Genomic DNA, 53,719 nt, shown 5'->3' with positions numbered 1-53,719 from the left:
CGCCGCCGTAGGGCCGCAGGTGGGCGGCCTTCTCGGCGAGGACGGCGGGCGGCAGGTTCTTGGGCCAGTGCCGGTTGTAGTACGCGCGGTAGGCGGTGACCGCGAACCCCGGGACCGCCCCGCCCCGCCGGGTGGCCCGGTCGACGTACCGCACCATCCCCGCCCAGGCGAAGGAGGCGGCGGCGGTGTGGTCGGCGTGGTCGGCGTACCCCGGCTGCTCGCTGTCGTGCTGGCGCGCCTTCTCGGTGCTGTGCTGGATGTCGGGGTCGGGGTCGAGGGTCTGGACGAGCGTGGGGGCGTACGCGTCCAGCAGCCCGGCGATCGCCTCGACGAGCCCGTCGTACGTGTACGGGGCGGCGGCCGTCAGGGGCGAGCCCTCGGCGATGACGACGGGCAGCGAGAGCGAGCGGTCCGCCCAGAGGCTGGGCAGCCCCATCCGGCCGCCGCGCAGGGTGTGCATGGCGGTGTTCACGAACACGAGCTCGACGTGGCGCCCGCGGTGGGTGAGCGCGCACACCTCGGCGCGGTGCCCGCCGCCCAGCTCCCGTACGGACCGCTCCCACGGCGTGAAGAGCGGCAGCCCGAGGAGCGAGGCGTAGGCCTGCCGGAGCCCCTGGTGGCGGGCGGAGGAGTAGGCGGCCTTGTCGTGGCCCCGGTCGGCGGGGTCGCTGACGACCCGGTTGTCCCCGTTGGCCTCGCCCCCGGTGAGATACACGCTGACGACCCGGGCGCCGCCGTCGAGCGCGTGCTGGGTGTCGGGGTTCATGAAGTACAGGTCGTCGTCGGGGTGCGCCACGATCTGCATGACCACGGCCCGCCGCCCGCTGGAGACGGGCTGGCCGGGGGCGGGGGTGGGGGCGTCGTGGGGGTGCCGGTGGCTGTCGGGCACGGAACACGCCCCCACGAGCCCCGCGGCCCCGACGACGGCTCCCCCGAGCACGGCCCGCCTACTGCCCCGCCACCCCTCCCACGCGCCCCGCACACGCACTCCCCGTTCCCGTCCATTTCTTCCGGTCTTCGGTCGCCGGATTAGACGGGGGGAAGGGGGGTGGGGTTGCTCGGGCGGAATGCGCATACGGGAGTGGCGTAAACGAACGGGAATTGTTCACCGGAATTCCCCTCGCCCGCAATTCCGCATTCACCGTGCGAGCCGTGTTCTCCGATGAGGTCCCGCTCGCGGGAGCCAGCGTCCCAACGGGACCTGGGGGAAAGGTTGTTGGACGCACCGGCGTTCGCCCGGACGCGTACGCCAGCTCGATCGACTGGGCGCGGGGCGGGGCCGAGGATTTCCGTGGCGTACGTCGCCGGCTCCAGGGGTTCCGCGCGGCGCGGTGTCCCGGCAGGCGGTCGGCGGGTTCTGCGGCGACGATCCGGCGGCGGCGGTGCCGACGCGGAATCCCGGCGCCTGCGCGGGAGGACAACGGGTGCCCCCGCGCGCCGGGCGCGCCGCCCCGTCCGTGCTTACCGCCATGTGACGTGGGGTACGATCCTCGGCTCGATTCGCCAGCGCCCCGCCGTGTGTGGCAGACTGTCGGGGTTGCTCGGTTGAGTGCCGATGCTGCGCGCCTCCCGCCGGGAGGACCGGAAGCGAGTCCCACAGTACTCGTCGCCTTATCTGTCGCCTGCGGCAGCGCTGGGGCGGACGTACGGGAATCTTCCGGGAAGTGTCAGCGGGGCTCCAGCCAGGCGCCCGGTGGGTGTTCTGCCCCCGTTCGCGAGGTCCACGGCCCGCATCCCCTTGGTTGGGAAATCCCGTATGGGATTTCTGCGTAGAGGGAGTGCGACACGCCCGACCGCGTGGGTCGGAGGCGGAGGCCATCAGAACCCCCGGGTTCCAGAGCGTTACGAGACAAAGGACTACTAGGTAGCCATGGCGGGACAGAAGATCCGCATCCGGCTCAAGGCCTACGACCACGAGGTCATCGACTCCTCGGCGAAGAAGATCGTCGAGACGGTGACGCGCACTGGTGCGTCGGTCGCGGGCCCGGTGCCGCTGCCCACTGAGAAGAACGTGTACTGCGTCATCAAGTCGCCGCACAAGTACAAGGACTCTCGCGAGCACTTCGAGATGCGCACGCACAAGCGCCTCATCGACATCCTCGACCCCACGCCGAAGACGGTTGACTCGCTGATGCGCCTCGACCTCCCGGCCGGTGTCGACATCGAGATCAAGCTCTGAAGGGACGGGCCGAGATGAGCAAGAACATCAAGGGCGTCCTGGGCGAGAAGCTCGGCATGACGCAGGTGTGGGACGAGAACAACCGCGTTGTTCCGGTCACCGTCGTCAAGGCCGGACCGTGCGTCGTGACGCAGGTTCGCACCAACGACGTCGACGGCTACGAGTCGGTCCAGATCGCCTTCGGCGAGATCGACCCGCGCAAGGTGAACAAGCCCCTCAAGGGCCACTTCGCCAAGGCCGACGTGACCCCGCGCCGCCACCTGGTGGAGCTCCGCACCCCTGACGCCAGCGAGTACACGCTGGGCCAGGAGATCACTGCCGAGGTGTTCGAGTCCGGCGTCAAGGTCGACGTCACGGGCAAGAGCAAGGGCAAGGGCTTCGCCGGTGTCATGAAGCGTCACAACTTCAAGGGCCTGGGCGCCGGTCACGGTACCCAGCGCAAGCACCGCTCGCCCGGTTCCATCGGTGGCTGCGCCACCCCTGGCCGTGTGTTCAAGGGCCTCCGCATGGCGGGTCGCATGGGCAACGAGCGTGTGACCACCCAGAACCTGACCGTCCACGCCGTTGACGCCGAGAAGGGTCTGCTGCTCATCAAGGGCGCCGTCCCCGGCCCCAACGGTGGCCTCGTCCTGGTCCGCACCGCGGCCAAGGGGGTTTGAGGAACCGATGAGCACCATTGACATCCTTTCGCCGGCGGGCGACAAGGCCGGGACCGTCGAGCTCCCCGCGGAGATCTTCGACGCCAAGACCAGCGTTCCGCTGATCCACCAGGTCGTCGTCGCTCAGCTCGCGGCTGCCCGCCAGGGCACGCACAAGACCAAGACCCGCGGTGAAGTCCGTGGTGGTGGCAAGAAGCCTTACCGCCAGAAGGGCACCGGCCGCGCCCGTCAGGGTTCGACCCGCGCGCCGCAGTTCGCCGGCGGTGGCGTCGTCCACGGCCCGCAGCCGCGTGACTACTCGCAGCGCACCCCGAAGAAGATGAAGGCCGCCGCCCTGCGCGGTGCCCTCTCGGACCGGGCGCGCCACAGCCGTATCCACGTCGTCACCGGCGTGGTCGACGGTGCGGTTTCCACCAAGGCCGCCAAGACGCTGTTCGGCAAGATCTCGGAGCGCAAGAACCTGCTCCTGGTCGTCGACCGCGCCGACGAGGCCGCGTGGCTGTCCGCCCGCAACCTGCCCCAGGTGCACATCCTGGAGCCGGGCCAGCTGAACACGTACGACGTGATCGTCTCCGACGACGTGGTCTTCACCCAGGCCGCCTTCGAGTCCTTCGTGTCTGGCCCCCAGACCGCTGAGACCGAAGGGAGCGACGCCTGATGTCGGCGACCGTTACCAGCAAGACCTTCACGGACCCGCGCGACCTGCTGATCAAGCCGGTCGTCTCCGAGAAGAGCTACGCGCTGCTGGACGAGAACAAGTACACGTTCATCGTCGCGCCCGGCGCCAACAAGACCCAGATCAAGCAGGCCGTCGAGGCGGTCTTCTCGGTCAAGGTCACCGGGGTCAACACGATCAACCGTCAGGGTAAGCGCAAGCGCACCAAGACCGGTTTCGGCAAGCGCGCCGACACGAAGCGCGCCATCGTGACCCTCGCTGAGGGCGACCGTATCGACATCTTCGGCCAGGCCTCCTAACGGAGCGCCCTGGTCCGAATATCGGACGAGGACTGAGAAATGGGTATCCGCAAGTACAAGCCGACGACTCCGGGCCGTCGTGGCTCCAGCGTCGCCGACTTTGTCGAGATCACGCGGTCCACGCCGGAGAAGTCGCTGGTCCGCCCCCTGCACAGCAAGGGCGGCCGTAACAACACCGGTCGTGTGACCGTCCGCCACCAGGGCGGTGGCCACAAGCGCGCCTACCGAGTGATCGACTTCCGTCGTCACGACAAGGACGGCGTTCCGGCGAAGGTCGCTCACATCGAGTACGACCCCAACCGCACCGCGCGCATCGCGCTCCTGCACTACGCGGACGGCGAGAAGCGCTACATCATCGCCCCCCGTGGCCTGAGCCAGGGCGACCGTGTCGAGAACGGCCCGGCCGCCGACATCAAGCCCGGTAACAACCTGGCGCTGCGCAACATCCCGGTCGGTACGACCATCCACGCCATCGAGCTGCGGCCCGGCGGCGGCGCGAAGTTCGCCCGTTCCGCGGGTGCCTCCGTGCAGCTGCTGGCGAAGGAGGGCACGATGGCCCACCTTCGTATGCCGTCCGGCGAGATCCGTCTGGTCGACGTCCGCTGCCGCGCCACGATCGGCGAGGTCGGCAACGCCGAGCAGTCGAACATCAACTGGGGCAAGGCCGGCCGTATGCGCTGGAAGGGCGTTCGCCCGACCGTCCGCGGTGTCGCGATGAACCCGGTTGACCACCCGCACGGTGGTGGTGAGGGCAAGACCTCCGGTGGTCGCCACCCGGTCTCGCCGTGGGGTCAGAAGGAGGGTCGTACTCGCTCGCCGAAGAAGGCATCGAGCAAGTACATCGTCCGCCGCCGCAAGACGAACAAGAAGCGCTAGGAGCGGGTTTAGATGCCGCGCAGTCTCAAGAAGGGGCCCTTCGTCGACGGACACCTCATCAAGAAGGTGGACGTACAGAACGAGGCAGGCACCAAGAACGTCATCAAGACCTGGTCCCGTCGCTCGATGATCATCCCCAGCATGCTGGGCCACACGATCGCGGTGCACAACGGCAAGACCCACGTCCCGGTGTTCGTCACCGAGTCGATGGTCGGCCACAAGCTCGGTGAGTTCTCGCCGACTCGCACCTTCCGCGGCCACGTCAAGGACGACCGGAAGTCGAAGCGCCGCTAACGCGGGGTGGAACGACTATGACTTACACCGAAGGGACAACCATGGAAGCCAGGGCCCAGGCGCGGTACATCCGCGTCACGCCCATGAAGGCCCGCCGAGTGGTGGACCTCATCCGTGGCATGGATGCCACGGAGGCTCAGGCGGTCCTGCGTTTCGCCCCGCAGGCCGCGAGCGTGCCGGTTGGCAAGGTGCTGGACAGCGCCATTGCCAACGCTGCACACAACTACGACCACACCGACGCCTCTTCGCTGGTCATCAGCGAGGCGTACGTGGACGAGGGCCCGACCCTGAAGCGGTTCCGTCCGCGTGCTCAGGGCCGTGCCTACCGGATCCGTAAGCGGACCAGCCACATCACCGTGGTCGTCAGCAGCAAGGAAGGAACCCGGTAATGGGCCAGAAGGTAAACCCGCACGGGTTCCGGCTCGGCATTACCACGGACTTCAAGTCCCGGTGGTACGCCGACAAGCTGTACAAGGACTACGTCAAGGAAGACGTCGCCATCCGTCGGATGATGACGTCCGGCATGGAGCGCGCCGGCATCTCGAAGGTGGAGATCGAGCGCACCCGTGACCGCGTGCGTGTGGACATCCACACCGCTCGTCCGGGCATCGTCATCGGCCGCCGTGGCGCCGAGGCCGACCGCATCCGCGGCGACCTCGAGAAGCTCACGGGCAAGCAGGTCCAGCTGAACATCCTCGAGGTCAAGAACCCCGAGATGGACGCTCAGCTGGTCGCGCAGGCCGTCGCCGAGCAGCTCTCCTCCCGCGTCTCCTTCCGTCGTGCCATGCGCAAGAGCATGCAGGGCACCATGAAGGCCGGCGCCAAGGGCATCAAGATCCAGTGTGGTGGCCGTCTCGGCGGCGCCGAGATGTCCCGCTCGGAGTTCTACCGCGAGGGCCGTGTGCCCCTGCACACGCTCCGCGCGAACGTGGACTACGGCTTCTTCGAGGCCAAGACGACCTTCGGCCGCATCGGCGTGAAGGTCTGGATCTACAAGGGCGATGTCAAGAACATCGCCGAGGTCCGCGCCGAGAACGCAGCGGCCCGTGCGGGTAACCGCCCGGCCCGTGGTGGCGCCAACGACCGTCCGGCCGGTGGCCGCGGTGGTCGTGGCGGCGAGCGTGGCGGTCGCGGCCGCAAGCCGCAGCAGGCTGCGCCGGCTGCCGAGGCCCCCAAGGCCGAGGCTCCCGCCGCCGCCGCTCCGGCTGAGAGCACCGGAACGGAGGCCTGACCGACATGCTGATCCCCCGTAGGGTCAAGCACCGCAAGCAGCACCACCCCAAGCGCCGCGGTATGGCCAAGGGTGGTACGACGGTTGCGTTCGGCGAGTACGGCATTCAGGCCCTCACGCCGGCGTACGTGACCAACCGCCAGATCGAGGCGGCTCGTATCGCGATGACCCGCCACATCAAGCGTGGCGGCAAGGTCTGGATCAACATCTACCCGGACCGCCCGCTCACGAAGAAGCCCGCCGAGACCCGCATGGGTTCCGGTAAGGGTTCCCCCGAGTGGTGGGTCGCGAACGTTCACCCGGGCCGGGTGATGTTCGAGCTGTCCTACCCGAACGAGAAGATTGCTCGTGAGGCGCTCACCCGCGCTGCTCACAAGCTTCCGATGAAGTGCCGGATCGTTCGGCGCGAGGCAGGTGAGTCGTGATGTCGGCCGGTACCAAGGCGTCCGAGCTGCGCGAACTGGGCAACGAGGAGCTTGTTGCCAAGCTCAGCGAGGCCAAGGAAGAGCTGTTCAACCTCCGCTTCCAGGCGGCGACCGGCCAGCTCGAGAACCACGGCCGGCTCAAGTCCGTCCGTAAGGACATCGCCCGGATCTACACCCTGATGCGCGAGCGCGAGCTGGGCATCGAGACGGTGGAGAGCGCCTGATGAGCGAGAAGAATGTGACTGAGACGACTGAAGCGCGCGGTTTCCGCAAGACCCGTGAGGGTCTGGTCGTCAGCGACAAGATGGACAAGACCGTCGTCGTCGCTGTCGAGGACCGCGTGAAGCACGCGCTGTACGGCAAGGTCATCCGCCGTACGAACAAGCTCAAGGCGCACGACGAGCAGAACGCTGCCGGCGTCGGCGACCGCGTCCTCATCATGGAGACGCGTCCGCTGTCGGCGACCAAGCGCTGGCGCATCGTCGAGATCCTCGAGAAGGCCAAGTAATTTCCTGAGCTCTCGCTCAGGAACAGTTCCGCCAGGCTCGGCCGGGGCTTGAGAGATCAGGCCCCGGCCGGGAACCGGCAGACGATCAGGAGATAGACGTGATCCAGCAGGAGTCGCGACTGCGTGTCGCCGACAACACTGGTGCCAAGGAGATCCTTTGCATCCGTGTTCTCGGTGGCTCCGGTCGCCGCTACGCGGGCATCGGTGACGTCATTGTCGCCACCGTCAAGGACGCGATCCCCGGTGGCAACGTGAAGAAGGGCGACGTCGTCAAGGCTGTCGTCGTGCGCACCGTCAAGGAGCGTCGTCGTCAGGACGGCTCGTACATCCGCTTCGACGAGAACGCGGCCGTCATCCTCAAGAACGATGGCGACCCCCGCGGCACCCGCATCTTCGGCCCGGTGGGCCGGGAGCTGCGCGAGAAGAAGTTCATGAAGATCATCTCGCTCGCGCCGGAGGTGCTGTAAGCATGAAGATCAAGAAGGGCGACCTGGTTCAGGTCATCACCGGTAAGGACAAGGGCAAGCAGGGCAAGGTCATCGCGGCCTTCCCCCGCGAGGACCGCGTCCTGGTCGAGGGTGTCAACCGGGTCAAGAAGCACACGAAGGCCGGCCAGACCGCTCGCGGTTCGCAGACCGGCGGCATCGTGACCACCGAGGCCCCGATCCACGTGAGCAACGTTCAGCTCGTCGTGGAGAAGGACGGCAACAAGGTCGTCACGCGTGTCGGTTACCGCTTCGACGACGAGGGCAACAAGGTTCGCGTTGCCAAGCGGACGGGTGAGGACATCTGATGGCTACCACCACCACTCCGCGTCTCAAGACGAAGTACCGCGAGGAGATCGCGGGCAAGCTGCGTGAGGAGTTCTCGTACGAGAACGTCATGCAGATCCCCGGCCTCGTCAAGGTCGTCGTCAACATGGGTGTGGGCGACGCCGCCCGCGACTCCAAGCTGATCGACGGCGCCATCCGCGACCTGACCACGATCACCGGCCAGAAGCCGGCCGTGACGAAGGCCCGGAAGTCCATCGCGCAGTTCAAGCTGCGCGAGGGTCAGCCGATCGGCTGCCACGTCACCCTCCGCGGTGACCGCATGTGGGAGTTCCTGGACCGTACGCTGTCGCTCGCGCTGCCGCGTATCCGTGACTTCCGCGGTCTGTCGCCGAAGCAGTTCGACGGCCGTGGCAACTACACCTTCGGTCTCACGGAGCAGGTCATGTTCCACGAGATCGACCAGGACAAGATCGACCGTACCCGGGGTATGGACATCACCGTGGTCACCACGGCGACCAACGACGACGAGGGCCGTGCCCTCCTTCGTCACCTCGGCTTCCCCTTCAAGGAGGCGTAAGCGAGATGGCGAAGAAGGCTCTCATCGCGAAGGCTGCCCGCAAGCCCAAGTTCGGTGTGCGTGGGTACACCCGCTGCCAGCGCTGCGGTCGCCCCCACTCCGTGTACCGCAAGTTCGGCCTGTGCCGCGTCTGCCTTCGTGAGATGGCTCACCGTGGCGAGCTGCCGGGCGTGACCAAGAGCTCCTGGTAAACCCCGTTTTTCGGGTTTTTCCGGAGTCTCTCGGTAAGTAAAGGGTGGGCGGAGGCCCCTCCCTCCATGGCTTAGGCTAGGAGGGTTGGGCGTCCGCCGCCCAGACGACTTACTACGCCGTAGGTCCCCGCACCGCACCCGTCCCGCCCATGAGTGGGGAGAGGGATGGCGCATACAGGAAACCCCGGCGAGAGAGGCCGAAGGCCAATTCATGACCATGACTGACCCCATCGCAGACATGCTCACTCGTCTGCGTAACGCTAACTCGGCGTACCACGACACCGTCGTGATGCCGCACAGCAAGATCAAGTCGCACATCGCGGAGATCCTCCAGCAGGAGGGCTTCATCACCGGCTGGAAGGTCGAGGACGCCGAGGTCGGCAAGAACCTCGTCCTCGAGCTGAAGTTCGGCCCGAACCGCGAGCGCTCGATCGCCGGCATCAAGCGGATCTCGAAGCCGGGTCTGCGTGTGTACGCGAAGTCCACCAACCTGCCGAAGGTCCTCGGCGGCCTGGGCGTGGCGATCATCTCCACGTCCCACGGTCTCCTGACCGGTCAGCAGGCAGGCAAGAAGGGCGTGGGTGGGGAAGTCCTCGCCTACGTCTGGTAGTCGGGAACGGAGGAAAAGCTAATGTCGCGAATCGGCAAGCTCCCCATCCAGGTTCCCGCTGGTGTGGACGTCACCATCGACGGCCGTACGGTCAACGTGAAGGGCCCCAAGGGCACCCTCACGCACACCGTTGCCGCGCCGATCGAGATTGTTAAGGGCGAGGACGGCGTTCTCAACGTCACCCGTCCCAACGACGAGCGTCAGAACAAGGCCCTGCACGGCCTGTCCCGCACGCTGGTGGCGAACATGATCACCGGCGTGACCCAGGGATACACCAAGGCGCTCGAGATCAGCGGTGTCGGTTACCGCGTCCAGGCGAAGGGCTCCAACCTGGAGTTCGCGCTCGGATACAGCCACCCGATCACCATCGAGGCCCCCGAAGGCATCACCTTCAAGGTCGAGACGCCCACGAAGTTCTCGGTCGAGGGCATCGACAAGCAGAAGGTCGGCGAGGTCGCGGCGAACATCCGCAAGCTGCGGAAGCCCGACCCGTACAAGGCCAAGGGCGTCAAGTACGCCGGCGAGGTCATCCGCCGCAAGGTCGGAAAGGCTGGTAAGTAAGCCATGGCATACGGTGTGAAGATCGCCAAGGGCGACGCTTACAAGCGTGCGGCCAAGGCGCGCCGCCACGTCCGCATCCGCAAGCACGTGTCGGGTACGGCGGAGCGTCCGCGCCTCGTCGTGACGCGTTCCAACCGCGGCATCACCGCTCAGGTCATCGACGACATCAAGGGTCACACCCTGGCGTCGGCGTCGAACCTGGACGCGTCGATCCGCGGCAGCGAGGGCGACAAGTCCGCGCAGGCCAAGTCGGTCGGCGCCCTGGTCGCCGAGCGCGCCAAGGCCGCCGGTGTCGAGGCCGTCGTGTTCGACCGTGGTGGCAACAGGTACGCCGGGCGCATTGCCGCTCTGGCTGACGCCGCCCGCGAAGCCGGGCTGAAGTTCTAAGCCCCGGTTCCGGGACTAACGGACGTAACAGAGAGAGGTAAATCCAATGGCTGGACCCCAGCGCCGCGGAAGCGGTGCCGGTGGCGGCGAGCGGCGGGACCGGAAGGGTCGCGACGGTGGCGCTGCCGCCGAGAAGACCGCCTACGTTGAGCGCGTTGTCGCGATCAACCGCGTTGCCAAGGTTGTCAAGGGTGGTCGCCGCTTCAGCTTCACCGCGCTGGTCGTGGTGGGCGACGGTGACGGCACCGTAGGTGTCGGTTACGGCAAGGCCAAGGAAGTTCCCGCGGCCATCGCCAAGGGTGTCGAGGAAGCCAAGAAGAACTTCTTCAAGGTTCCCCGCATCCAGGGCACCATCCCGCACCCCATCCAGGGTGAGAAGGCCGCGGGCGTCGTCCTGCTGAAGCCTGCTTCCCCCGGTACCGGTGTTATCGCCGGTGGCCCGGTGCGCGCCGTCCTGGAGTGCGCCGGCGTTCACGACATCCTGTCGAAGTCGCTCGGCTCCGACAACGCGATCAACATCGTGCACGCGACCGTGGCGGCCCTCAAGGGCCTGCAGCGTCCCGAGGAGATCGCGGCCCGCCGCGGTCTGCCCCTCGAGGACGTCGCCCCCGCGGCTCTGCTTCGTGCGCGTGCCGGGGCGGGTGCGTAATGGCCCGCCTCAAGATCACGCAGACGAAGTCGTACATCGGCAGCAAGCAGAACCACCGCGACACCCTGCGTTCGCTCGGGCTCAAGCGCCTGAACGACGTGGTTGTCAAGGAGGACCGTCCCGAGTTCCGCGGCATGGTGCACACCGTCCGCCACCTCGTGACGGTTGAGGAGGTCGACTGACATGGCGGAGAACAAGCCGCTCAAGGCCCACGACCTCCGTCCCGCCCCGGGCGCCAAGACCGCCAAGACCCGTGTGGGTCGTGGTGAGGCGTCGAAGGGTAAGACGGCCGGCCGTGGTACCAAGGGTACGAAGGCCCGTTACCAGGTTCCGGAGCGCTTCGAGGGTGGCCAGATGCCCCTCCACATGCGTCTTCCGAAGCTGAAGGGCTTCAAGAACCCGTTCCGCACCGAGTACCAGGTCGTGAACCTGGACAAGCTCGGCGCCCTCTACCCCGAGGGTGGCGAAGTCACCGTTGCCGACCTGGTCGCCAAGGGTGCCGTGCGCAAGAACAGCCTCGTCAAGGTCCTGGGCCAGGGCGAGATCTCCGTGGCGCTGCAGGTGACGGTCGACGCCGTCTCCGGCTCCGCCAAGGAGAAGATTGCCGCCGCCGGCGGCACCGTCACCGAGCTCGTCTGAGACAGCTCGTTGGCCTGAACATCCGACCGGGGATGCCCTCTCATATGGGGCATCCCCGGTTGGTCGTTCCTAGGGGGGCAGGGTCGCCGGTAAGGTGGCGTGCACTGTCTAAGTTTCCGTGCGGTATGCCGTCCGGTTCCTCTGACTCATTCGTATTCGTCGATCCTCAAGACCGTCACCTCTTGCGCACCTGGCGCGGGGGTCGCAGGAGGCACCGTGCTCACCGCGTTCGCCCAGGCGTTCAAGACGCCTGACCTGCGCAAGAAGCTGCTCTTCACGCTCGGCATCATCGTGCTCTACCGGATGGGGACGCACGTCCCGATCCCGGGTGTGAGCTACAAGAACGTTCAGATCTGTGTCGACCAGGCCCAGCAGGGCAACAGCCTCTTCGGCCTGGTGAACATGTTCAGCGGCGGCGCGCTGCTGCAGATCACGATCTTCGCGCTGGGCATCATGCCGTACATCACGGCGAGCATCATCCTGCAGCTGCTGACCGTGGTGATCCCGCGTCTGGAGGCCCTCAAGAAGGAGGGCCAGGCCGGCACGGCCAAGATCACGCAGTACACGCGTTACCTGACGGTCGCCCTGGCGATCCTCCAGGGCACCGGCCTGGTGGCCACCGCCCGCTCGGGTGCGCTGTTCAGCGGCTGCCAGGTCGCCAGCGAGATCGTGCCCAACCGGTCGATCTTCACCACCATCACGATGGTCATCACCATGACCGCGGGCACCGCCGCCGTCATGTGGCTCGGTGAGCTCATCACCGACCGCGGCATCGGCAACGGCATGTCGATCCTGATGTTCATCTCGATCGCCTCCAGCTTCCCCACCTCGCTGTGGGCCATCAAGAAGCAGGGGCACCTGGCCCAGGGCTGGATCGAGTTCGGCACCGTCATCCTGGTCGGCCTGGTCATGGTCGCCCTGGTGGTCTTCGTCGAGCAGGCCCAGCGCCGTATCCCGGTGCAGTACGCGAAGCGCATGATCGGCCGCCGTTCCTACGGCGGTACCTCGACCTACATCCCGCTGAAGGTCAACCAGGCGGGTGTGATTCCCGTCATCTTCGCGTCCTCGCTGCTCTACATCCCCGCATTGGTCGTACAGTTCTCGAACTCGACCTCGGGCTGGGCCACCTGGATCAAGGACAACTTCGTCAAGGGCGACCACCCGTACTACATCATCAGCTACTTCCTCCTGATCGTGTTCTTCGCCTTCTTCTATGTGGCGATCTCGTTCAACCCCGAGGAAGTCGCCGACAACATGAAGAAGTATGGTGGCTTCATCCCGGGCATCCGGGCTGGTCGACCTACTGCTGAGTACCTGAGCTACGTGCTCAACCGGATCACCTGGCCGGGGTCGCTGTATCTGGGACTGATCGCGCTCGTACCGACGATGGCGTTGGTGATCTTCGGGGCCAACCAGAGCTTCCCGCTGGGCGGGACAAGCATCCTCATCATCGTGGGTGTGGGTCTGGAGACCGTGAAGCAGATCGAGAGCCAGCTCCAGCAGCGCAATTACGAAGGGTTCCTCCGCTGATGCGAATCGTCCTCGTCGGGCCGCCCGGTGCCGGCAAGGGAACGCAGGCCGCGTTCCTCGCCAAGAACCTCGGGATCCCGCACATCTCCACGGGCGACCTCTTCCGTGCCAACATCAGCCAGGGCACGGACCTGGGCAAGCAGGCCAAGGCGTACATGGACGCGGGCAACCTGGTGCCCGACGAGGTCACCATCGGGATGGCCAAGGACCGCATGGCTCAGCCGGACGCGCAGAGCGGTTTCCTGCTCGACGGCTTCCCGCGCAACGTGGTCCAGGCCGAGGCCCTCGACGAGGCGCTGAAGACGGACGGCGTGCGGCTCGACGCCGTCCTGGACCTCGAAGTGCCCGAGGACGAGGTCGTGAAGCGGATCGCCGGCCGGCGCATCTGCCGCACCGACTCCGCGCACGTCTTCCACGTCGCCTACAACGCGCCGAAGACCGAGGGTGTCTGCGACATCTGCGGCGGCGAGCTGTACCAGCGCGGTGACGACACCGAGGCCACGGTCCGCAAGCGCCTGGAGGTCTACCACACCGAGACCGAGCCGATCATCGACTTCTACCGGGCCCAGGGCCTGGTCGTGACGATCTCGGCGCTCGGCAAGGTCGACGAGGTCACGGAGCGCGCGATGCACGCTCTGAAGGCCGAGAAGACGGCCTGACACCTCATCCGTACGCGGTTCGCGGCCGCGGTGCCCCTTGCGGGGGCGCCGCGGCCGCTGCCGTGTGCGGGTCCGGCGGGCCGTATCGTTGACGTACCCCCGTATCCGTACTCAGAAAGGCGTCAGCCGCCATGGTGGAGATCAAGACCCCCGAGCAGATCGCGAAGATGCGCGAGGCGGGGCTGGTCGTCGCCGCCATCCACGCGGCGACCCGCGAGGCCGCAGTGCCCGGCGCCACGACGAGGGACCTGGACGAGGTCGCCCGCAAGGTGATCGCCGAGCACGGCGCCAAGTCGAACTTCCTGGGGTACGGCGGCTTCCCCGCCACCATCTGCACCTCGGTCAACGAGGTCGTCGTCCACGGCATCCCGGACGAGAAGACCGTCCTGAAGGACGGCGACGTCATCTCCATCGACGCGGGCGCGATCGTCGACGGCTGGCACGGGGACGCGGCCTTCACCGCCTTCGTGGGCTCCGGCCACGCTCCGGAGCTGATCGAGCTCTCCCGGGTCACCGAGGAGTCGATGTGGGCCGGGATCGCGGCGGTGAAGAAGGGCAACCGCCTGGTGGACGTCTCCCGGGCGATCGAGAGCTACATCCGCCGCCAGCCGCGCCCGCCGAAGGGCAAGTACGGGATCATCGAGGAGTACGGCGGCCACGGCATCGGCTCCGAGATGCACATGGACCCCCACCTGCTGAACTACGTGGACAAGCGCCGCCTCCTCGGCCGCCACAACCCGAAGCTGGTCCCCGGCTTCTGCCTGGCCATCGAGCCGATGGTGTCGCTCGGCACCCCGCGCACGGAGGTCCTGGAGGACGACTGGACGGTCATCACCACGGACGGCACCTGGTCCTCGCACTGGGAGCACTCGGTGGCCCTGACCGAGGCCGGCCCGATCGTCCTGACCTCCCCGGACTGCGGCAAGGCAAAGCTGGCCGAGTACGGCGTGACGACGGCGCCGGACCCGCTGGGCTGAGGCCGCGGGGGCGTCGGTCCGGCGCGTCCCGGGTTGTCCGCTTAACGATCTACGCTAGAGGGCAAACTTCCCTGATTCGTCTTTTCGGGTGCCCTGACGTAGACTGATGCGTCGGCTCTCGTGTATCAGTGTGTCCGCACACGATCGCGGGAGTCGATCAAGGTAGCCGATTCGAAAGGCGAAGCGTGGCCAAGAAGCAAGGTGCCATCGAAATCGAGGGCACCGTGATCGAGTCCCTCCCGAACGCCATGTTCAAGGTGGAGCTCCAGAACGGTCACAAAGTCCTCGCGCACATCAGCGGCAAGATGCGGATGCACTACATCCGCATCCTCCCCGATGACAGGGTCGTGGTGGAGCTCTCTCCGTACGACCTGACGCGTGGCCGGATCGTCTACCGGTACAAGTAGATCTCACGACCCGGAGAACCTGAATCCCATGAAGGTCAAGCCGAGCGTCAAGAAGATCTGCGACAAGTGCAAGGTGATCCGCCGTCACGGCCGGGTCATGGTCATCTGCGACAACCTGCGCCACAAGCAGCGCCAGGGCTGACGCACGCCGACCGACCTGCACTTACGCAGTTCTTCGCGCGACGCACGAAAACGTACATACGCAGAGCCCGCCCAGCCCACACAGGGTCGGCGACACCTCCGGCGGGGGCCGGGGACCCGATCCGTACCTAGTACGGCGGTCGGGAACGGTTCTGCGGAAGACCCCCGAACACACAGGAGCCATTGAATGGCACGCGTTTCCGGTGTTGACATCCCGCGCGAAAAGCGCGTGGAGATCGCACTCACCTACGTCTTCGGTATCGGGCGCACCCGGTCCAAGGAGATCCTCGCCTCCACCGGCGTGAACCCGAACACCCGCGTTCGTGACCTGGCCGAAGAGGACCTGGTCAAGATCCGCGAGTACGTGGACGCCAACCTCCGTACCGAGGGTGACCTCCGCCGCGAGATCCAGGCCGACATCCGCCGCAAGGTCGAGATCGGTTGCTACCAGGGTCTGCGTCACCGTCGTGGCCTTCCGGTCCACGGCCAGCGCACCAGCACGAACGCCCGTACCCGCAAGGGCCCGCGTCGCGCGATCGCCGGCAAGAAGAAGCCGGGCAAGAAGTAGTCCTCAGCCGGACGCTTACTCAGCGGTCTTCGCTGTAGGACCGACCACCTCCCGTAGGAGTTATAGATGCCCCCCAAGGGTCGTCAGGGCGCTGCCAAGAAGGTGCGCCGCAAGGAAAAGAAGAACGTCGCTCACGGCCACGCGCACATCAAGAGCACGTTCAACAACACCATCGTCTCGATCACGGACCCCGCGGGCAACGTGATCTCCTGGGCGTCCGCCGGCCACGTCGGCTTCAAGGGCTCCCGCAAGTCGACTCCGTTCGCCGCGCAGATGGCCGCCGAGTCGGCCGCCCGCCGCGCGCAGGAGCACGGCATGCGCAAGGTCGACGTCTTCGTCAAGGGTCCCGGCTCCGGCCGTGAGACCGCGATCCGCTCCCTCCAGGCCACCGGCCTCGAGGTCGGCTCGATCCAGGACGTCACCCCGACGCCGCACAACGGCTGCCGTCCGCCCAAGCGCCGCCGCGTCTGACGCACGGTCGCCGGACTGCCGGCAGGGCTTGAGGTTTCGGGCGGCAGAACCCCTCTCCGGGGGGCTGCCGCCCGTACCCTTGCAGTACGCAGTACCCCGAGGGCGTCAAATAGTGGGCGCCCACGACTGAAGGAACACACATGCTTATCGCTCAGCGTCCTTCGCTGACCGAAGAGGTCGTCGACGAGTACCGCTCCCGGTTCGTGATCGAGCCGCTGGAGCCGGGCTTCGGCTACACCCTCGGCAACTCGCTCCGCCGTACCCTCCTCTCCTCGATCCCGGGCGCCGCTGTCACCAGCATCCGGATCGACGGCGTTCTGCACGAGTTCACCACCGTGCCGGGCGTCAAGGAGGACGTGACCGACCTCATCCTCAACATCAAGCAGCTGGTCGTCTCCTCGGAGCACGACGAGCCGGTCGTGATGTACCTGCGCAAGCAGGGCCCGGGCCTGGTCACCGCCGCCGACATCGCGCCCCCGGCCGGTGTCGAGGTGCACAACCCGGACCTCGTCCTCGCCACGCTCAACGGCAAGGGCAAGCTGGAGATGGAGCTGACCGTCGAGCGCGGTCGCGGCTACGTCTCCGCCGTGCAGAACAAGCAGCTGGGCCAGGAGATCGGCCGTATCCCGGTCGACTCCATCTACTCCCCGGTGCTCAAGGTCACGTACAAGGTCGAGGCGACCCGTGTCGAGCAGCGCACCGACTTCGACAAGCTGATCGTCGACGTCGAGACCAAGCAGGCCATGCGTCCGCGTGACGCCATGGCGTCGGCCGGCAAGACCCTGGTCGAGCTGTTCGGTCTGGCGCGCGAGCTCAACATCGACGCCGAGGGCATCGACATGGGCCCGTCCCCGACGGACGCCGCCCTGGCCGCCGACCTCGCCCTGCCGATCGAGGAGCTGGAGCTCACCGTTCGGTCGTACAACTGCCTCAAGCGCGAGGGCATCCACTCCGTGGGTGAGCTCGTCGCCCGCTCCGAGGCCGACCTGCTCGACATCCGCAACTTCGGTGCGAAGTCGATCGACGAGGTCAAGGCGAAGCTGGCCGGCATGGGCCTGGCCCTCAAGGACAGCCCGCCCGGATTCGACCCGACCGCCGCCGCCGACGCCTTCGGCGCCGACGACGACGCGGACGCGGGCTTCGTGGAGACCGAGCAGTACTAAGCGCTCCGCGGGGAGGCCGTACTGCTTCCGCGGACCGGCTGTGGCTGGTCGCGCCCACGCGACGGAGTCGCATATCGACACCGCCCCGCGCCCCTTCCAGGCCCCTTCGGGAGCCTGGATCTCCGACAGGTAACCGCCTGCTCGGATACTGACCCCGGTACCTGATACGGCCGGGGCAGACACCAAGGAGAAACACCATGCCGCGTCCCACCAAGGGTGCCCGTCTGGGCGGCAGCGCCGCGCACGAGAAGCTGCTCCTCGCCAACCTGGCGAAGTCGCTCTTCGAGCACGGCCGCATCACCACGACCGAGGCCAAGGCCCGCCGCCTGCGTCCGGTCGCCGAGCGCCTGATCACCAAGGCGAAGAAGGGCGACATCCACAACCGTCGCCTGGTGCTGCAGACGATCACCGACAAGGGCATCGTCCACACCCTCTTCACCGAGATCGCCCCGCGGTACTCGGAGCGTCCGGGTGGTTACACCCGTATCACCAAGATCGGCAACCGCCGTGGTGACAACGCGCCGATGGCCGTGATCGAGCTGGTCGAGGGCGAGATCGCCAAGAAGGCGACCGTCGCCGAGGCCGAGGCCGCGACCAAGCGCGCCGTCAAGGAGGCCGACGAGGCCAAGGGCGCCGAGGCGACCGAGGCCGAGGACGCCGCTCCGGCGGAGGAGTCGAAGGACGCGTAAGCGTTCCGCAGACCGACGGACGGGTCCGTTCCCCCTGGGGGACGGGCCCGTTCCGTTTTCCCGCCGCTCTGAGAGGATTCTGTTCGTGAGTGATGAGGTGGAGCCCGGCCTGGTCCGGGTGCGGCTGGACCTGAGCTATGACGGCAAGGACTTCTCCGGCTGGGCCAAGCAGCCCAGCGGCCGGCGGACCGTCCAGGGTGAGATCGAGAACGCGCTGCGGACGGTGACCCGGTCGTCCCGGACGTACGACCTCACCGTCGCCGGACGTACCGACGCGGGCGTCCACGCGCGCGGCCAGGTGGCCCACGTCGACCTGCCCGAGGAGGTCTGGGCCGAGCACCGCGAGAAGCTGCTGCGGCGGCTCGCGGGTCGACTGGCGCACGACGTGCGGATCTGGCGCGTCGCCGAGGCCCCCAGCGGCTTCAACGCGCGCTTCTCCGCGATCTGGCGGCGGTACGCCTACCGGGTGACCGACAACCCCGGCGGGGTCGACCCGCTGCTGCGCGGCCATGTGCTGTGGCACGACTGGGAGTTGGACGTCGAGGCGATGAACGCCGCCTCGGCCGCGCTGCTCGGCGAGCACGACTTCGCCGCGTACTGCAAGAAGCGCGAGGGCGCCACCACCATCCGCACCCTCCAGGAGCTCTCCTGGACGCGGGGCGAGGACGGCGTCGTCACCGCGACGGTCCGCGCCGACGCCTTCTGCCACAACATGGTGCGCTCGCTGGTGGGCGCGCTGCTGTACGTGGGGGACGGGCACCGGGGGGTGGAGTGGCCGGGCAAGGTGCTGGCCGCGGCCGTACGGGACTCGTCCGTGCACGTGGTCAAGCCGCACGGGCTGACCCTGGAGGAGGTCGGCTACCCCGCCGACGAACTCCTTGCCGCCCGCAGCCGCGAGGCCCGCAACATGCGGACGCTGCCGGGGAGCGGGCCGGGGGCGGGCTGCTGCTGAGGGGCCGCCCCCGGGCCCGGTGCGCCGGGGCTCAGACGGGCGGGGCCGCCGCCGCCTGGGCCTGCTGTTCGCCCCGGGCGACGATCTGGCGGAAGGTGAACTCGGCCAGGTCGTCGCCGGGGGCGAAGGCGTTCTTGTCGCCCTTGGTGACGCTTTTGCCGTTGGTGTAGCCGCTGATGCCGAAGTAGGCGTACCGGCCGTACGAGTTCGACGTGTTGCGGCAGACGGCGTGGCCGCCGTCGCAGAAGCCGGGGACCCCCGATCCCGCGAGCGGGGCGAGGCCGATGCCCGCCTGCTGCTTGGCGCGCTGCGCCTTGGCCTCGGTCTCGAAGGTGGCCACGCCGATCGTCACGGCGACGCCGTCCCGGACGTAGGTGGCCCGGATGACCTGGTCGCAGCCGTTGGAGGTGAGCACCGAGCCGAGCGAGCCGCGGGTGGCGGCGGCGCAGTCGGTGGTGCGGGCGGTGGCGCCCTTGGTGTAGGTGCGGTCGCCCATCTTCAGCGTCTTGCCCGGGAAGAGCGTGTCGGCGCTCAGCGGCGCCTTGTCCTTCTTGGCGCTGGATATGAAGTCGTGCGGGTTGGGCGGGGGCGGCGGCGCCACCGAGGAGAACGACGGCTGCGGCTCGGCGGTGCCGCTGGGCAGCGTCTGGGCGGAGGGCAGCTCGCTGGGGGACTTCCCGTCGGCGCCGTCCTTGGAGTCACCGGAGCTCACGATGGCCGTGGCGACGATCGCCACCACCGCCGCCGTGGCCAGCGCGCCACCGCCGATCAGCAGCCAGCGCTTCTTGCGGCCCCGCGCGGCGGCCTCGTCGGCGAGCGCCGCCCAGTCCGGTGTGCCGTTGTCCCCCGGGCCCCATGCGGGTCCCCCTTGCCCAAAGCTCATGGCGCGCATCTTAATTCGATTGTGAGCGCGAGTACGGGGTGGGCGACAATCCGCCCATGGGACATGTAGAAGCCGCACACCTGGAGTACTACCTGCCGGACGGGCGGGTCCTGCTCGCCGACGCGTCGTTCCGGGTGGGGGAGGGTGCGGTGGTGGCCCTGGTCGGGGCGAACGGCGCCGGGAAGACCACCCTGCTGCGGATGATCTCCGGCGAGCTCCAGCCGCACGGCGGGACCGTCTCCGTGGGCGGCGGGCTCGGTGTGATGCCGCAGTTCGTGGGCTCGGTGCGGGACGACACGACCGTACGGGACCTGCTGGTGTCGGTCGCGCAGCCGAGGATCCGGGCGGCGGCGAAGGCCGTGGACGAGGCCGAGCACCTGATCATGACGGTGGACGACGAGTCCGCGCAGATGCGGTACGCGCAGGCGCTCTCCGACTGGGCGGACGTGCGGGGGTACGAGGCCGAGACCCTGTGGGACGTCTGCACGATGGCCGCCCTCGGCGTCCCGTACGACAAGGCCCAGTTCCGCGAGGTGCGCACGCTCTCCGGCGGTGAGCAGAAGCGGCTCGTGCTGGAGGCGCTGCTGCGCGGCTCCGACGAGGTGCTGCTGCTCGACGAGCCGGACAACTATCTGGACGTACCCGGCAAGCGGTGGCTGGAGGACCAGCTGCGGGCCACGCGCAAGACGGTGCTGTTCATCTCGCACGACCGGGAGCTGCTCTCCCGGGCCGCCCAGAAGATCATCGCGGTGGAGCCCGGGGTCGACGGCTCCGACGTGTGGGTGCACGGCGGCGGCTTCGACACCTTCCACGCGGCCCGCAAGGAGCGGTTCGCCCGCTTCGAGGAGCTGAAGCGGCGCTGGGAGGAGAAGCACGCCCAGCTGAAGAAGCTGGTGGTCTCGCTGCGGCAGGCGGCCTCGGTCAGCCACGAGCTGGCCTCGCGGTACGCGGCGGCCCAGACGCGGCTGAAGAAGTTCGAGGAGGCCGGGCCGCCTCCGGAGCCGCCGCGCGAGCAGGAGATCACGATGCGGCTGCGCGGCGGCCGTACCGGTGTACGGGCCGTGACCTGCGAGAACCTTGAGCTGACCGGGCTGATGAAGCCGTTCTCGCTGGAGATCTTCTACGGCGAGCGGGTGGCGGTCCTGGGGTCGAACGGCTCGGGCAAGTCGCACTTCCTGCGCCTCCTCGCGGGGGATCCCTCGGTGGCGCACACGGGTCTGTGGAAGCTGGGGGCGCGGGTGGTGCCCGGCCACTTCGCGCAGACGCACGCGCACCCCGAGCTGCTCGGGCGCACGCTCGTCGACATCCTGTGGACGGAGCACGCCAAGGACCGGGGCGGGGCGATGTCGGTGCTGCGGCGGTACGAGCTGGAGCGGCAGGGGGACCAGGCGTTCGAGCGGCTCTCCGGCGGGCAGCAGGCGCGCTTCCAGATCCTCCTGCTGGAGCTGGCCGGGACCACGGCGCTGCTCCTGGACGAGCCGACGGACAACCTCGACCTGGAGTCGGCGGAGGCGCTCCAGGACGGGCTGGAGGCGTACGAGGGGACGGTGCTGGCCGTCACCCACGACCGCTGGTTCGCCCGCGCCTTCGACCGGTACCTGGTGTTCGGGTCGGACGGGGTGGTGCGCGAGAGCGCGGAGCCGGTGTGGGACGAGCGCCGGGTGGAGCGGGCTCGATAGGGGTCTTCCGGGGTGCTGCGCCCCCGGGCCCCCTGCGGTGCGCCACTTTCGCCCCCCACTCGGCCGCAGCCGGAGGACGGGCCGTACCGGGGGCGTTTTGACCGGCGCGGGGGAGCGTGGGTATTCTTCTGGTTCGTTATGCGTATTGGCTTGGTCGTTCTCACGCGAGGGGCCACTACGTAGGTTCTCTGGAGCAGTTACCAGTGGCTCGCATACGGGCAGCGTCCCCGGCATTGTGAGCCCAAGCTGCATGATCGCTTCAGGGTGCAATGTTTCTGGACCCCATCCACTGAAGAAGCGAAGGCTACGACCGTGCGTACGTACAGCCCCAAGCCCGGCGACATCACTCGCCAGTGGCACGTCATTGACGCCCAGGACGTCGTCCTGGGCCGTCTCGCGACGACCGCTGCGAACCTCCTCCGGGGCAAGCACAAGCCCGTCTATGCGCCCCACATGGACATGGGTGACTTCGTCATCATCATCAACGCCGACAAGGTTCACCTGTCCGGCAACAAGCGCGAGCAGAAGCTGGCCTACCGCCACTCCGGCTACCCGGGCGGTCTCCGCTCCGTGCGCTACGACGACCTCCTGGCGAACAACCCGGAGAAGGCCGTCGAGAAGGCCATCCGAGGCATGATCCCCAAGAACTCCCTGGGCCGTCAGATGCTCTCGAAGCTGAAGGTCTACTCGGGCGACCAGCACCCCCACGCTGCCCAGCAGCCGGTGCCGTTCGAGATCACCCAGGTCGCGCAGTAGTTCCGGCCACCACACCCCCTAAGACAGAAAAGAATCTGAGGAGCATCGTGGCCGAGACCACTGTCGAGACCCCCGTCGAGGGCGAAGAGACCTACGCGGAGGTCACCACCTTCGAGTCCGAGGTCCCCGTCGAGGGCGAGTACACCACCGAGTCCCTGGCGTCCCGCTTCGGCGACCCGCAGCCGGCCGCCGGCCTGGGCCGTCGCAAGAACGCCATCGCCCGCGTCCGGATCGTCCCGGGCACCGGCAAGTGGAAGATCAACGGGCGTACGCTCGAGGACTACTTCCCGAACAAGGTCCACCAGCAGGAAGTCAACGAGCCCTTCAAGGTGCTCGAGCTCGACAACCGCTACGACGTCATCGCCCGCATCTCGGGTGGCGGCGTGTCCGGCCAGGCCGGCGCCCTGCGCCTCGGCGTGGCCCGTGCGCTGAACGAGGCGGATGTCGAGAACAACCGCCCGGCGCTGAAGAAGGCCGGCTTCCTCTCCCGCGACGACCGTGCGGTCGAGCGCAAGAAGGCCGGTCTCAAGAAGGCCCGCAAGGCCCCGCAGTACAGCAAGCGCTAAACCGCGCCTGCCGCCTGTACGGCTCTCGTCCGCCCCGGCAGCACTCTTGGTGCTGCCGGGGCGGCGTTGTTTTTGACACCAGTGGTGGGCGCCCGGGTGCGGCGCCGGTGGATCTCAATGGAGGACAGCAGTGGGACGACTCTTCGGCACGGACGGTGTACGCGGCGTGGCCAACGCCGATCTGACGGCTGAGCTGGCGCTCGGCCTCTCGGTCGCGGCGGCTCACGTACTGGCCGAGGCGGGGACCTTCGCGGGCCATCGGCCCACCGCGGTGGTCGGGCGCGACCCCCGCGCCTCCGGGGAGTTCCTGGAGGCCGCGGTCGTCGCGGGCCTCGCCAGCGCCGGCGTCGACGTGCTGCGCGTCGGCGTGCTGCCGACCCCGGCCGTGGCGTATCTCACCGGCGCGCTCGGCGCGGACCTCGGTGTGATGCTCTCCGCCAGCCACAACGCCATGCCGGACAACGGCATCAAGTTCTTCGCGCGCGGCGGCCACAAGCTCGCCGACGAGCTGGAGGACCGGATCGAGCGCGTCTACGACCAGCACCGCACGGGCGAGCCGTGGCAGCGCCCGACCGGTGCGGGCGTGGGCCGGGTCCGCGCGTACAAGGAGGGCTTCGACAAGTACGTCGCCCACCTCATCGGCGTGCTGCCCAACCGCCTCGACGGTCTGAAGGTCGTCCTGGACGAGGCGCACGGCGCCGCCGCCCGGGTCTCGCCCGAGGCGTTCACCCGGGCCGGGGCCGAGGTCGTCACCATCGGCGCCGAGCCGGACGGGCTCAACATCAACGACGGCTGCGGCTCGACCCACCTGGACCTGCTGAAGGCCGCCGTCGTCGAGCACGGCGCCGACCTCGGCATCGCCCACGACGGCGACGCCGACCGCTGCCTGGCCGTGGACGCGCGGGGCAACGAGGTCGACGGCGACCAGATCCTCGCCGTGCTCGCGCTGGCCATGCGCGAGGCGGGCACCCTGCGCGGCGACGCGGTCGTCGGCACGGTGATGTCCAACCTCGGCTTCAAGATCGCCATGGAGCGCGAGGGCCTCCAGGTGGTCCAGACGGGCGTCGGCGACCGCTATGTGCTGGAGTCGATGAAGGAGCACGGCTACGCGCTGGGCGGCGAGCAGTCCGGCCACGTGATCATCCTCGACCACGCGACCACCGGCGACGGCACCCTCACCGGTCTGATGCTGGCGGCCCGGGTCGCCGCGACCGGCCGCACCCTGGCCGACCTCGCGGGCGTCATGGAGCGCCTGCCGCAGGTCCTGGTCAACGTGCCGGACGTCGACAAGTCCCGGGTGGCCACCTCGGCCGAGCTGACCTCCGCGGTCACCGAGGCCGAGCGCGAGCTGGGCTCCACCGGGCGCGTGCTGCTGCGCCCCTCGGGCACCGAGCCGCTGGTGCGCGTGATGGTCGAGGCCGCCGACATCGACCAGGCGCGGTCGGTGGCGGGCCGCCTGGCGGACGTGGTCAAGTCGGCCCTGGGCTAGGACCGGGCGCGTACCTTCGTACGCACGTACGCCCAACGAGCGGGCCCGCCGGGGGAGTTCCCGGCGGGCCCGCTCGTTCTTCTGTCTTCCGTCCCGGCGTCAGAGCTTGCGCAGGGACAGCTTCTGGACCTTGTGGTCGGGGCCTTTGCGGACGATGAGGGTGGCGCGCCCGCGGGTCGGGGCCACGTTCTCCACCAGGTTGGGCCGGTTGATGGTCCGCCAGGCGGTGCGCGCGTAGTCGAGCGCCTCCTCCTCGGAGACCTGCGTGTACTTGCGGAAGTACGAGGACGGGTCCTGGAACGCCGTCGCGCGCAGCTTGCGGAAACGGTTCAGGTACCAGGTCTCGATGTCCTCGGCCCGGGCGTCCACGTAGACGCTGAAGTCGAAGTAGTCGGCGAGACCGACCCGGGTGCGGCCGTCCTGGCCGGGCAGGGCGGGCTGGAGGACGTTGAGGCCCTCCACGATGAGGATGTCCGGGCGGCGCACGGTCAGCAGCTCGCCGGGCACCCGGTCGTAGATCAGGTGGGAGTAGACGGGCGCGGTGACCTCGTCCTTGCCCGCCTTGATGTCGGCGACGAACCGGGTCAGCGCGCGCCGGTCGTACGACTCGGGGAACCCCTTGCGCGACATCAGACCGCGCCGCTGGAGCTCGGCCATCGGATAGAGGAAGCCGTCGGTGGTGACCCGCTCCACGCGCGGGTGCTCGGGCCAGCGGGCCAGCATCGCCTGGAGCAGGCGGGCCACCGTGGACTTGCCGACGGCGACCGACCCGGCCACTCCTATGACGAACGGGGTGCCGCGCTGGGCGCTGTGGCCGTTGCCGGAGCCGCCCAGGAAGGTGTTGAGGGCGCCGCGCAGCTCGGAGGTGGCCTGCACGTACAGGTTGAGCAGCTGGGAGAGCGGCAGATAGACGTCCCGCACCTCGTCGAGGTCGATGACGTCACCGAGGCCGCGCAGCCGCTCCAGCTCCTCGGCGGTCAGCGGAAGGGGCGACTTGTCCCGCAGAGCGCTCCACTCGCTGCGGGTCAGGTCGACGTAGGGAGTCGAGTCCGCCCGGCGTTGGGCGCTGCGTGGCGGCGAAGTGATCACAGGCCCATTGTCGTGGCTGGCGGCCGGATGTGGGGGGTGGGGTGGGTCACGCGGCGCACCGCGGGGGCGGGCCGCGGGAGTGGGCCCGTTTCGCGGCCCGGCGGTCGTAGGCTGCCGCCATGTGCGGAATCGTCGGGTACGTGGGAGCGCAGTCAGCGCTCGATGTTGTCATCGCCGGGCTGAAGCGGCTCGAATACCGGGGCTACGACTCGGCGGGGGTCGCGGTCCTCGCCGACGGCGGGCTGGCCGCGGCCAAGAAGGCCGGCAAGCTCGTCAACCTGGAGAAGGCCCTGGTGGACCGGCCGCTGCCGAGCGGCTCCACCGGCATCGGGCACACCCGCTGGGCCACCCACGGCGGGCCGACGGACGCCAACGCCCACCCGCACCTCGACAACGCGGGCCGGGTCGCGGTCGTCCACAACGGGATCATCGAGAACTTCGCGGCGCTGCGGGCGGAGCTGGAGGAGCGCGGCCACGCGCTGGCCTCCGAGACGGACACCGAGGTCGTGGCGCACCTGCTGGCCGAGGCGTACTCCTCGACCGAGGACCTGGCCGAGGCGATGCGGCAGGTGTGCCGGCGGCTGGACGGGGCGTTCACGCTGGTCGCGGTGCACGCCGACGAGCCGGACGTGGTGGTCGGGGCGCGGCGGAACTCCCCGCTGGTGGTGGGCGTTGGAGAGGGTGAGTCCTTCCTCGCCTCGGACGTGGCCGCGTTCATCGCCCACACGCGGTCCGCGATCGAGCTGGGCCAGGACCAGGTCGTGGAGCTGCGGCGGGACGGTGTGTCGGTCACCGACTTCGACGGGGCTCCCGCACAGGTGCGGTCGTACCACGTGGACTGGGACGCGTCGGCCGCGGAGAAGGGGGGCTATGACTACTTCATGCTCAAGGAGATCGCCGAGCAGCCCAAGGCCGTGGCCGATACGCTGCTCGGCCGCATCGACGGCGCGGGTTCGCTGACCCTCGACGAGGTCCGCATCCCGGCGGCGGAGCTGCGCGAGGTCGACAAGGTCGTGATCGTCGCGTGCGGTACGGCGTACCACGCGGGCATGATCGCCAAGCTGGCGATCGAGCACTGGACGCGGATCCCGTGCGAGACCGAGCTGGCCAGCGAGTTCCGCTACCGCGACCCGATCCTCGACCGGCGCACGCTGGTGATCGCGATCTCGCAGTCCGGCGAGACCATGGACACCCTGATGGCGCTGCGGCACGCGCGCGAGCAGGGCGCGAAGGTGCTGGCCGTCTGCAACACCAACGGCTCGACCATCCCGCGCGAGTCGGACGCGGTCCTGTACACGCACGCGGGCCCCGAGGTCGCCGTCGCGTCCACCAAGGCGTTCCTGACCCAGCTGGTCGCCTGCTACCTGGTCGCGCTGTACCTGGGGCAGGTGCGCGGGACGAAGTGGGGCGACGAGATCCGGGCGGTGATCCGGGACCTGGCGTCGATCGCGCGCGACGTCGACCAGGTGCTGGAGACGATGGAGCCGGTGCGGGAGCTGGCGCGCTCGCTCGCGGCCAAGAACACCGTGCTGTTCCTGGGCCGCCACGTGGGCTATCCGGTGGCGCTGGAGGGCGCGCTCAAGCTCAAGGAGCTCGCCTATATGCACGCGGAGGGGTTCGCGGCGGGCGAGCTCAAGCACGGCCCGATCGCGCTGATCGAGCCGGATCTGCCGGTGGTGGTCGTGGTGCCGTCGCCGCGGGGCCGTTCGGTGCTGCACGACAAGATCGTGTCGAACATCCAGGAGATCAGGGCGCGAGGGGCGCGGACGATCGTGATCGCGGAGGTCGGCGACGAGGCGGTGGTGCCGTACGCGGACCATCTGATCCGCATCCCCGCCACGCCCACGCTGCTCCAGCCGCTGGTCGCCACGGTCCCGCTCCAGGTCTTCGCCTGCGAGCTGGCCACGGCGCGGGGCAACGAGGTGGACCAGCCGCGCAACCTCGCGAAGTCGGTCACGGTCGAATGATCATCGGAGTGGGTATCGACGTCGCCGAGGTCGAACGCTTCGGGGAGTCCCTGCGACGCACGCCGGGCCTCCTCGACCGCCTGTTCGTGGAGGACGAGCTGCTGCTGCCGAGCGGGGAGCGCCGCGGCACGGCGTCCCTGGCGGTCCGCTTCGCGGCGAAGGAGGCCCTGGCGAAGGCCCTGGGCGCCCCGGCCGGACTGCGCTGGACGGACGCGGAGGTGTACGTGGAGGAGAGCGGGCAGCCGCGGCTGCGGGTACGGGGGAGCGTGGCGGCCCGGGCGGAGGAGCTGGGGGTGCGGGGGTGGCATGTGTCGTTGAGCCATGACGCGGGGGTGGCGTCGGCGGTGGTGATTGCGGAGGGGTGAGGGGGGAGGGGGCGGTGTCTGGCCCGGGCTTTGTCTGCGGGTGAGTGGGGGCTGGCCGCGCAGTTCCCCGCGCCCCTGGGGGCTGTGCTTCTGCGGTGGGGAGGGGGCGGACCACGTAGGGGCGTGGGGAACTGCGCGCGCGACTGAAGCTGGCCGGCAGACAGACACGGGCCCCTGGGGGGCCACTTCACGCTTGGGCTGGGGGGGCAACCCCCTCAAGGGGCGCGGGGAACTGCGCGCTCAGTCCGAGCCGGCCCGCAGACAGGCACGGGCCTTCGGGGGCCCACTCCATTCCCGAGCCGGAGGCAACCCCCTCAGGGGCGCGGGGAACTGCGCGATCAACCCACCTCGACCCGCAGACAACCACCGGCCCCCGGGACCTCACCTCACCCCCACGCCCGAGCCGGAGGCAACCCGCAGACAACAACCACCGGCCCCACTGGCACCCCACCCCCGGATTGGGAAGGCTGGCCCCATGCGTATCGCCTACCGCGTCGAGACCGTCCGCGCCGCCGAGCAGGAGCTCATGGCCCGACTCCCCCCCGGCACCCTCATGCAGCGCGCCGCCGCCGGACTGGCCGCCGCCTGCGCGGGGATGCTGGGGCGGGTGTACGGCTCCCGTGTCGTCGTCCTCGCCGGGAGCGGCGACAACGGCGGGGACGCCCTGTACGCCGGAGCCCGGCTGGCCCGCCGCGGCGCGGGCGTCACCGCCGTGCTGCTCGCCCCCGACCGCGCCCACCCCGACGGCCTCGCCGCACTCCTGCGCGCCGGAGGCAGCGTCACCGACGACCCGTACGACGTACTCGCCACCGCCGACCTCGTCCTCGACGGCATCACCGGCATCGGCGGCCACGGCGGGCTGCGCCCCGACGCCGTCCCGATCGCCCGCGCCGCCCGGGGCTCCAACGCCCTCGTCGTCGCCGTCGACCTCCCCAGCGGGATCGAGGCGGACAGCGGGGAGGTCCTGGGGGAGGCGCTGCACGCGGACGCGACGGTCACGTTCGGCGCGTACAAGCCGGGGCTGCTGATCGACCCGGCGTACGCGTACACCGGTGCCGTGCGCCTCGTCGACATCGGCCTCGGACCGTACCTCCCCTCCGTCCCGGACTGCGAGGCGCTGCACCACGCCGACGTGGCGCAACTGCTGCCCGCGCCGACGGGTGAGAGCGACAAGTACCGGCGCGGCGTCGTCGGCATCGTCGCCGGGTCCGCGCGGTACCCCGGCGCGGCCGTGCTCGCGGTGGCGGGCGCGCTGCACGGCGGGGCGGGGGCCGTACGGTACGTCGGGCACGCCGCCGACGCCGTCATCGCCCGCTTCCCCGAGACGCTGGTCTCGGCGGGCCCCCCGGCCGGGGCGGGCCGCGTCCAGGCCTGGGTCGTCGGCCCCGGCCTCGGGGACGGCCCCGGGGTGGCGGACGTGCTGGCCTCGGACGTTCCGGTCCTGGTCGACGCGGACGGGCTGCGGGGTCTGGACGCGGCGGCGGTACGGGCGAGGACCGCGCCGACGCTGCTCACCCCGCACGCCGGGGAGGCGGCGGCGCTGCTCGGGGTGAGCCGGGCGGAGGTGGAGGGGGCGCGGCTGCGTTCCGTGCGCGCGCTGGCTGACCGGTACGGCGCGACCGTCCTCCTCAAGGGCTCGACCACCCTCGTCGCGGACCCGGACGGCCGCACCCCGGTCCGCGTCAACCCGACGGGAACGCCCTGGCTCGCCACGGCGGGCAGCGGCGACGTCCTCTCGGGCCTGGCGGGCTCGCTGCTGGCGGTGGGCCTGGAGGCCCGGGACGCGGCGTCGGCGGCGGCCTACCTCCACGGTTTGGCCGCACGCCGGGCGGCCCGGGGGGCTCCGGTACGGGCCTCGGAGGTGGCGGAGGCTGTGGCGGGGGCGTGGGGGGATGTGCGGGGCTGACTCCGGCCCGGCCTTTGTCCGAGGGGGTTGCCTCCGGCCGGGGCGTGAGGTGGGCCCCCGGGGGGCCGGTGTTCGTCTGCGGGCTGACTTGGGCCGGGCGCGCGGTTCCCCGCGCCCCTTGGGAGGTTGCCTCCGCTCGGCGGCGAGTGGGTTTCCTGGAGGCCGGTGTTTGTCTGCGGGCTGACTTGGGCCGGGCGCGCGGTTCCCCGCGCCCCTTGGGAGGTTGCCTCCGCTCGGCGGCGAGTGGGTCCCCTGGAGGCCCGTGTTTGTCTGCGGGGAACTGCGCGGGTAACCCATCACGGGCCGCAGCCGGGAAGCGGGCCCGGGGCGTAGCCCGTCAGGGGGTCCGGGGGCGTAGGCCCCGGGAAGCACACCTCCGCCCGCCCCGCCCCCGCCCCCGGAGGGTTCGGGGAAGGGGCGGGGCGGGGGAAACACACCCCGCCCACCCGCGCGCCACCCCCACCCCTCACCCCCCACCCGCTTCCCTGACCCCATGACCCCACAACGACCCCCCGCCCCCGGCCCCACTCCAGCTCCCGCTCGCCCCAGACGCACCCGCACCCCCCTCCACCTCACCCTCGCCCTCACCGCCGCCCTCACCCTCTGCGGCGCCGCCTACCCCATCCCCCCGCGCCCCGGCCCCGCCGCCGCCCCCGCCGCCCCGGCCCCCGCCGCGCCCGCCCCCGAGACCACCACCCCCGAGACCGCCCTCGACGCCCTCGTCCCCGGCGTGCCCCGTGACCCGGGGCAGCCCGCATACCTCATGGACACCCCGGACCAGGCGCTCCCGCCGCTCGTGTACGAGCCCAGTGCCGCCGAGGAGGCCGTCGAGCCCACCGCGCCGGGGGCGGGGGTGGAGCGGATCGTCGAGTACGTGCCCGTCCAGGAGGTCGGCGTTGCCGCGTGCAGCCGGCGGGCCGGGCCGTATCAGCGGCAGGTCGAGCGGTGGCTGAAGCTGGCCGTCGACGGGAAGCAGTCCGCCGCCGACTGCGCCGCGATCCGCCGCTTCCAGACCACCCACGGCATCCGCCCGGACAACGGCTTCGCCGGGCCCGCCACCTGGGGCACCATGCGGCTGCTGGCCGCCCGGGCCCACCCGAACGCCGCCGGGCGCTGCCCGGCCCTCAAGGCCCGGACCGCCTGCGTCGACCTCGATCGGCAGATCATGTGGGTGCAGAGGGGAGGGAAGGGCAAGGGGAAGGGAGACGTCCTCTTCGGGCCCGTCGCCGTGCGCAGCGGACGGCCCGGCTTCGCCACCCGTACCGGCACCTACCCCGTCTACTGGCGCCACAAGAACCACTGGTCCACCATCTACCACGCCCCCATGCCGTACGCGCAGTTCTTCAGCGGAGGGCAGGCGTTCCACGCCATCTACGACAACATCTACTCCACCGTCGGCTCCCGCGGATGCGTCAACCTGACGTACTCGGACGCCAAGCGGCTGTGGGGCGTGCTGCGCAAGGGTGACCCGGTCCACATCTGGGGCCACAGGCCCGGCGCCTGAGGAGGGGGCGCAGCTCTGAGAGACTGGGCGCGATGACCGTGATGACGCAGACCGTGCACACCCGAGCCCGCGCCGAGATCGATCTGGCCGCCCTGCGCGCCAACGTCCGTGCGCTGCGCGCCCGTACCCCCGGCGCGCAGCTCATGGCCGTCGTGAAGGCGGACGCGTACGGGCACGGCGCGCTGCCCTGCGCCCGGGCCGCGATCGAGGCGGGCGCCGCCTGGGTCGGCACCGCCACCCCGCAGGAGGCGCTCGCGCTGCGGGCGGCCGGGATCGGCGGGCGGATGCTGTGCTGGCTGTGGACGCCCGGCGGGCCCTGGCGCGAGGCGGTCGAGGCCGACATCGACGTGTCGGTGAGCGGGATGTGGGCCCTGCGGGAGGTCACCGAGGCCGCCCGCGCGGCCGGGCGCGTCGCCCGGATCCAGCTCAAGGCCGACACCGGGCTCGGGCGCAACGGCTGCCAGCCCGCCGACTGGCCCGAGCTCGTCCGGGAGGCTCTGGCCGCCCCCGAGGTCCGCGTCACCGGCCTCTGGTCGCACTTCGCCTGCGCCGACGAGCCCGGCCACCCCTCGATCGCCGCCCAGCTCACCCTCTTCCGCGAGCTGGTCGCGTACGCCGAGAAGGCGGGGATCGAGCCCGAGGTGCGGCACATCGCCAACTCCCCGGCGACCCTCACCCTGCCGGAGTCCCACTTCGACCTGGTACGGACCGGTATCGCCATGTACGGCATCAGCCCGGCGCCCGAGCTCGGCGCCCCGGGCGACTTCGGGCTGCGGCCGGTGATGACGCTCGCCGCGTCCGTGGCGCTGGCCAAGCAGGTCCCGGCGGGGCACGGCGTCAGTTACGGACACCACTACGTCACCCAGGAGGAGACCAACCTCGCGCTGGTCCCGCTCGGGTACGCCGACGGCATTCCGCGGCACGCCTCCGGGCGCGGCCCCGTGCTGCTCGGCGGGAAGGTGCGGACGGTGGCGGGGCGGGTCGCCATGGACCAGTTCGTGGTCGACCTCGACGGGGACAGCGTGGAGCCGGGCGCGGAGGCGGTCCTGTTCGGTCCCGGGGACCGGGGCGAGCCGAGCGCCGAGGACTGGGCGCGGGCGGCGGACACCATCGCGTACGAGATCGTCACGCGGATCGGTTCGCGGGTACCCCGCGTCTATCTGAACGAGGGCGACGAGAGTACGGACAGCTGAACCCCCGGCGGCCGGATCCGCGGGGGCGGCCACGGGGACCTGGACCACAAGGAGCGGCACGGTGAGCGAGACCAGCACGGGGGACGCGGTGCGGGCGGCCGCGGGCAGCTGGCGCCGGGCGGGTCTGGCCGGCGCGGCGATAGGCGTGGTGGCGGCGGGGGCCGCGGCCGGGGTCGCGGTGGAGCGGCTCACCGTCGGGCGCGGGATGCGCAAGAAGGCGCGTCTGGCGCTGGACGCGACGGGGCCGTACGGCGCGCTGCGCGGTACACCGGGGCGCGCCTACGCCGACGACGGCACCGCGCTCTACTACGAGGTCGACGAGGCCGAGCCGTCCGCCACGGCCCACGGGGCGCGCAAGCGGCGGCTGTTCGGGCGCAAGGCGCCCGCGCCCGTCACCGTCGTCTTCTCGCACGGCTTCTGTCTGAGCCAGGACGCCTGGCACTTCCAGCGGGCCGCGCTGCGCGGGGTCGTCCGGACCGTCCACTGGGACCAGCGCAGCCACGGCCGCTCGGCGCGCGGCGAGGGTCAGACACAGGGCAGGCCCGTCACCATCGACCAGCTGGGCCGGGACCTCAAGGCGGTCCTGGACGCGGCGGCTCCCGAGGGGCCGCTGGTGCTCGTGGGGCACTCGATGGGCGGGATGACGGTGATGGCGCTCGCCGACCAGTACCCGGAGCTGATCCGCGACCGGGTCGTCGGGGCCGCCTTCGTCGGCACCTCCTCCGGCCGGCTGGGCGAGGTCAGCTACGGCCTGCCGGTGGCGGGGGTCACCATGGTGCGCCGGGTCCTGCCGGGGGTGCTCAGGGCGCTCGGTTCGCAGGCGGAGCTGGTGGAGCGGGGGCGGCGGGCCACGGCCGACCTCTTCGCCGGGATGATCAAGCGGTACTCGTTCTCCTCCCGGGACGTGGACCCGGCGGTGGCCCGGTTCGCGGAGCGGATGATCGAGGGGACGCCGATCGACGTGGTGGCGGAGTTCTACCCGGCCTTCGACGACCACGACAAGGAGGCGGCGCTCCAGGTCTTCGCCGAGGTGCCCGCGCTCGTCCTGGCCGGCGACCGCGACCTGGTCACGCCCAGCTCGCACAGCGAGTCCATCGCGGACCTGCTGCCCGACGCCGAGCTGGTCATCGTGCCCGACGGCGGGCACCTGGTGATGCTGGAGCACCCCGAGACGGTCACCGACCGGCTGGCGGACCTCCTGGTGCGCGTCGGCGCGGTGCCGGAGGCGACTAACGTTGGCACGTATGGAAGCACCGCACACCCAGGCCAGTGAGGCCATGACCCGGCTCACCCTCGACTCGCCCGCCGAGATGCAGGAGTTGGGCCGCCGTATCGCGAAACTGCTCCGTCCCGGCGACCTCGTCCTGCTGACCGGCGAGCTCGGCGCGGGCAAGACGACGCTGGCGCGCGGCCTGGGCGAGGGCCTGGGCGTGCGCGGCGCGGTGACCTCCCCGACCTTCGTGATCGCCCGCGTCCACCCCTCGCTGACCGGCGGTCCGGCCCTGGTGCACGTGGACGCGTACCGGCTCGGGGGCGGTCTGGACGAGATGGAGGACCTCGACCTCGACGTCTCGCTGCCCGACTCCGTGGTCGTCGTGGAGTGGGGCGACGGCAAGGTGGAGGAGCTCTCCGACGACCGGCTGCACGTGGTCATCGACCGGGTGGTCGGCGAGACGGACGACGACCGGCGGGTGGTGACCGTGACGGGTCTGGGTACCCGGTGGTCGGGCGCCGGGATCGACGCCCTGTAGCCGTCCGCGGAGGGGCGGGACGCGCGGGAGACGTACGTTCCGACAAGGGACGTACGTTCCGACAAGCCGTCGGCAAAATGTTGCGCGGGTCCCGCCGACCGTGGTCACATGGGGGGAGAGACCTGGTTAGGTCTACCTAACCACGCCTTCTCCAGGAGCCGGGAGGCCGCCATGACCGTGTCGGAGCGCCAAGCGCAGCCGCGGCGCACGCAGGGTGTGTCCATGAACGATCTGCTGGCCTCCTGCGCGGCGGCGAGCGCCGTCTCGACGCCGCCACGGCGGACGGAGACGGACGCGGCCGAGCCGCCCGAGGCGGCGGAACCGGCCGAGAAGAGCGGCGCGCGGCGCGACGCCGCCTGACCCGTATCACTCGTGCGGGTGTTTCTCGCGGTACGTCAGCGGTAGGTCAGGGGTACGCCAGGGGTGGGTCAGCAGGCCCCGCCGACGCGCCCTACGGCACTACGACGATCTTCGAGCCGATCGTGGCGAACGTCCACAGCGCGTTGCCGTCCTCGCGCTTCATCCGGATGCCGCCGGTGCGCTTGCCCGGGGCGGGGCTGGCCAGCTTGCCGTCGACGGCCGCGCTGAAGCCGATGGTCACGGAGTCCACGGTGGCGAACCGCACCACGTGCTCGATCGGCACGCCGTCCGAGCCGGGGACGGAGGCGGCGCGCGAGGTCACCGCGTAGTTGCCCGGCTTGGGGCTGACCGTCGACGGCATGACCTCGAAGGTCTTGGGCGGCAGGCCCTTGAGGGTCTTGGTGCCCACCAGCCAGACGCGCTTGGCGCCCAGCGAGTAGACGACGCGCGGCCCGACGCCCGAGTTCGGCGGCAGCGCCGCCGGGTTCTTCGCGGGCGTCTTCCCCTTCGGCGTCGCCGTGGACGCGCTCGGGGCGGGCGAGACGGTGGTGCCGGGAGCCGCCAGATCGGCCTTGGAGGGGGCGTTCGCCGACGCCTGATAGGCGAGGAAGCCGACCACCGCGAGTGCCGCCGCGGTGAGCCCGGCCACAAATCCCGAGCTGCTCCTTGCCACCTGGCTCGCCCCTTTCGTCCGTACCGGCCGCAAGACGTACAAGCCTGCGGTCATATCTGCGGCTGACGGTAGCAGCCGGTGGCGGCGGGGGCGGGACGCCGTGCCCCCGGCGCCGTGGCCGTAGGCTGTTCGCGTGCTCTTGCTCGCCGTTGATACCGCCACTCCCGCCGTGACCGTCGCCCTGCACGACGGCACCGACGTCGTCGCCGAGACCAGCCGGGTGGACGCCCGCCGCCACGGGGAACTGCTGCTGCCCGCCGTCCACCAGGTGCTCGCGGAGGCCGGGCTCACGCTCGACGCCGTGACGGACCTGGTCGTCGGCGTCGGCCCCGGCCCCTACACCGGACTGCGCGTCGGCCTGGTGACGGCCGCGACCTTCGGCTCCGTGCTCGGCGTGCCGGTCCACGGCCTGTGCACGCTCGACGGCCTCGCCTACGCCTCCGGTATCGAGGAGCCGTTCGTGGTGGCCACCGACGCGCGCCGCAAGGAGGTCTACTGGGCCCGCTACGAGGACTTCCGCACCCGCGCGGGCGAGCCGTCCGTGGACCGCCCCGCCGACATCGCCGAGCAGGTCGCCGGGGTGCCGGCGGTCGGCGCCGGCGCGCTGCTCTACCCCGAGGTGTTCCCGGACGCGCGCGGCCCCGAGCACCAGTCGGCGGCGGCGCTCGCGTCGCTGGCCGCCGAGCGGCTCGCGGCGGGCGAGGCGTTCCTGCCGCCCACACCGCTGTATCTGCGCCGCCCGGACGCCCAGGTGCCCAAGAACTACAAGGTGGTCACCCCGCGGTGAGCGTGGTGCTCCGCGAGATGCGCTGGTGGGACATAGAACCGGTGCTCGCGCTCGAACACGACCTGTTCCCCGAGGACGCCTGGTCGGCGGGGATGTTCTGGTCGGAGCTCGCGCACGCCAGGGGGCCGGGCGCCACCCGCCGCTACGTGGTCGCCGAGGACGCCTCGGGCCGGCTGGTCGGCTACGCGGGCCTCGCGGCCGCCGGCGGCCTCGGTGACGTCCAGACCATCGCCGCGGCCCGCGACCAGTGGGGCACGGGCCTGGGCGCCCGGCTCCTGACCGACCTGCTCAAGCACGCCACCGCCTTCGAGTGCGACGAGGTCCTGCTCGAAGTGCGGGTCGACAACACACGGGCCCAGAAGCTGTACGAGCGCTTCGGCTTCGAACCCATCGGATTCCGGCGGGGCTACTACCAGCCGGGCAACGTGGACGCGCTCGTGATGCGCCTGATCGTCCAGGAACACGACCGAGAAACAGAAGAGACTGAGTGATGGCTGACGAACCGCTGGTACTCGGCATCGAGACCTCCTGCGACGAGACGGGCGTCGGCATCGTGCGCGGCACGACGCTGCTCGCCGACGCCGTCGCGTCCAGCGTGGACACCCACGCCCGGTACGGCGGTGTGGTGCCCGAGATCGCCTCGCGCGCGCACCTGGAGGCGATGGTCCCCACCATCGAACGCGCCCTGAAGACCGCCGGGATCTCCGCCCGGGACCTCGACGGCATCGCGGTGACGGCCGGCCCCGGCCTCGCGGGCGCGCTGCTCGTCGGCGTCTCGGCCGCCAAGGCCTACGCGTACGCCCTGAACAAGCCGCTGTACGGGGTGAACCACCTGGCCTCGCACATCTGCGTGGACCAGCTGGAGCACGGGCCGCTGCCCGAGCCCACGATGGCGCTGCTGGTCAGCGGCGGCCACTCCTCGCTGCTGCTGGCGCCCGACATCACCGCGGACGTGCGCCCCATGGGCGCGACGATCGACGACGCGGCGGGCGAAGCCTTCGACAAGATCGCGCGCGTGCTCGACCTGGGCTTCCCCGGCGGTCCGGTCATCGACCGGCTCGCCAAGGAGGGCGACCCGGCGGCGATCGCGTTCCCGCGCGGCCTGAGCGGCTCGCGCGACCCGGCGTACGACTTCTCCTTCTCGGGGCTGAAGACGGCCGTGGCCCGCTGGATCGAGGCCAAGCGCAACGCGGGCGAGGAGGTGCCGGTCCGGGACGTGGCCGCCTCCTTCCAGGAGGCCGTGGTCGACGTCCTGACCCGCAAGGCGGTCCGGGCCTGCAAGGACGAGGGCGTGGACCATCTGATGATCGGCGGCGGCGTCGCGGCCAACTCGCGGCTGCGCGCGCTCGCCCAGGAGCGGTGCGAGAAGGCCGGCATCCGGCTGCGGGTGCCGCGCCCCGGGCTGTGCACCGACAACGGCGCGATGGTGGCGGCGCTCGGCGCCGAGATGGTGGCGCGCAACCGGCCCGCGTCGGACCTCGACCTGTCGGCGGACTCCTCGCTGCCGGTGACGGACCCTCATGTGCCGGGCACCCAGGGCCACGGGCACGCGCACGACCACGACCACGTGCACGAGGTCAGCAAGGAGAACCTGTACCCGTGACGGTCGCCCTGATGTGGGAGGCGCGGGCGGCCGAGGGCCGGGGCGGGGAGCTCCTCGCCTGGGCCCGGGCGCAGACCCTGCCGTACGCGCCGGTGCGCCGCGAGGTCTTCGCGGCGCCGCAGGACCGGGTGCTCGTGATCACCTGGTGGGACGCGGCGTACGACGCGGAGCTGCCCGAACTGCCGGAACCGGCCGGGGAGTTGGTGACCAGGGCGGTCCACCGCTGGCGCTTCGAGTCACTCGGCGTGGAACCTCCGGCCTGAATTCCGCATCGATCTGTACGCAGAGGGCGTATCGGTCGGCAGTGCGGACGGTTGGTTCACAGTGGGTAAGAAGAGCGTGGCGGCGGCGGTTCTGGTCCTGTCCGGGGTGCTGTCGGCCACCGGCTGCTCCTCGTCGGACGGCGGCTCCGGGGCCGCCGCGCGGAAGAGCGGCGGTACGTCCGCCAGGCCCTCCGCGCCGGCCTCCGCCCCCGCCCCGGGCGCCCAGGACGGGGTGGCGAGCGCGGCCGCGTACCGCAAGTGGGGTCTCAAGCCCCTGCCCGAGGCGCCCGCGCCGCCCGCGCGCAAGCCGGTGCGGGCGAAGCCGGGCGAGGTTCCGGTGATCAGCGACATCCCCACCAAGGAGAAGGTCGTCTTCGTGACGTTCGACGACGGGGCCGAGAAGGACCCCAGGTTCGTCGACATGATGCGGGACCTCAAGGTCCCCTTCACGATGTTCCTCACCGACGCGGCCATCAGCGCGGACAAGGGCTACTTCAAACCGCTCCAGCAGCTCGGCAACGCGATCCAGAACCACACCCTGACCCACCCCAACCTGCGCACCGAGTCCGGCGCACGGCAGCAGCACGAGATATGCGGCCAGCAGGAGAAGCTGGCCAGGGAGTACGGCAGGGCGCCCCGGCTCTTCCGGCCGCCGTACGGCAACTGGAACGAGGGCACGCGCGCGGCGGCCAAGGCGTGCGGCGTCCAGGCGATCGTGCTGTGGCGCGAGTCGATGCAGATCCAGAACATGCAGTACCAGCGGGGCGACAAGAAGCTGCACCCCGGCGACGTGATCCTGGCCCACTTCCGCGGCAGGAGCGAGCTCAAGGGCCACACGATGACCGAGATGACGGCGAACATGCTCCGCCACATACAGGAGCAGGGCTTCGCCGTGGCCCGCCTGGAGGACTACGTCTGAGCCCGGCCGCGCGGCCCCGGAAGGCACCCCGGCGGGCGCCGCGGGAGACTCCGGAAAAAACTTCCGGGAAAAATCCCGGGCCGTGTCGAATCCGGCTCCGGCCGTTCGACGTAGGGGTGAGAGGCGGGGAACGGCCCCGCAGCCACCCTCCGGGCCACGGTCCGGACGCACCGAGGAGAACACCATGCCGCGCTACCTGTCGATGGTCCGTATCAACGAGGCCGACGCCCCCGCCGAGGGCCCCAGCGCCGAGCTGATGCAGCGGATGGGCGCCCTGATCGAGGAGATGACCAAGGCCGGCGTCCTGCTCGACACCGCCGGGCTCACCCCCACCGCCCAGGGCACCCGGGTCACCTGGTCGGGCGGGAAGCTCTCGACGACCGACGGGCCGTTCACCGAGTCCAAGGAGGTCGTCGGCGGCTACGCGCTCATGCAGTGCAAGGACATGGCCGAGGCGATCGAGTGGGCCAAGCGGTTCCTGACGATCCACGAGGAGCACTGGACGGTCACCTCCGAGATCCGCGAGATCTTCGAGGGCTGACCGTCCGCGTACGACGGCGTGCTCGGCGGACGGCGATTGCCGCCGGGCCGCGCGGGTGTTCTCATGACTGCCCGTGAGCACAGAAAAGGACGCCGTCGAGGCCGTCTTCCGGATCGAGGCCCCGCGCGTCATCGCCGCCGTCACGCGGATCGTGCGGGACGTCGCCATCGCCGAGGAACTGGCGCAGGACGCGCTGGTCGCCGCCCTGGAGCGGTGGCCGGAGACAGGAGTCCCGGACAACCCGGGCGCCTGGCTCACGGCCACCGCCAGGCACCGGGCCGTCGACCTCGTGCGCCGCCGCGAGAGCTACGCGCGCAAGCTCGCCGAGATCGGCCGCGACCTCGACGAGGCGGTGACCGCGCCGGAGTTCGCGGCGGCCGAGGAGCCGGACGCGATCGACGACGACCTGCTCCGGCTGATCTTCACCGCCTGCCATCCGGTGCTCTCCACCGAGGCGCGCATCGCCCTGACGCTGCGCCTGCTCGGCGGGCTGACCACCGACGAGATCGCCCGCGCCTTCCTCGCCCAGGAGGCGACCGTCGCCCAGCGGATCTCCCGGGCCAAGCGGACGCTGGCGAAGGCGGACGTGCCGTTCGAGGTGCCGCGGGGGCCGGAGCGCGCCGCGCGGCTCGCCTCCGTCCTCGAAGTCATCTATCTCGTCTTCAACGAGGGGTACGCGGCCACGGCCGGCGACGACCTGGTGCGCCCGGCGCTGTGCGAGGACGCGCTGCGGCTCGTACGGGTGCTGGCGGGGCTCATGCCCGAGGAGCCCGAGGTGCACGCGCTGGCCGCGCTCCTGGAGATCCAGGCCTCGCGCACGGGCGCCCGCACGGACGCCACGGGCGCGCCCGTGCTCCTCGCCGACCAGAACCGCTCCCGCTGGAACCGGCTGCTGATCCGGCGCGGCTTCGCGGCGCTGACCCGCGCGGGCGAACTCGGCGGCGCCCCCGGCCCGTACGCGCTCCAGGCCGCCATCGCCGCCTGCCACGCGCAGGCCGCCTCGTACGAGGAGACCGACTGGGCGGCGATCGCCGTGCTCTACCGCAGACTGGCGGCGATCGCCCCCTCGCCGGTGGTGGAGCTGAACCGGGCGGTCGCGGTGTCCATGGCCGAGGGCCCCGCGGCGGGCCTGGCCCTGGTGGACGCCCTCGCCGCCGATCCCGCGCTGCGCGGCTACCACCTGCTGCCGAGCGTCCGGGGCGATCTGCTGGAGCGCCTCGGGCGTACGCGGGAGGCGCGCGCGGAGTTCGCGCGCGCCGCGGAGCTGACGCGCAACGCGCGCGAGCGGGAGCTGCTGCGGGCGCGCGCGGAGGGCTGAGCCCGGGGGGCTCGCGGCCGGCCGGGGGGCTTCGGGCGACCGATGAGTTTCGCGGTGGGGCCCGGTCTACCCTTCCGAGCCGCCGGTACCCGCCGGACGGCCCGGCCGAGAGGGAGGCAGCAGCCATGTCCGAGCAGTCCGCACGCTCCGAGCAGTCCGCACAGTCCGCGCAGCCCGTCCAGAAGATCACCACGTTCCTGTGGTTCGACGACCAGGCCGAGGAGGCCGCGCGGTTCTACGTCTCCGTCTTCGGCGGCAGCTCGCGGATCATCGAGACCACCCGGTACACGGAGGCGTTCCCCGACCAGGCCGGCACGGTGATGACCGTCGTGTTCGAACTGGCCGGCCAGCAGTACACCGCGCTCAACGGCGGCAAGCAGGACTTCTCCTTCAACGAGTCCATCTCGCTCTCCGTCGACTGCGCGTCCCAGGAGGAGGTCGACGAGCTCTGGGCCGGGCTGACCGCCGACGGCGGCGAGGAGGGCCCGTGCGGCTGGCTGAAGGACAAGTACGGCCTGTCCTGGCAGATCGTCCCGCGCGCCCTGCGCGAGATCCTGTCGGGCGAGGACCGGGAGGGCGTGAACCGGGCGCTCGGGGCCATGATGAAGATGAAGAAGCTGGACGTGGCCGGGCTGCGACGGGCGTACGAGGGCGACTGAGCGGGCGGCCGCGCGGACGGCCGACCGGGAGGGCCCGACCGGGGCCGGCGACCGGAAAGCGCGGGCAACCGAGCGGGCGGCGGGGCCTCTTGGCCGCGCCGGTAACCTCATGTCCATGCCGTTCCGCACACCCCTGCCGCCGCCCCCGCCCCCGGTGGCGATCCGTACCTGGCCCGACCGGGACGCGCTGCTCAGGGACCGCGCGGCGGTCCTGGCGGACCTGGTGGCACGGCAGTTGGGCCCGGGGCGGATCGCGGCCCACTGGGGCTGGGCGGTGCTGCTCGCCACCGGCTGGGCGTTCGTGGGGACGGCGGTCATCGCGTTCACCGAGGCGCTGGACGTGCTGTCGGTGCTCTACGGGGCGGTCTGCCTGGTGATCGGGCTCGGCGCGCTGGTGCCGACCGCCGTGGCGATCGTGGCGGGCCTGCGCAAGGACGCGCGGATCCGCCGACTCCTGGCGCAGTGGGCCGCGTTGGACCGCCATCCCGCGACCGACGCCGCGCTGCGCGCGCCCGGACTGAGCCTGGCGTGGCTGCTGCCGGGCGGACTGATGTGCGCGGTCGGCCTGTTCGTGTGCGTCACGGTCCCGGCGGGGGCGCGGCCGGGCGACGACACCTACGGAGTGGTGGTGCTGGGGATGGGGCTGGGTCTGGTGTGCTGGCTCACCGGCCTGATCGCCGTCAACAAGGCGCTGTCCCACCGCCGCTGGGCCCTACGGCTCCGGCCCTCCGCGCACCTATCCTGAACGCGCGTACGCACGTCGCACGGTTTCAGGGGGAAGGCGGCAACATGGAATGGTACTGGTGGGTCCTCATAGTCTTCTGGATGGGAGGCTTCGGCTGGGCCGCCGACACGGGCCGCACGGCCCTGCGCACCCGCCACGAGCGCCGGCTGGAACGCCTGGAGGCGGCCCGGTGCGAGCGCCTCGCCCTGGAGGCCGCCCACCGCCCCCCGGAGCCCGTCTGCGGCTGCGCCCACCACCTCGCCAAGCACGACAAGCAGGGCCTGTGCCACGAGCGCGTCGAGATCCCGGTCGCCTGGGACGAGTCCAAGCAGCCGCTCCGCTTCGAGCCGGGCCGGTGCAACTGCCAGCAGTACGTGGGGCCGCAGCCGCTGTCGCAGGTGTTCGCGGAGGAGCTCACGGACCTGGCGTAGGGGGTACGGACCCGGCCCTCGCCCCGGCGCGGAAGGCTTCCCGGGCCGCGGGGAGCAGAGGCCCGGGGTGTCTACGGGCGCCCTGCCGGATGCCCGATCAGCATCGTCGGCGCCCCCGCCACCCGCGTCAGGAACACCGTCGCCGAACCGCGCCCCTGGAGCTTCATCTTGCGGCGCAGCTCCTCCGGCTCCACCGCCGAGCCGCGCTTCTTGACCGTCAGCACGCCCACCCCGCGCTCCCGCAGCAGCGCCTTCAGCTTCTTCATGTTGAAGGGCAGCTCGTCGGTGATCTCGTACGCGGTGGTGAACGGGGACGCGTACGGCTCGTCGCTCGTCACGTACGCGATGGTCTCGTCGATGAGGCGGCCGCCGCACGCCGCCGCGATGTCGGCCACCAGATGGGCGCGGATGACGGCGCCGTCCGGCTCGTGGAGGTAGCGGCCCACCGGGCCGACCGGGGGCGGCGGGAGCGGGGCGGAGGCCCGGAGCGTGGCCTCGGCGGGCAGGAGCGTGGCACGGACCGCGCCCGGCGTGCGGGTGTGCAGGGAGGCGTGCGCCTGCCCGGACCCGTGCGCCTGCCCGAACCAGAGCACCGCCTCCTTCACATCGCCCCCGTCCGAGATCCACTCCGCCTCGGCCTGCGGCGGGACCGTCTCGTGCGGGATGCCGGGGGCGATCTTCAGCGCGGCGAGCGGGGCCTTCAGGGCCGCGCCGATCGCCCAGGACAGCGGCGGTGAGTACGCCTCGGGGTCGAAGACGCGCCCGCGCCCGCCGCGCCGCGCCGGGTCCACGAACACCGCGTCCCACCCCGAGGTGTCCACGTCGGTCACATCCGCGCACCGCACCTCGATCAGCTCCGCGAGGCCCAGCGCCGCCGCGTTCGCGCGGGCGACCTCGGCCGTCAGCTCGTCGCGGTCCACCGCGAGGACGGAGATGCCCGCCCGGGCGAGCGCCAGCGCGTCCCCACCGATGCCGCAGCACAGGTCGGCCACGCTCCGTACCCCCTGGGCGGCGAAGACGCGGGCGCGGTAGGCGGCCACCGACGCGCGCGTGGACTGCTCGACGCCGTTGGGGGTGAAGAACATCCGGTACGCGTCGTCCGCGCCGAACTTCGCGACCGCGCGCTGCCGCAGCCGCGCCTGGGCCAGGGCGGCCGAGACCAGCTCCGGGGCGTGCGTGCGGCGCAGCCGGGTCGCCAGCGCCAGCTCCTGGGCCGGGTCGTGGTCGCGCAGCGAGTCCAGCAGGCCCGCGCCCTCGGGGGTGAGCAGGGCGCGGAAGGTGTCGAGGTCGTTCACCCGCCCCATTGTGGGCCAGGCGGGGGACGGCGCGCGTCCGGTGTCGGGTGTCGCCTCCGGTATACCGCCCCGCACTGACAGGATGCGGCGGCATGCAGCTTGTACGACAAAAGGAAGAAAATGGGCGCCGTCTGACGAAAGCCCCCCTCCTGGTGTTCGCCGGGCTCGTCGTCGCCGCGCTCGGCTCCGGGTGCGCCTCCGGGGATCCCCACGTGGGCGGACGCGGCGGCAGGGCCGCCGCCGGACCGCAGGCCTACGACAGCGACGCCGCCCGCGCCCTCGCCGGCTACTCCGGCCGTCTCAAGGAGGAGCAGGCCGCCCGGGTGACCGCCGCCAGGAGGTGGAGGCTGGCCAAGGTGCCGCTGACCCCGCCCGCCCCGCCCGCCGTCAAACCGGAGATCACCAACCGGCCCGGCTTCGAGACGGACGGCGGCGACTCGCTGCCGCCGGTCTTCACCACCGTGCCCACCAAGGACCGGATCGTCTTCCTGACCATCGACGACGGCGCCGAGAAGGATCCCAAACTGCTGAAGATGATGCGGGACCTGCGCATCCCCTACAGCGCCTTCCTCAGCGACTACCTCGTCCACACCGACTACCCGTACTTCAAGCGCATGCAGAGCCTCGGGGTCACGCTCAACAACCACACGCTCAACCACCGCTATCTGCCCGGTCTCTCCTACGACGAGCAGCGGCACGAGATCTGCGGCCAGCAGGACAAGATCGGCACGTGGGCGGGCAAGCGGCCCCGGCTCTTCCGGCCGCCGTACGGCAACTACAACGAGGACACCCTGCGCGCGGCCCAGTCCTGCGGGATCAAGGCGGTGCCGCTGTGGGCGGCCGAGGCGTTCCCGGACCACATGGAGTGGCGCGAGTGGGACCGCGACCTCCACCCCGGCGACATCGTGCTCACCCACTTCCGGGGGCGCGAGGACTGGAAGGGCACGATGCCCGACATGATCCGGCAGGTCATGAAGGTCATCACCGACAAGGGGTACGCGGTGGCCAGGCTGGAGGACTACGTATGACCCGCGCGCACCGGCCGTCGGGCGGTCCGCTGGCCGGTCTGCTGGCGGCCGGTGCGCTGACGGTGTCCCTGCTGGCGGCGGGCTGCGAGCGCCCCGCCGCCCCGATCGAACGGCTCGGCCGCATGGCGGCGACGAAGGTGACCGACGCGCGGCGCGGCTTCCCCCGCCCCGGCGCCCCGGGCCGCCGGCCCTGGCACGTCCGCCCCGACGCGGAACGCACCCCGCCCGCTCCCGGCCCGGCGGCGCCATCCCGCACCCCGGGGGCGACCGCCCCGGCACCGACGCCCTAGAGGCGGGGCGCCACGTTCCTCGCGCGCGCGGGGGTGACGTTTTCCGGCTCCGCCCTCGCGCGCGCGGGGCGACGTTTCCGGCTCGGCCGCGTGCGCGCGACAGGCCCTCGACCACCCCCTGGACGCGGCGTCAGGGCACCCCGCGGGACTCCGCCACGCACCATCCGTCTGGCACTCCGCTTGACCGAGTGCTAACCGCCGTCCTAGTCTCGGCTCTGGCACTCCCCACCGGAGAGTGCCAACACAGCGACGGGCAGGTCCGGCACCCGCGACGACGGATCCACCTGGTCGCCACCTCAGACAGTTAACCCCGTGAGATCTCCGAAGGGGGAGGTCGGATCGTGACGACCGCCAGCTCCAAGGTTGCCATCAAGCCGCTCGAGGACCGCATTGTGGTCCAGCCGCTCGACGCCGAGCAGACCACGGCCTCCGGCCTGGTCATTCCGGACACCGCCAAGGAGAAGCCCCAGGAGGGCGTCGTCCTGGCCGTGGGCCCGGGCCGGATCGAGGACGGCAAGCGCGTCGAACTCGACGTCGCCGTCGGTGACGTCGTGCTCTACAGCAAGTACGGCGGCACCGAGGTGAAGTACAACGGTGACGAGTACCTCGTCCTCTCGGCTCGCGACGTGCTCGCGATCATCGAGAAGTAATTCACCTCGAAGCGAATGCTTCTGAGCTGCGCCCCTGGCCACCCTGCTGACAGCCGGGCGGCGAGGGGCGCAGTTTTCGTATCACCAAGTTTCCGAGAGGGCTGAACCGCTCCCATGGCGAAGATCCTGAAGTTCGACGAGGACGCCCGTCGCGCCCTTGAGCGCGGCGTCAACAAGCTTGCCGACACGGTGAAGGTGACGATCGGCCCCAAGGGCCGCAACGTCGTCATCGACAAGAAGTTCGGCGCCCCCACCATCACCAACGACGGTGTCACCATCGCGCGCGAGGTCGAGCTCGACGACCCGTACGAGAACCTGGGCGCCCAGCTCGTGAAGGAGGTGGCGACCAAGACCAACGACATCGCGGGTGACGGCACCACCACCGCCACCGTGCTGGCCCAGGCGCTGGTCCGCGAGGGTCTGCGCAACGTCGCCGCCGGTGCCTCCCCGGCCGCCCTGAAGAAGGGCATCGACGCGGCCGTCAAGGCCGTCTCGCAGGAGCTGCTCGCCACCGCGCGTCCGATCGACGACAAGTCGGACATCGCCGCCGTGGCCGCGCTCTCCGCCCAGGACCAGCAGGTCGGCGAGCTCATCGCCGAGGCGATGGACAAGGTCGGCAAGGACGGTGTCATCACCGTCGAGGAGTCCAACACCTTCGGCCTGGAGCTGGAGTTCACCGAGGGCATGGCCTTCGACAAGGGCTACCTCTCGCCGTACATGGTCTCCGACCAGGAGCGTATGGAGGCCGTCCTCGACGACCCGTACATCCTGATCAACCAGGGCAAGATCTCCTCGATCCAGGACCTCCTGCCGCTCCTCGAGAAGGTCATCCAGGCCGGCTCCTCCAAGCCGCTCCTGATCATCGCCGAGGACGTCGAGGGCGAGGCCCTCTCCACCCTGGTCGTCAACAAGATCCGTGGCACGTTCAACGCCGTGGCCGTCAAGGCCCCCGGCTTCGGCGACCGCCGCAAGGCGATGCTCCAGGACATGGCCACCCTCACCGGTGCCACCGTCATCGCCGAGGAGGTCGGCCTCAAGCTCGACCAGGCCGGTCTGGACGTGCTGGGCTCCGCCCGCCGCGTGACCGTCACCAAGGACGACACCACGATCGTCGACGGCGGCGGCAACAGCGAGGACGTGGTCGGCCGCGTCGCGCAGATCAAGGCCGAGATCGAGTCCACGGACTCCGACTGGGACCGCGAGAAGCTCCAGGAGCGCCTCGCGAAGCTCGCCGGCGGCGTGTGCGTGATCAAGGTCGGCGCCGCCACCGAGGTGGAGCTGAAGGAGAAGAAGCACCGTCTGGAGGACGCCATCTCCGCGACCCGCGCCGCGGTCGAGGAGGGCATCGTCTCCGGTGGTGGCTCCGCGCTCGTCCACGCCGTCAAGGTCCTGGAGGGCAACCTCGACAAGACCGGCGACGAGGCCACCGGTGTCGCGGTCGTCCGCCGCGCCGCCGTCGAGCCGCTGCGCTGGATCGCCGAGAACGCCGGCCTGGAGGGTTACGTCATCACCTCCAAGGTCGCCGAGCTCGACAAGGGCCAGGGCTTCAACGCCGCCACCGGCGAGTACGGCGACCTGGTCAAGGCCGGCGTCATCGACCCGGTCAAGGTGACGCGCTCCGCCCTGGAGAACGCCGCCTCCATCGCCTCCCTGCTGCTCACGACCGAGACCCTGGTCGTCGAGAAGCCGGCCGACGAGGAGGCCGAGGCCGGTCACGGCCACGGTCACGGCCACAGCCACTGACGTGGTGACGCGCTGACGTCGTACGGAGCCCGACGCCCCCCGGCGGCAGGAACCGTACGACGCCGAAGGCCCCCGATCCCGCCACCGGCGGGGCGGGGGCCTTTCCCGTACGTACGCACGTACGTCTCTCACGCCGAGTGGCGCAGGGCCGCCGCGTGCACCGGGTCCGCGAACGGCTGCCCCGCGGCGAACCGCTCCACCTCGGCCAGCGCCAGATCCGCCATCCGGTGCAGCTCGTTGCCGAGCGAACCGGCGATGTGCGGGGTCAGCAGGACGTTGGGCAGGTCGTACAACGGGCTCTCGCGGGCGGGAAGCTCGGGCTCGGTGACGTCCAGTACGGCGTGCAGCCGCCCGGAGAGCAGCTCGCCGAGCAGGGCCGGCCCGTCCACCAGGGAGCCGCGCGCGGTGTTGACCAGCGTGGCCCCGTCCGGCATCGCGGCCAGCTGGCGCGCGCCGATCATGCGCTCGGTCGCCGGGAGCTGCGGGGCGTGGACGGAGACGACACTGCTGCGGGCGCACAGCTCGTCCAGCGGGACGGTCTCCACCCCCAGCCGGGCCGCCTCGGCCGCGTCGACGTACGGGTCGTGGAGCAGCACCCGGAAGTCGAAGGGGCGCAGCAGCTCGATCACCCGGCGGCCGATCCGCGAGGCGCCGACGAGACCGACCGTGCGGTGGTAGTTGCCGGTGCCGTCGCCCTCGCGCAGCCAGTCGTGCGGGGCGCGCAGCTCCGCGTACCGCTGGGCCGAGGCCAGCACGCGCTTGCCCGCGAAGAGGATCGCGGCCAGCGTGTACTCGGCGACCGGCAGCGCGTTGGCCGCCGCCGCCGAGGTCACCGCGATGCCCCGCTCCCAGCACGCCTCGGTGACGTGGTGCTTCACCGACCCGGCGGCGTGCACGACGGCCCGCAGCCGGGGCGCCGAGGCCAGCACCTCGGCCGTGAGCGGCGGCGCGCCCCAGCAGGTCAGCAGCACCTCGGCCTCGGCGAGTGCCGCCGCCACGGCCGGCGGGGGCGCGAGGAGCTCGTGGGCGACGAGGTACGGGTCGGTCCTGGCGAGCGCGGCGAGACGGGCGCGGTGCCGTTCGGTGAACAGCCGCTCGGCGATCCCGGGGCCCATGGCGAGCAGGACGGCGGGGCGGTTGTCAGTGGCGTGGTGCATGGTGGAACTCGGGCTCCTCACGGGGGCGTTGTCCAGGGGTAACCGGCCGCGGGTCCGTCCGGTCACTTGACGCTGCCCGCCGTGAGGCCCGCCTTCCAGTGCCGCTGGAGGGCGACGAAGGCGATGACGAGGGGGAGGACGGCGAGGAGGGAGCCGGTGACGACGAGGGGGTAGAACGAGGGCTCGGCATGGGTGTTGGAGTTCCACGCGTACAGACCGAGGCTCAGCGGGAAGAGCTTCTGGTCCGAGAGCATCACCAGGGGGAGGAAGAAGTTGTTCCAGATCGCGGTGAACTGGAAGAGAAACACGGTGACGAACCCCGGCATGACCATCCGCAGCCCGATCGACCAGAAGGCGCGCAGCTCGCCCGCCCCGTCGATCCGTGCCGCCTCCAGCGCCTCGCCGGGGATGTGACTCGCGCTGAAGACACGGGAGAGGTAGACCCCGAAGGGGTTCACCAGGACGGGGACCAGCACCGACCAGTAGGTGTTGACCAGCCCGGTCCTGCTGGCGAGCAGATACATCGGCAGCGCGAGCGCGGTGGACGGCACGAGCACCCCGAGCAGCACCACCGCGAACAGCTTCTCCTTGCCCCGGAAGTCGTACTTGTCGAAGGCGTACCCGGCGGCGACGCTGATCAGCGCGCAGACCAGCGCGCCCCCGCCCGCGTAGAGCAGGGAGTTGAGGTACCAGCGCAGATAGACGCCGTCGTTGTAGGCGACCAGGTCGGAGAGGTTGTGGCCGAGGTCGAAGCCCTTGGAGCCCTCGAAGGAGAAGGCGTCGCCGGTCAGCAGTCCGCCGGTGTCCTTGGTGGCGGCGGTGACCAGCCACAGGAGGGGGAAGAGCGTGTAGAGGGCGGAGAGGAGCAGGATCCCGTTCACGGCGGCCCTGGAGAACCAGCGGCCGGGGCCGGGCGCGCCCGAGGTGGCCGGGGAGGTCATGTCCGCGCCCCCTTCCGGGTGGTGAGGCGGGTGACGGCGAAGGAGAGCAGCGCCGCGGTGAGGGCGAGCAGGACGGCGGCGGCCGCGGCCAGGCCGTAGTCGTTGCGGGCGAAGGCGGCGGTGTAGGCGTACAGGGTGGGTGTCCAGGTGGAGGTGACCGCCGAGCCGGAGCCCTGGTTGAGGATGAGCGGCTCGGTGAACAGCTGGAGCGAGCCGATCACGGTGAACAGGGCCACCATCCCGAGCGAGGCGCGGACGAGCGGGATCTTGATGCTGAACGCGGTGCACCAGGCGCCCGCGCCGTCCACGGTCGCCGCCTCCAGGACGGACCGGTCGATGGCCTGGAGAGCCGCGTAGAAGATCACCATGTTGTAGCCGAGCCACTCCCACAACGCGATGTTGACCACGGAGGGCAGGGCCCCGTCGGGGGAGAAGAAGCTGAAGCCGACACCGCCCGAGTCCATGGCCCGTACGACCGGGCTGAGCCCGGGTGTGTAGAGGTACACCCAGATCAGCGCGGCGATGATGCCGGGCACGGCGTGTGGCAGGAAGAGCGCCAGCTGGAAGAACCGGCGGGCCCGGGCGAGCCCCGAGTCGAGCAGCAGGGCCAGGGCGAGCGCCCCGCCGACCATCAGGGGGATGTAGAGGGCGCAGTAGCCGAGCAGGATCCAGAAGCCGTCGCGGAAGGCCTTGTCACCCAGAGCGGCCGTGTAGTTGTCCAGTCCGCTGAAGACGGACTCGGCGCCGCCGAACCCGAGCCCCGACTGCTTCTCGGTGAACAGGCTCAGCCAGAGGGCGTATCCGACCGGTACCACCGTCACCGCGGTGAACAGCACGAAGAAGGGGGTGAGCAGGACGCCTGCGGCGGCGCCGGTGCGGTGGGGGGTGCGGCGGGCAGTGCGGGGCGTGGTGCGGGCCTTCGCCGCCACGGTCAGCCCTCGACCTTCAGCCCGCGCTTCTTCAGCTCGGCCACGGTGGCGTCATGGGCCGCCCGTACCGCGTCCTTGAGGGTGACCGAGCCGCCGGGGACCTTGCCGAACCGGTCCTTGAGCGTGGTGTTGGTCGTGCCGGTGGTCGGGCCCCAGCTCCAGCGCGGGTTGATCGAGGCGCCGGCCTCGTCGAAGAGCCGGTAGATGTCCTGGCCGCCGTAGAACCCGGCGTCGAAGGCCTTCTTGGCGGCCGGGCGCAGCGAGACGTCGGCCGGGAAGGCGCTCGACGTGCCCGGGGCGATCCGCGCCCTGACGCCCTCCTCGGTGGTGGACATCCAGGTGGCGAACTCGACCGCCGCCGCGGCCTTCCCGCTCCCCTTGGTCACCGCCCAGGTGGAGCCGCCGAGCATGCCGCTGGCGGGTCTGCCGTCCCAGGTGGGCACGGGCGCGACGCCCCACTTGCCGCTCTGGTCGGGCAGGGTCGACTTCAGGACGCCCGCGCCCCAGGAGGCGCCGAGGTAGCCGACGGTCGAGCCGTTCTTGAGGGCGGCCGTCCACTCGGGGCTGAAGGAGACGGCCGTCTGGACGAGCTTGTCGTCGATCAGCCCCTGCCAGTAGTCGGCGACCTTCCCGGTGGCGGCGTCCGAGGTGTTCAGCTTCCAGGTGTCGCCCTCGGCCTTGAACCACTGGGCGCCCGCCTGCCAGGCCATCGCCTCGAAGGTGGTCGGGTCGTCCGGCATGAAGGTCGCGATCCGCGCCCTGGGGTCGGCCTTCTTCGCCTTCTCGGCGGCGGTACGGAACTCCGCCCAGGTCTTCGGCACCTCGATCCCGTTCTCGGCGAAGAAGTCCTTGCGGTAGAAGTACGTCTGGGGCGCGGCGTCGAACGGGACGGCCCAGCTCTTCCCGCCCAGCGTGGTGAGGTCGACCGCCTGCGGCAGGAACTTCTTCCGCACGTCGTCCGTGAGGTACGGGCCGATGTCCTGGAGCGCGCCCTGGCTGACGAACTCGGGCAGCATCGGATACTCGACGGCGACCAGGTCGGGGCCGTTGCCCGCCTTCACCGCGTTGGAGATCTTGGCGTAACCGCCGGCGTTCCCGGACGGGATCTCCTCGAACCTGACCCGGATGTTCCGGTGCGAGGAGTTGAAGGCGTCCACGACGTCCTTCGACCCCTTCTGCCACGCCCAGAAGGTCAGGGTGACGGGCTTGTCGGCGGTGCCCTTGCCGCCCGCGCCGGAGGAGTCCTCGTCACCGCCCCCGCAGGCCGTGAGCAGGGCGAGGGCGGTGACGGCGGAGACGACGGCGGTCGATCTGGTCCAACTGCGGCTCACGGAACGGCTCCTGGACGTGAGGGGACGAGGCGATGGCCGCGATCCTTGAGCCGGTCCTGACCGAAGTCAAGAGCGAAAGTTCGAATGATCGAAAAATGATCGAAACGAGGTGAGGAGGGGTTGGAGGTCTAGACCACTAGCCGTTCCGGGGTTCCGGAAGGGCGGCGGGGGAGGCGACGGGGAGGGCCGCGGCGGTGCCCGGCCGCGGCGCCCCGCACGAGGACCGCACCCGCAGCCGGGGCAGCAGGTCCACATGGCGGCACGGCTGCGGCTCCCCGTCCGGCCCGGCCGTCGCCCCGCGCAGCCGCTCGACCAGGAGCTGCGCCGCGTACCGGCCCACCTCGTGCTTGGGCGGCGCCACGGCCGTCAGGGGGGTGTCCGCGAGCGCCGCCACCTCGTCGTCGTAGGCCACGAGCGCCAGGTCCCGCGGCACCCGGATCCCGAGTTCGCCCAGGCGCTGGGCGATCCGGATCGCGTCGACGTCGTTGTGGACGAGGGCCGCCGACGCCACCCCGGCGCGCACGGCGGTGGCCAGCGCCCCCACTGCCGCCTCGAACCCCGCCGGATCCGCCTCCGCCGGGACCGAGTCGATCACCGGGTGCGGCGCCGCGAGTCCCAGGGCGTCCAGCGCCTGGCGGTATCCGGCGCGCACCGCGAGGGCCGTCGGGCTGTCGGCCCGCGCCACCAGGAGCGGCGCCCGGTGTCCGAGCCCGGTCAGATGGCGTACGGCGAGGAGCACCCCGTGCCCGTGGTCCGAGCAGACCCGGTCCAGGTCGTCCAGGGCCCCGCCGGGCACCCCGCGCCGCTCCAGGAGCACGGCGGGGACGGGGAGTCCGGTGATCCACCCCCCGTGCTCGGCCGGGTCGTGCGGCTCCTTCCAGCCCGGGGCGACCAGCAGCCCCTCGGCCCCGGCCGCCAGCAGCCCGGCCGCGCGGGCCGCGTCCTCCTGCGGGCGGTAGTCGGAGATCCGCAGGATCAGCCGCGCCCCGGCGGCGGCCGCCGCCTCGTGCGCCCCCCGGATGACCTCGGCGAAGTAGTAGGTGGCGTTGGGCGCGATCATGCCGAGCACCAGCTCGCGACCGCCCGCGCCGCCGGGCGCGGACACCCCGGGCGCGCCCTCCTGGTGCGGCCAGGAGACCTTGCCGTGCACCCGGTCGAGCAGACCCCGTACGGCCAGCGCCTCCACGTCCCGCCGCACGGTCACGGGGGAGACGCCCAACTGGCCCGCGAGGTCGGAGACCCGGGCCGAGCCGCGCCGGCGCACCAGCTCCAGCAGTCGGTCGTGACGTTCGGCGGCACTCTCTCGCACGGCGGCAGTCCCCCTCGCAGTGTGGCGCGCGTCCGGCGTACGCCTGGCACGCGTACGGCCCGCGCGGGTCGGCGCGATGCCCCTGGTGGCCCGCGCCGGTTCGCGGTGTGATGACCGGGACCGGTCTCCCGGGCCCATGACCCTAATGCACGGTGATCGAACGCCGGCAGTTTCGATCAATCGGTCCGATTCTCTTGACGCTCGATCAGCCCCCGCCCTACATTCCGGACGCCCGAACCGGCCCCGGGCGACGGGGGAGCACGAACATGCCGACACCGCCACCACCACCAGGACAGCCGTCCCTACCGGCCGAGCCACCGCCGGCCGAGCTGTCTTTATCGGCCGAGCCACCACGGCCTGCCGAGCTGTCCGTACCGACGCGACCGTCCGCCCCGCCACCACCGGCCCAGCCCGTACCGGCCCAGCCCGTACCGGCCCAGCCCGTACCGGCCCAGCCCGTACCGGCCCAGCCCGTACCGGCCCCGCCACCACCGGCCCAGCCACCACCGGCCCAGCCACCACCGGCCCG

At 70.9% G+C, this 53,719-nt stretch carries 68 protein-coding genes (1 of these 68 running past the window's edge); 57 read left to right on the top strand and 11 right to left on the bottom strand.

Going from position 1 to position 53,719, the window contains the following annotated elements; genetic code table 11:
• Positions 1-1,075 carry the 5' end (the start) of a PIG-L family deacetylase gene (locus AC069K_RS27195; RefSeq protein ID WP_478620725.1) on the bottom strand. It extends 1,160 nt beyond the left edge of the window, so 1,075 of the gene's 2,235 nt are visible here — the first part of the coding sequence; the start codon lies at positions 1,073-1,075; the stop codon falls past the left edge of the window.
• 795 nt (positions 1,076-1,870) lie between these two features.
• Between AC069K_RS27195 and rpsJ the strand changes: the two genes are divergently transcribed.
• From rpsJ to truA, 31 genes are all read left to right on the top strand, one after another.
• Positions 1,871-2,179, top strand: coding sequence for a 30S ribosomal protein S10 (gene rpsJ / locus AC069K_RS27190; RefSeq protein WP_003948644.1), 309 nt, complete (start codon positions 1,871-1,873; stop codon positions 2,177-2,179).
• 14 nt (positions 2,180-2,193) lie between these two features.
• Positions 2,194-2,838, top strand: a complete 645-nt coding sequence (gene rplC / locus AC069K_RS27185; RefSeq protein WP_067163147.1) for a 50S ribosomal protein L3 — start codon at positions 2,194-2,196, stop codon at positions 2,836-2,838.
• Positions 2,839-2,845: 7 nt separating this feature from the next.
• Complete coding sequence (rplD, locus tag AC069K_RS27180) at positions 2,846-3,496, top strand: 50S ribosomal protein L4 (RefSeq protein ID WP_067163149.1); 651 nt, start codon at positions 2,846-2,848, stop codon at positions 3,494-3,496.
• Positions 3,493-3,813 carry a 50S ribosomal protein L23 gene (rplW, locus tag AC069K_RS27175; protein WP_358835988.1) on the top strand — a complete coding sequence of 107 codons (321 nt, stop codon included), beginning with the start codon at positions 3,493-3,495 and terminating at the stop codon, positions 3,811-3,813. The genes rplD and rplW overlap by 4 nt, the downstream gene beginning before the upstream one ends.
• 39 nt (positions 3,814-3,852) lie before the next feature.
• Positions 3,853-4,689: a 50S ribosomal protein L2 gene (rplB, locus tag AC069K_RS27170; RefSeq protein WP_344074965.1), complete on the top strand. Its 837-nt coding sequence runs from the start codon at positions 3,853-3,855 to the stop codon at positions 4,687-4,689.
• Between the two features lie 12 nt (positions 4,690-4,701).
• Positions 4,702-4,983 carry a 30S ribosomal protein S19 gene (rpsS, locus tag AC069K_RS27165; protein ID WP_067163154.1) on the top strand — a complete coding sequence of 94 codons (282 nt, stop codon included), beginning with the start codon at positions 4,702-4,704 and terminating at the stop codon, positions 4,981-4,983.
• Positions 4,984-5,024: 41 nt separating this feature from the next.
• A complete protein-coding gene (rplV, locus tag AC069K_RS27160) occupies positions 5,025-5,372 on the top strand; it encodes a 50S ribosomal protein L22 (protein WP_004571827.1) in 348 nt (115 codons plus the stop codon).
• Positions 5,372-6,214, top strand: a complete 843-nt coding sequence (gene rpsC, locus AC069K_RS27155) for a 30S ribosomal protein S3 (RefSeq protein WP_358835979.1) — start codon at positions 5,372-5,374, stop codon at positions 6,212-6,214. The genes rplV and rpsC overlap by 1 nt, the downstream gene beginning before the upstream one ends.
• Before the next feature lie 5 nt (positions 6,215-6,219).
• A complete protein-coding gene (rplP, locus tag AC069K_RS27150) occupies positions 6,220-6,639 on the top strand; it encodes a 50S ribosomal protein L16 (RefSeq protein ID WP_358835980.1) in 420 nt (139 codons plus the stop codon).
• Entirely contained in the window at positions 6,639-6,863 is a 225-nt protein-coding gene (gene rpmC, locus AC069K_RS27145) for a 50S ribosomal protein L29 (RefSeq protein ID WP_067163159.1), read from the top strand. Before rplP ends, rpmC begins: the two co-directional genes overlap by 1 nt.
• Positions 6,863-7,147 carry a 30S ribosomal protein S17 gene (gene rpsQ / locus AC069K_RS27140; protein WP_358835981.1) on the top strand — a complete coding sequence of 95 codons (285 nt, stop codon included), beginning with the start codon at positions 6,863-6,865 and terminating at the stop codon, positions 7,145-7,147. The genes rpmC and rpsQ overlap by 1 nt, the downstream gene beginning before the upstream one ends.
• A gap of 98 nt (positions 7,148-7,245) precedes the next feature.
• Positions 7,246-7,614, top strand: coding sequence for a 50S ribosomal protein L14 (gene rplN, locus AC069K_RS27135; protein WP_053727611.1), 369 nt, complete (start codon positions 7,246-7,248; stop codon positions 7,612-7,614).
• Between the two features lie 2 nt (positions 7,615-7,616).
• Complete coding sequence (rplX, locus tag AC069K_RS27130) at positions 7,617-7,940, top strand: 50S ribosomal protein L24 (protein WP_067163164.1); 324 nt, start codon at positions 7,617-7,619, stop codon at positions 7,938-7,940.
• On the top strand, positions 7,940-8,497 hold the full coding sequence (rplE, locus tag AC069K_RS27125) for a 50S ribosomal protein L5 (RefSeq protein WP_358835982.1): 558 nt from the start codon (positions 7,940-7,942) through the stop codon (positions 8,495-8,497). Before rplX ends, rplE begins: the two co-directional genes overlap by 1 nt.
• 5 nt (positions 8,498-8,502) lie before the next feature.
• Positions 8,503-8,688, top strand: a complete 186-nt coding sequence (locus AC069K_RS27120; protein ID WP_003948630.1) for a type Z 30S ribosomal protein S14 — start codon at positions 8,503-8,505, stop codon at positions 8,686-8,688.
• A 211-nt stretch (positions 8,689-8,899) separates the two neighbouring features.
• Positions 8,900-9,298: a 30S ribosomal protein S8 gene (gene rpsH / locus AC069K_RS27115; protein ID WP_067163170.1), complete on the top strand. Its 399-nt coding sequence runs from the start codon at positions 8,900-8,902 to the stop codon at positions 9,296-9,298.
• Between the two features lie 21 nt (positions 9,299-9,319).
• Positions 9,320-9,859 carry a 50S ribosomal protein L6 gene (gene rplF / locus AC069K_RS27110; RefSeq protein WP_365105709.1) on the top strand — a complete coding sequence of 180 codons (540 nt, stop codon included), beginning with the start codon at positions 9,320-9,322 and terminating at the stop codon, positions 9,857-9,859.
• Between the two features lie 3 nt (positions 9,860-9,862).
• Complete coding sequence (rplR, locus tag AC069K_RS27105; protein WP_358835984.1) at positions 9,863-10,246, top strand: 50S ribosomal protein L18; 384 nt, start codon at positions 9,863-9,865, stop codon at positions 10,244-10,246.
• Positions 10,247-10,292: 46 nt separating this feature from the next.
• Positions 10,293-10,895, top strand: coding sequence for a 30S ribosomal protein S5 (rpsE, locus tag AC069K_RS27100; protein ID WP_017239585.1), 603 nt, complete (start codon positions 10,293-10,295; stop codon positions 10,893-10,895).
• On the top strand, positions 10,895-11,077 hold the full coding sequence (gene rpmD, locus AC069K_RS27095) for a 50S ribosomal protein L30 (RefSeq protein ID WP_005313525.1): 183 nt from the start codon (positions 10,895-10,897) through the stop codon (positions 11,075-11,077). The genes rpsE and rpmD overlap by 1 nt, the downstream gene beginning before the upstream one ends.
• Position 11,078: 1 nt before the next feature.
• Entirely contained in the window at positions 11,079-11,534 is a 456-nt protein-coding gene (gene rplO, locus AC069K_RS27090; protein ID WP_358835985.1) for a 50S ribosomal protein L15, read from the top strand.
• Between the two features lie 216 nt (positions 11,535-11,750).
• The gene (secY, locus tag AC069K_RS27085) at positions 11,751-13,064 is read left to right on the top strand and encodes a preprotein translocase subunit SecY (protein WP_101389608.1); all 1,314 of its coding nucleotides are present in this window, start codon (positions 11,751-11,753) and stop codon (positions 13,062-13,064) included.
• On the top strand, positions 13,064-13,723 hold the full coding sequence (locus AC069K_RS27080; RefSeq protein ID WP_365105704.1) for an adenylate kinase: 660 nt from the start codon (positions 13,064-13,066) through the stop codon (positions 13,721-13,723). The genes secY and AC069K_RS27080 overlap by 1 nt, the downstream gene beginning before the upstream one ends.
• Positions 13,724-13,854: 131 nt before the next feature.
• A complete protein-coding gene (gene map, locus AC069K_RS27075; protein WP_365105701.1) occupies positions 13,855-14,700 on the top strand; it encodes a type I methionyl aminopeptidase in 846 nt (281 codons plus the stop codon).
• Between the two features lie 185 nt (positions 14,701-14,885).
• Positions 14,886-15,107 carry a translation initiation factor IF-1 gene (gene infA, locus AC069K_RS27070; protein ID WP_003956442.1) on the top strand — a complete coding sequence of 74 codons (222 nt, stop codon included), beginning with the start codon at positions 14,886-14,888 and terminating at the stop codon, positions 15,105-15,107.
• 28 nt (positions 15,108-15,135) lie between these two features.
• Positions 15,136-15,249, top strand: a complete 114-nt coding sequence (gene rpmJ / locus AC069K_RS27065) for a 50S ribosomal protein L36 (RefSeq protein ID WP_003956441.1) — start codon at positions 15,136-15,138, stop codon at positions 15,247-15,249.
• Positions 15,250-15,435: 186 nt separating this feature from the next.
• Positions 15,436-15,816, top strand: coding sequence for a 30S ribosomal protein S13 (rpsM, locus tag AC069K_RS27060; RefSeq protein WP_146481856.1), 381 nt, complete (start codon positions 15,436-15,438; stop codon positions 15,814-15,816).
• Positions 15,817-15,882: 66 nt separating this feature from the next.
• Positions 15,883-16,287: a 30S ribosomal protein S11 gene (rpsK, locus tag AC069K_RS27055; RefSeq protein WP_006376016.1), complete on the top strand. Its 405-nt coding sequence runs from the start codon at positions 15,883-15,885 to the stop codon at positions 16,285-16,287.
• A gap of 140 nt (positions 16,288-16,427) precedes the next feature.
• The gene (locus AC069K_RS27050; protein WP_010473911.1) at positions 16,428-17,450 is read left to right on the top strand and encodes a DNA-directed RNA polymerase subunit alpha; all 1,023 of its coding nucleotides are present in this window, start codon (positions 16,428-16,430) and stop codon (positions 17,448-17,450) included.
• 197 nt (positions 17,451-17,647) lie between these two features.
• A complete protein-coding gene (gene rplQ, locus AC069K_RS27045) occupies positions 17,648-18,139 on the top strand; it encodes a 50S ribosomal protein L17 (RefSeq protein ID WP_358836283.1) in 492 nt (163 codons plus the stop codon).
• Positions 18,140-18,224: 85 nt separating this feature from the next.
• Positions 18,225-19,091 carry a tRNA pseudouridine(38-40) synthase TruA gene (gene truA, locus AC069K_RS27040; RefSeq protein ID WP_358836282.1) on the top strand — a complete coding sequence of 289 codons (867 nt, stop codon included), beginning with the start codon at positions 18,225-18,227 and terminating at the stop codon, positions 19,089-19,091.
• 31 nt (positions 19,092-19,122) lie between these two features.
• On the opposite strand, the gene AC069K_RS27035 is transcribed toward truA, so the two are convergent.
• Positions 19,123-19,974, bottom strand: coding sequence for a hypothetical protein (locus AC069K_RS27035; protein ID WP_358836281.1), 852 nt, complete (start codon positions 19,972-19,974; stop codon positions 19,123-19,125).
• A 56-nt stretch (positions 19,975-20,030) separates the two neighbouring features.
• On the opposite strand from AC069K_RS27035, the gene AC069K_RS27030 reads away from it, so the two are divergent.
• The 4 genes from AC069K_RS27030 (at position 20,031) to glmM (ending at position 24,464) form a co-directional block, all read left to right on the top strand.
• Entirely contained in the window at positions 20,031-21,653 is a 1,623-nt protein-coding gene (locus tag AC069K_RS27030; RefSeq protein WP_365105694.1) for an ABC-F family ATP-binding cassette domain-containing protein, read from the top strand.
• A gap of 312 nt (positions 21,654-21,965) precedes the next feature.
• Positions 21,966-22,409, top strand: a complete 444-nt coding sequence (gene rplM, locus AC069K_RS27025) for a 50S ribosomal protein L13 (protein ID WP_101389615.1) — start codon at positions 21,966-21,968, stop codon at positions 22,407-22,409.
• A 47-nt stretch (positions 22,410-22,456) separates the two neighbouring features.
• Positions 22,457-22,975 (top strand): 30S ribosomal protein S9, encoded by a 519-nt coding sequence (gene rpsI, locus AC069K_RS27020; protein ID WP_358836279.1) that lies wholly within the window; start codon positions 22,457-22,459, stop codon positions 22,973-22,975.
• A 130-nt stretch (positions 22,976-23,105) separates the two neighbouring features.
• Positions 23,106-24,464 (top strand): phosphoglucosamine mutase, encoded by a 1,359-nt coding sequence (glmM, locus tag AC069K_RS27015; protein WP_358836278.1) that lies wholly within the window; start codon positions 23,106-23,108, stop codon positions 24,462-24,464.
• Positions 24,465-24,563: 99 nt separating this feature from the next.
• On the opposite strand, the gene coaA is transcribed toward glmM, so the two are convergent.
• On the bottom strand, positions 24,564-25,553 hold the full coding sequence (gene coaA, locus AC069K_RS27010) for a type I pantothenate kinase (protein WP_358832962.1): 990 nt from the start codon (positions 25,551-25,553) through the stop codon (positions 24,564-24,566).
• 119 nt (positions 25,554-25,672) lie between these two features.
• Between coaA and glmS the strand changes: the two genes are divergently transcribed.
• From glmS to AC069K_RS26970, 8 genes are all read left to right on the top strand, one after another.
• The gene (gene glmS, locus AC069K_RS27005; RefSeq protein WP_358832961.1) at positions 25,673-27,520 is read left to right on the top strand and encodes a glutamine--fructose-6-phosphate transaminase (isomerizing); all 1,848 of its coding nucleotides are present in this window, start codon (positions 25,673-25,675) and stop codon (positions 27,518-27,520) included.
• Positions 27,517-27,885, top strand: coding sequence for a holo-ACP synthase (locus AC069K_RS27000; RefSeq protein WP_358832960.1), 369 nt, complete (start codon positions 27,517-27,519; stop codon positions 27,883-27,885). The genes glmS and AC069K_RS27000 overlap by 4 nt, the downstream gene beginning before the upstream one ends.
• 475 nt (positions 27,886-28,360) lie before the next feature.
• Positions 28,361-29,791, top strand: a complete 1,431-nt coding sequence (locus AC069K_RS26995) for an NAD(P)H-hydrate dehydratase (RefSeq protein WP_478620709.1) — start codon at positions 28,361-28,363, stop codon at positions 29,789-29,791.
• 493 nt (positions 29,792-30,284) lie between these two features.
• Positions 30,285-31,295 (top strand): L,D-transpeptidase family protein, encoded by a 1,011-nt coding sequence (locus tag AC069K_RS26990; RefSeq protein WP_478620707.1) that lies wholly within the window; start codon positions 30,285-30,287, stop codon positions 31,293-31,295.
• Positions 31,296-31,336: 41 nt separating this feature from the next.
• On the top strand, positions 31,337-32,488 hold the full coding sequence (gene alr, locus AC069K_RS26985) for an alanine racemase (protein ID WP_478620757.1): 1,152 nt from the start codon (positions 31,337-31,339) through the stop codon (positions 32,486-32,488).
• 61 nt (positions 32,489-32,549) lie between these two features.
• Complete coding sequence (locus tag AC069K_RS26980) at positions 32,550-33,761, top strand: alpha/beta fold hydrolase (protein WP_478620705.1); 1,212 nt, start codon at positions 32,550-32,552, stop codon at positions 33,759-33,761.
• The gene (gene tsaE / locus AC069K_RS26975; RefSeq protein WP_358834215.1) at positions 33,733-34,239 is read left to right on the top strand and encodes a tRNA (adenosine(37)-N6)-threonylcarbamoyltransferase complex ATPase subunit type 1 TsaE; all 507 of its coding nucleotides are present in this window, start codon (positions 33,733-33,735) and stop codon (positions 34,237-34,239) included. Before AC069K_RS26980 ends, tsaE begins: the two co-directional genes overlap by 29 nt.
• A 222-nt stretch (positions 34,240-34,461) precedes the next feature.
• Complete coding sequence (locus tag AC069K_RS26970) at positions 34,462-34,599, top strand: hypothetical protein (RefSeq protein WP_365105675.1); 138 nt, start codon at positions 34,462-34,464, stop codon at positions 34,597-34,599.
• Positions 34,600-34,690: 91 nt separating this feature from the next.
• Here AC069K_RS26970 and AC069K_RS26965 read toward each other — a convergent pair whose 3' ends face one another.
• Positions 34,691-35,272: a hypothetical protein gene (locus AC069K_RS26965; RefSeq protein ID WP_478620702.1), complete on the bottom strand. Its 582-nt coding sequence runs from the start codon at positions 35,270-35,272 to the stop codon at positions 34,691-34,693.
• Positions 35,273-35,405: 133 nt separating this feature from the next.
• Here AC069K_RS26965 and tsaB point away from each other — a divergent pair, with 133 nt between their 5' ends.
• From tsaB to AC069K_RS26915, 10 genes are all read left to right on the top strand, one after another.
• The gene (tsaB, locus tag AC069K_RS26960; protein WP_478620700.1) at positions 35,406-36,059 is read left to right on the top strand and encodes a tRNA (adenosine(37)-N6)-threonylcarbamoyltransferase complex dimerization subunit type 1 TsaB; all 654 of its coding nucleotides are present in this window, start codon (positions 35,406-35,408) and stop codon (positions 36,057-36,059) included.
• Between the two features lie 17 nt (positions 36,060-36,076).
• A complete protein-coding gene (rimI, locus tag AC069K_RS26955) occupies positions 36,077-36,550 on the top strand; it encodes a ribosomal protein S18-alanine N-acetyltransferase (protein ID WP_365105745.1) in 474 nt (157 codons plus the stop codon).
• Positions 36,550-37,662 (top strand): tRNA (adenosine(37)-N6)-threonylcarbamoyltransferase complex transferase subunit TsaD, encoded by a 1,113-nt coding sequence (gene tsaD / locus AC069K_RS26950; protein WP_478620698.1) that lies wholly within the window; start codon positions 36,550-36,552, stop codon positions 37,660-37,662. The genes rimI and tsaD overlap by 1 nt, the downstream gene beginning before the upstream one ends.
• Positions 37,659-37,925 (top strand): hypothetical protein, encoded by a 267-nt coding sequence (locus tag AC069K_RS26945; RefSeq protein WP_478620696.1) that lies wholly within the window; start codon positions 37,659-37,661, stop codon positions 37,923-37,925. The genes tsaD and AC069K_RS26945 overlap by 4 nt, the downstream gene beginning before the upstream one ends.
• A 61-nt stretch (positions 37,926-37,986) precedes the next feature.
• Positions 37,987-38,844 (top strand): polysaccharide deacetylase family protein, encoded by an 858-nt coding sequence (locus tag AC069K_RS26940; RefSeq protein ID WP_478620694.1) that lies wholly within the window; start codon positions 37,987-37,989, stop codon positions 38,842-38,844.
• 184 nt (positions 38,845-39,028) lie between these two features.
• Positions 39,029-39,385, top strand: a complete 357-nt coding sequence (locus tag AC069K_RS26935; protein ID WP_358834208.1) for a YciI family protein — start codon at positions 39,029-39,031, stop codon at positions 39,383-39,385.
• Positions 39,386-39,458: 73 nt separating this feature from the next.
• Complete coding sequence (locus AC069K_RS26930; protein WP_478620692.1) at positions 39,459-40,703, top strand: RNA polymerase sigma factor; 1,245 nt, start codon at positions 39,459-39,461, stop codon at positions 40,701-40,703.
• Positions 40,704-40,828: 125 nt separating this feature from the next.
• Positions 40,829-41,362, top strand: coding sequence for a VOC family protein (locus AC069K_RS26925; RefSeq protein ID WP_478620690.1), 534 nt, complete (start codon positions 40,829-40,831; stop codon positions 41,360-41,362).
• Between the two features lie 115 nt (positions 41,363-41,477).
• Entirely contained in the window at positions 41,478-42,107 is a 630-nt protein-coding gene (locus tag AC069K_RS26920; RefSeq protein ID WP_365105656.1) for a hypothetical protein, read from the top strand.
• Between the two features lie 44 nt (positions 42,108-42,151).
• Positions 42,152-42,517, top strand: a complete 366-nt coding sequence (locus AC069K_RS26915; RefSeq protein WP_358833545.1) for a hypothetical protein — start codon at positions 42,152-42,154, stop codon at positions 42,515-42,517.
• 71 nt (positions 42,518-42,588) lie between these two features.
• Here AC069K_RS26915 and AC069K_RS26910 read toward each other — a convergent pair whose 3' ends face one another.
• A complete protein-coding gene (locus AC069K_RS26910; protein WP_478620687.1) occupies positions 42,589-43,821 on the bottom strand; it encodes a class I SAM-dependent methyltransferase in 1,233 nt (410 codons plus the stop codon).
• Between the two features lie 83 nt (positions 43,822-43,904).
• Between AC069K_RS26910 and AC069K_RS26905 the strand changes: the two genes are divergently transcribed.
• The 4 genes from AC069K_RS26905 (at position 43,905) to groL (ending at position 47,523) form a co-directional block, all read left to right on the top strand.
• Positions 43,905-44,840, top strand: a complete 936-nt coding sequence (locus tag AC069K_RS26905) for a polysaccharide deacetylase family protein (protein WP_478620685.1) — start codon at positions 43,905-43,907, stop codon at positions 44,838-44,840.
• The gene (locus AC069K_RS26900) at positions 44,837-45,130 is read left to right on the top strand and encodes a hypothetical protein (protein WP_365105648.1); all 294 of its coding nucleotides are present in this window, start codon (positions 44,837-44,839) and stop codon (positions 45,128-45,130) included. The genes AC069K_RS26905 and AC069K_RS26900 overlap by 4 nt, the downstream gene beginning before the upstream one ends.
• Positions 45,131-45,471: 341 nt before the next feature.
• On the top strand, positions 45,472-45,780 hold the full coding sequence (groES, locus tag AC069K_RS26895) for a co-chaperone GroES (protein WP_358833549.1): 309 nt from the start codon (positions 45,472-45,474) through the stop codon (positions 45,778-45,780).
• Between the two features lie 114 nt (positions 45,781-45,894).
• Positions 45,895-47,523: a chaperonin GroEL gene (groL, locus tag AC069K_RS26890; protein ID WP_358833550.1), complete on the top strand. Its 1,629-nt coding sequence runs from the start codon at positions 45,895-45,897 to the stop codon at positions 47,521-47,523.
• 128 nt (positions 47,524-47,651) lie between these two features.
• Here groL and AC069K_RS26885 read toward each other — a convergent pair whose 3' ends face one another.
• The 6 genes from AC069K_RS26885 to AC069K_RS26860 all read right to left on the bottom strand — a co-directional run.
• Positions 47,652-48,680 (bottom strand): hydroxyacid dehydrogenase, encoded by a 1,029-nt coding sequence (locus AC069K_RS26885; protein ID WP_365105641.1) that lies wholly within the window; start codon positions 48,678-48,680, stop codon positions 47,652-47,654.
• Between the two features lie 62 nt (positions 48,681-48,742).
• Positions 48,743-49,621 (bottom strand): carbohydrate ABC transporter permease, encoded by an 879-nt coding sequence (locus AC069K_RS26880; RefSeq protein ID WP_478620682.1) that lies wholly within the window; start codon positions 49,619-49,621, stop codon positions 48,743-48,745.
• Positions 49,618-50,475 (bottom strand): carbohydrate ABC transporter permease, encoded by an 858-nt coding sequence (locus AC069K_RS26875; protein ID WP_478620755.1) that lies wholly within the window; start codon positions 50,473-50,475, stop codon positions 49,618-49,620. Before AC069K_RS26875 ends, AC069K_RS26880 begins: the two co-directional genes overlap by 4 nt.
• A gap of 77 nt (positions 50,476-50,552) precedes the next feature.
• Positions 50,553-51,881: an ABC transporter substrate-binding protein gene (locus AC069K_RS26870; RefSeq protein WP_478620680.1), complete on the bottom strand. Its 1,329-nt coding sequence runs from the start codon at positions 51,879-51,881 to the stop codon at positions 50,553-50,555.
• Between the two features lie 136 nt (positions 51,882-52,017).
• Positions 52,018-53,190, bottom strand: a complete 1,173-nt coding sequence (locus AC069K_RS26865; RefSeq protein ID WP_478620677.1) for a LacI family DNA-binding transcriptional regulator — start codon at positions 53,188-53,190, stop codon at positions 52,018-52,020.
• Between the two features lie 335 nt (positions 53,191-53,525).
• A partial coding sequence (locus tag AC069K_RS26860) for a hypothetical protein (RefSeq protein WP_478620675.1) occupies positions 53,526-53,719 on the bottom strand: 194 nt, incomplete at its 5' end.

The organism is Streptomyces sp. NPDC043908 (assembly GCF_056435525.1).
The sequence above is the reverse complement of the archived record's forward strand: the minus strand, read 5'-3'. Positions and strand labels throughout refer to the sequence as shown.

Coding starts and splice junctions, on each gene's coding strand:
- rplX (WP_067163164.1), top strand. CDS start 7,617: ATGAAGATCAAGAAGGGCGACCTGGTTCAGGTCATCACCGGTAAGGAC.
- map (WP_365105701.1), top strand. CDS start 13,855: ATGGTGGAGATCAAGACCCCCGAGCAGATCGCGAAGATGCGCGAGGCG.
- rplF (WP_365105709.1), top strand. CDS start 9,320: ATGTCGCGAATCGGCAAGCTCCCCATCCAGGTTCCCGCTGGTGTGGAC.
- rpsQ (WP_358835981.1), top strand. CDS start 6,863: ATGAGCGAGAAGAATGTGACTGAGACGACTGAAGCGCGCGGTTTCCGC.
- AC069K_RS27120 (WP_003948630.1), top strand. CDS start 8,503: ATGGCGAAGAAGGCTCTCATCGCGAAGGCTGCCCGCAAGCCCAAGTTC.
- rimI (WP_365105745.1), top strand. CDS start 36,077: ATGCGCTGGTGGGACATAGAACCGGTGCTCGCGCTCGAACACGACCTG.
- rplO (WP_358835985.1), top strand. CDS start 11,079: ATGGCGGAGAACAAGCCGCTCAAGGCCCACGACCTCCGTCCCGCCCCG.
- AC069K_RS26935 (WP_358834208.1), top strand. CDS start 39,029: ATGCCGCGCTACCTGTCGATGGTCCGTATCAACGAGGCCGACGCCCCC.
- AC069K_RS27030 (WP_365105694.1), top strand. CDS start 20,031: ATGGGACATGTAGAAGCCGCACACCTGGAGTACTACCTGCCGGACGGG.
- AC069K_RS27000 (WP_358832960.1), top strand. CDS start 27,517: ATGATCATCGGAGTGGGTATCGACGTCGCCGAGGTCGAACGCTTCGGG.
- AC069K_RS26970 (WP_365105675.1), top strand. CDS start 34,462: ATGAACGATCTGCTGGCCTCCTGCGCGGCGGCGAGCGCCGTCTCGACG.
- AC069K_RS26910 (WP_478620687.1), bottom strand. CDS start 43,821: ATGGGGCGGGTGAACGACCTCGACACCTTCCGCGCCCTGCTCACCCCC.
- AC069K_RS26880 (WP_478620682.1), bottom strand. CDS start 49,621: ATGACCTCCCCGGCCACCTCGGGCGCGCCCGGCCCCGGCCGCTGGTTC.
- rplR (WP_358835984.1), top strand. CDS start 9,863: ATGGCATACGGTGTGAAGATCGCCAAGGGCGACGCTTACAAGCGTGCG.
- rpsK (WP_006376016.1), top strand. CDS start 15,883: ATGCCCCCCAAGGGTCGTCAGGGCGCTGCCAAGAAGGTGCGCCGCAAG.
- rpsE (WP_017239585.1), top strand. CDS start 10,293: ATGGCTGGACCCCAGCGCCGCGGAAGCGGTGCCGGTGGCGGCGAGCGG.
- AC069K_RS27050 (WP_010473911.1), top strand. CDS start 16,428: ATGCTTATCGCTCAGCGTCCTTCGCTGACCGAAGAGGTCGTCGACGAG.
- rplV (WP_004571827.1), top strand. CDS start 5,025: ATGGAAGCCAGGGCCCAGGCGCGGTACATCCGCGTCACGCCCATGAAG.
- groL (WP_358833550.1), top strand. CDS start 45,895: ATGGCGAAGATCCTGAAGTTCGACGAGGACGCCCGTCGCGCCCTTGAG.
- rpsM (WP_146481856.1), top strand. CDS start 15,436: ATGGCACGCGTTTCCGGTGTTGACATCCCGCGCGAAAAGCGCGTGGAG.
- rpmC (WP_067163159.1), top strand. CDS start 6,639: ATGTCGGCCGGTACCAAGGCGTCCGAGCTGCGCGAACTGGGCAACGAG.
- rpsH (WP_067163170.1), top strand. CDS start 8,900: ATGACCATGACTGACCCCATCGCAGACATGCTCACTCGTCTGCGTAAC.
- rplQ (WP_358836283.1), top strand. CDS start 17,648: ATGCCGCGTCCCACCAAGGGTGCCCGTCTGGGCGGCAGCGCCGCGCAC.
- glmS (WP_358832961.1), top strand. CDS start 25,673: ATGTGCGGAATCGTCGGGTACGTGGGAGCGCAGTCAGCGCTCGATGTT.
- AC069K_RS26905 (WP_478620685.1), top strand. CDS start 43,905: ATGCAGCTTGTACGACAAAAGGAAGAAAATGGGCGCCGTCTGACGAAA.
- rplB (WP_344074965.1), top strand. CDS start 3,853: ATGGGTATCCGCAAGTACAAGCCGACGACTCCGGGCCGTCGTGGCTCC.
- AC069K_RS26990 (WP_478620707.1), top strand. CDS start 30,285: ATGACCCCACAACGACCCCCCGCCCCCGGCCCCACTCCAGCTCCCGCT.
- rplD (WP_067163149.1), top strand. CDS start 2,846: ATGAGCACCATTGACATCCTTTCGCCGGCGGGCGACAAGGCCGGGACC.
- rpsS (WP_067163154.1), top strand. CDS start 4,702: ATGCCGCGCAGTCTCAAGAAGGGGCCCTTCGTCGACGGACACCTCATC.
- AC069K_RS27035 (WP_358836281.1), bottom strand. CDS start 19,974: ATGAGCTTTGGGCAAGGGGGACCCGCATGGGGCCCGGGGGACAACGGC.
- rplP (WP_358835980.1), top strand. CDS start 6,220: ATGCTGATCCCCCGTAGGGTCAAGCACCGCAAGCAGCACCACCCCAAG.
- alr (WP_478620757.1), top strand. CDS start 31,337: ATGACGCAGACCGTGCACACCCGAGCCCGCGCCGAGATCGATCTGGCC.
- rpsJ (WP_003948644.1), top strand. CDS start 1,871: ATGGCGGGACAGAAGATCCGCATCCGGCTCAAGGCCTACGACCACGAG.
- AC069K_RS26995 (WP_478620709.1), top strand. CDS start 28,361: ATGCGTATCGCCTACCGCGTCGAGACCGTCCGCGCCGCCGAGCAGGAG.
- tsaE (WP_358834215.1), top strand. CDS start 33,733: ATGGAAGCACCGCACACCCAGGCCAGTGAGGCCATGACCCGGCTCACC.
- rplC (WP_067163147.1), top strand. CDS start 2,194: ATGAGCAAGAACATCAAGGGCGTCCTGGGCGAGAAGCTCGGCATGACG.
- AC069K_RS26925 (WP_478620690.1), top strand. CDS start 40,829: ATGTCCGAGCAGTCCGCACGCTCCGAGCAGTCCGCACAGTCCGCGCAG.
- AC069K_RS26915 (WP_358833545.1), top strand. CDS start 42,152: ATGGAATGGTACTGGTGGGTCCTCATAGTCTTCTGGATGGGAGGCTTC.
- rpmD (WP_005313525.1), top strand. CDS start 10,895: ATGGCCCGCCTCAAGATCACGCAGACGAAGTCGTACATCGGCAGCAAG.
- AC069K_RS26885 (WP_365105641.1), bottom strand. CDS start 48,680: ATGCACCACGCCACTGACAACCGCCCCGCCGTCCTGCTCGCCATGGGC.
- AC069K_RS26900 (WP_365105648.1), top strand. CDS start 44,837: ATGACCCGCGCGCACCGGCCGTCGGGCGGTCCGCTGGCCGGTCTGCTG.
- rpsC (WP_358835979.1), top strand. CDS start 5,372: ATGGGCCAGAAGGTAAACCCGCACGGGTTCCGGCTCGGCATTACCACG.
- tsaD (WP_478620698.1), top strand. CDS start 36,550: ATGGCTGACGAACCGCTGGTACTCGGCATCGAGACCTCCTGCGACGAG.
- AC069K_RS26920 (WP_365105656.1), top strand. CDS start 41,478: ATGCCGTTCCGCACACCCCTGCCGCCGCCCCCGCCCCCGGTGGCGATC.
- rplE (WP_358835982.1), top strand. CDS start 7,940: ATGGCTACCACCACCACTCCGCGTCTCAAGACGAAGTACCGCGAGGAG.
- AC069K_RS27080 (WP_365105704.1), top strand. CDS start 13,064: ATGCGAATCGTCCTCGTCGGGCCGCCCGGTGCCGGCAAGGGAACGCAG.
- rpmJ (WP_003956441.1), top strand. CDS start 15,136: ATGAAGGTCAAGCCGAGCGTCAAGAAGATCTGCGACAAGTGCAAGGTG.